Origin of the sequence: Marinobacter sp. LM1 (assembly GCF_042763285.1) — a bacterium.
In the GTDB taxonomy this organism is placed as follows: Bacteria; Pseudomonadota; Gammaproteobacteria; order Pseudomonadales; family Oleiphilaceae; genus Marinobacter; species Marinobacter nauticus.
The window spans coordinates 3,269,896-3,325,847 of record NZ_CP114373.1 but is presented as its reverse complement, the minus strand read 5'-3'; the positions used below and the strand labels follow the sequence as shown (position 1 = coordinate 3,325,847).

60 protein-coding genes (2 of these 60 only partly in view) are annotated in these 55,952 nt (G+C 57.1%); 41 read left to right on the top strand and 19 right to left on the bottom strand.

The genetic code is table 11. The annotated features are described in order from the left end of the window. Positions 1-295, top strand: the end of a protein-coding gene (gene fba, locus OZ656_RS15630) for a class II fructose-bisphosphate aldolase (RefSeq protein WP_023008548.1). It extends 770 nt beyond the left edge of the window; 295 of the gene's 1,065 nt are visible here — the last part of the coding sequence; its start codon lies off the left edge, out of view; the stop codon is at positions 293-295. 39 nt (positions 296-334) lie between these two features. Here fba and OZ656_RS15625 read toward each other — a convergent pair whose 3' ends face one another. The 6 genes from OZ656_RS15625 to OZ656_RS15600 form a co-directional block, all read right to left on the bottom strand. After that, a complete protein-coding gene (locus OZ656_RS15625) occupies positions 335-949 on the bottom strand; it encodes a DUF2894 domain-containing protein (RefSeq protein WP_278350431.1) in 615 nt (204 codons plus the stop codon). A 2-nt stretch (positions 950-951) separates the two neighbouring features. After that, positions 952-1,605, bottom strand: a complete 654-nt coding sequence (locus OZ656_RS15620) for an OmpA family protein (RefSeq protein ID WP_153740693.1) — start codon at positions 1,603-1,605, stop codon at positions 952-954. Next, positions 1,605-3,677, bottom strand: a complete 2,073-nt coding sequence (locus tag OZ656_RS15615) for a DUF802 domain-containing protein (protein ID WP_278350430.1) — start codon at positions 3,675-3,677, stop codon at positions 1,605-1,607. The genes OZ656_RS15620 and OZ656_RS15615 overlap by 1 nt, the downstream gene beginning before the upstream one ends. After that, entirely contained in the window at positions 3,674-4,360 is a 687-nt protein-coding gene (locus OZ656_RS15610; protein WP_153740695.1) for a DUF3348 family protein, read from the bottom strand. Before OZ656_RS15610 ends, OZ656_RS15615 begins: the two co-directional genes overlap by 4 nt. Before the next feature lie 90 nt (positions 4,361-4,450). After that, entirely contained in the window at positions 4,451-5,473 is a 1,023-nt protein-coding gene (locus tag OZ656_RS15605; protein ID WP_278350429.1) for a hypothetical protein, read from the bottom strand. A 68-nt stretch (positions 5,474-5,541) separates the two neighbouring features. Beyond that, complete coding sequence (locus OZ656_RS15600; RefSeq protein WP_278350428.1) at positions 5,542-6,315, bottom strand: SGNH/GDSL hydrolase family protein; 774 nt, start codon at positions 6,313-6,315, stop codon at positions 5,542-5,544. 255 nt (positions 6,316-6,570) lie between these two features. On the opposite strand from OZ656_RS15600, the gene OZ656_RS15595 reads away from it, so the two are divergent. The 7 genes from OZ656_RS15595 to OZ656_RS15565 all read left to right on the top strand — a co-directional run bounded on the left by OZ656_RS15595 (position 6,571) and on the right by OZ656_RS15565 (position 12,988). Continuing rightward, positions 6,571-7,530, top strand: coding sequence for a DnaJ C-terminal domain-containing protein (locus OZ656_RS15595; RefSeq protein WP_278350427.1), 960 nt, complete (start codon positions 6,571-6,573; stop codon positions 7,528-7,530). An 11-nt stretch (positions 7,531-7,541) separates the two neighbouring features. After that, a complete protein-coding gene (locus tag OZ656_RS15590; RefSeq protein ID WP_379944714.1) occupies positions 7,542-7,886 on the top strand; it encodes a chaperone modulator CbpM in 345 nt (114 codons plus the stop codon). A 204-nt stretch (positions 7,887-8,090) separates the two neighbouring features. Then, on the top strand, positions 8,091-9,521 hold the full coding sequence (locus tag OZ656_RS15585; protein ID WP_278350426.1) for a DUF5666 domain-containing protein: 1,431 nt from the start codon (positions 8,091-8,093) through the stop codon (positions 9,519-9,521). A 78-nt stretch (positions 9,522-9,599) separates the two neighbouring features. Further along, positions 9,600-10,445: a DUF6502 family protein gene (locus OZ656_RS15580; protein WP_278350425.1), complete on the top strand. Its 846-nt coding sequence runs from the start codon at positions 9,600-9,602 to the stop codon at positions 10,443-10,445. After that, entirely contained in the window at positions 10,442-10,843 is a 402-nt protein-coding gene (locus OZ656_RS15575; RefSeq protein WP_379944712.1) for a hypothetical protein, read from the top strand. The genes OZ656_RS15580 and OZ656_RS15575 overlap by 4 nt, the downstream gene beginning before the upstream one ends. A 39-nt stretch (positions 10,844-10,882) precedes the next feature. Further along, positions 10,883-12,391, top strand: a complete 1,509-nt coding sequence (locus OZ656_RS15570) for a DUF5666 domain-containing protein (RefSeq protein ID WP_278350424.1) — start codon at positions 10,883-10,885, stop codon at positions 12,389-12,391. Positions 12,392-12,394: 3 nt separating this feature from the next. After that, positions 12,395-12,988: an ACP phosphodiesterase gene (locus OZ656_RS15565; protein ID WP_278350423.1), complete on the top strand. Its 594-nt coding sequence runs from the start codon at positions 12,395-12,397 to the stop codon at positions 12,986-12,988. Here OZ656_RS15565 and OZ656_RS15560 read toward each other — a convergent pair. Continuing rightward, complete coding sequence (locus tag OZ656_RS15560; RefSeq protein ID WP_278350422.1) at positions 12,971-13,936, bottom strand: nitronate monooxygenase family protein; 966 nt, start codon at positions 13,934-13,936, stop codon at positions 12,971-12,973. The two genes, OZ656_RS15565 and OZ656_RS15560, sit on opposite strands and share 18 nt — an antisense overlap. Positions 13,937-14,059: 123 nt before the next feature. Between OZ656_RS15560 and OZ656_RS15555 the strand changes: the two genes are divergently transcribed. From OZ656_RS15555 to OZ656_RS15545, 3 genes are all read left to right on the top strand, one after another. Next, on the top strand, positions 14,060-14,788 hold the full coding sequence (locus OZ656_RS15555) for a DsbA family protein (RefSeq protein WP_278350421.1): 729 nt from the start codon (positions 14,060-14,062) through the stop codon (positions 14,786-14,788). A 122-nt stretch (positions 14,789-14,910) separates the two neighbouring features. Next, a complete protein-coding gene (locus OZ656_RS15550) occupies positions 14,911-15,930 on the top strand; it encodes a rhodanese-related sulfurtransferase (RefSeq protein WP_011786454.1) in 1,020 nt (339 codons plus the stop codon). Between the two features lie 23 nt (positions 15,931-15,953). Further along, on the top strand, positions 15,954-16,685 hold the full coding sequence (locus OZ656_RS15545; RefSeq protein ID WP_278350420.1) for a YdiY family protein: 732 nt from the start codon (positions 15,954-15,956) through the stop codon (positions 16,683-16,685). 66 nt (positions 16,686-16,751) lie between these two features. Here OZ656_RS15545 and OZ656_RS15540 read toward each other — a convergent pair whose 3' ends face one another. From OZ656_RS15540 to OZ656_RS15520, 5 genes are all read right to left on the bottom strand, one after another. Beyond that, complete coding sequence (locus OZ656_RS15540) at positions 16,752-17,699, bottom strand: DUF523 and DUF1722 domain-containing protein (RefSeq protein WP_011786452.1); 948 nt, start codon at positions 17,697-17,699, stop codon at positions 16,752-16,754. An 87-nt stretch (positions 17,700-17,786) separates the two neighbouring features. Further along, on the bottom strand, positions 17,787-20,018 hold the full coding sequence (locus tag OZ656_RS15535) for a glycosyltransferase (RefSeq protein ID WP_278350419.1): 2,232 nt from the start codon (positions 20,016-20,018) through the stop codon (positions 17,787-17,789). Further along, a complete protein-coding gene (locus tag OZ656_RS15530; protein ID WP_023012201.1) occupies positions 20,015-21,073 on the bottom strand; it encodes a lysylphosphatidylglycerol synthase transmembrane domain-containing protein in 1,059 nt (352 codons plus the stop codon). Before OZ656_RS15530 ends, OZ656_RS15535 begins: the two co-directional genes overlap by 4 nt. A gap of 64 nt (positions 21,074-21,137) precedes the next feature. Continuing rightward, positions 21,138-22,154: a DUF6160 family protein gene (locus tag OZ656_RS15525; protein ID WP_278350418.1), complete on the bottom strand. Its 1,017-nt coding sequence runs from the start codon at positions 22,152-22,154 to the stop codon at positions 21,138-21,140. A 186-nt stretch (positions 22,155-22,340) separates the two neighbouring features. Further along, on the bottom strand, positions 22,341-22,997 hold the full coding sequence (locus OZ656_RS15520) for a GntR family transcriptional regulator (RefSeq protein ID WP_278350417.1): 657 nt from the start codon (positions 22,995-22,997) through the stop codon (positions 22,341-22,343). Positions 22,998-23,150: 153 nt separating this feature from the next. On the opposite strand from OZ656_RS15520, the gene gloA reads away from it, so the two are divergent. Further along, positions 23,151-23,699: a lactoylglutathione lyase gene (gene gloA, locus OZ656_RS15515; RefSeq protein ID WP_011786447.1), complete on the top strand. Its 549-nt coding sequence runs from the start codon at positions 23,151-23,153 to the stop codon at positions 23,697-23,699. 27 nt (positions 23,700-23,726) lie between these two features. On the opposite strand, the gene OZ656_RS15510 is transcribed toward gloA, so the two are convergent. Both OZ656_RS15510 and OZ656_RS15505 read right to left on the bottom strand, forming a co-directional pair. Further along, a complete protein-coding gene (locus OZ656_RS15510) occupies positions 23,727-24,671 on the bottom strand; it encodes a DMT family transporter (RefSeq protein WP_278350416.1) in 945 nt (314 codons plus the stop codon). A 99-nt stretch (positions 24,672-24,770) separates the two neighbouring features. Beyond that, complete coding sequence (locus tag OZ656_RS15505; protein WP_278350415.1) at positions 24,771-25,046, bottom strand: ComEA family DNA-binding protein; 276 nt, start codon at positions 25,044-25,046, stop codon at positions 24,771-24,773. A gap of 704 nt (positions 25,047-25,750) precedes the next feature. On the opposite strand from OZ656_RS15505, the gene urtA reads away from it, so the two are divergent. From urtA to OZ656_RS15415, 18 genes are all read left to right on the top strand, one after another. After that, the gene (gene urtA, locus OZ656_RS15500) at positions 25,751-27,064 is read left to right on the top strand and encodes an urea ABC transporter substrate-binding protein (RefSeq protein WP_278350414.1); all 1,314 of its coding nucleotides are present in this window, start codon (positions 25,751-25,753) and stop codon (positions 27,062-27,064) included. 78 nt (positions 27,065-27,142) lie between these two features. Then, positions 27,143-28,747: an urea ABC transporter permease subunit UrtB gene (gene urtB / locus OZ656_RS15495; protein ID WP_278350413.1), complete on the top strand. Its 1,605-nt coding sequence runs from the start codon at positions 27,143-27,145 to the stop codon at positions 28,745-28,747. A 3-nt stretch (positions 28,748-28,750) separates the two neighbouring features. Beyond that, positions 28,751-29,884, top strand: coding sequence for an urea ABC transporter permease subunit UrtC (gene urtC / locus OZ656_RS15490; RefSeq protein WP_278350412.1), 1,134 nt, complete (start codon positions 28,751-28,753; stop codon positions 29,882-29,884). After that, a complete protein-coding gene (urtD, locus tag OZ656_RS15485) occupies positions 29,881-30,705 on the top strand; it encodes an urea ABC transporter ATP-binding protein UrtD (RefSeq protein ID WP_014422380.1) in 825 nt (274 codons plus the stop codon). The genes urtC and urtD overlap by 4 nt, the downstream gene beginning before the upstream one ends. Then, on the top strand, positions 30,705-31,403 hold the full coding sequence (gene urtE, locus OZ656_RS15480; protein ID WP_278350411.1) for an urea ABC transporter ATP-binding subunit UrtE: 699 nt from the start codon (positions 30,705-30,707) through the stop codon (positions 31,401-31,403). Before urtD ends, urtE begins: the two co-directional genes overlap by 1 nt. Then, positions 31,400-32,296 carry an urease accessory protein UreD gene (locus OZ656_RS15475; protein WP_278350410.1) on the top strand — a complete coding sequence of 299 codons (897 nt, stop codon included), beginning with the start codon at positions 31,400-31,402 and terminating at the stop codon, positions 32,294-32,296. Before urtE ends, OZ656_RS15475 begins: the two co-directional genes overlap by 4 nt. 25 nt (positions 32,297-32,321) lie before the next feature. Continuing rightward, entirely contained in the window at positions 32,322-32,624 is a 303-nt protein-coding gene (gene ureA / locus OZ656_RS15470; protein ID WP_278350409.1) for an urease subunit gamma, read from the top strand. Between the two features lie 11 nt (positions 32,625-32,635). Next, on the top strand, positions 32,636-32,953 hold the full coding sequence (locus OZ656_RS15465) for an urease subunit beta (RefSeq protein ID WP_278350408.1): 318 nt from the start codon (positions 32,636-32,638) through the stop codon (positions 32,951-32,953). Between the two features lie 148 nt (positions 32,954-33,101). Continuing rightward, positions 33,102-34,805, top strand: coding sequence for an urease subunit alpha (gene ureC, locus OZ656_RS15460; RefSeq protein ID WP_278350407.1), 1,704 nt, complete (start codon positions 33,102-33,104; stop codon positions 34,803-34,805). 62 nt (positions 34,806-34,867) lie between these two features. Next, positions 34,868-35,431 carry an urease accessory protein UreE gene (ureE, locus tag OZ656_RS15455; protein ID WP_278350406.1) on the top strand — a complete coding sequence of 188 codons (564 nt, stop codon included), beginning with the start codon at positions 34,868-34,870 and terminating at the stop codon, positions 35,429-35,431. Then, on the top strand, positions 35,403-36,131 hold the full coding sequence (locus tag OZ656_RS15450; protein WP_379945219.1) for an urease accessory protein UreF: 729 nt from the start codon (positions 35,403-35,405) through the stop codon (positions 36,129-36,131). Before ureE ends, OZ656_RS15450 begins: the two co-directional genes overlap by 29 nt. Positions 36,132-36,156: 25 nt before the next feature. Beyond that, positions 36,157-36,795: an urease accessory protein UreG gene (gene ureG, locus OZ656_RS15445; protein ID WP_278350405.1), complete on the top strand. Its 639-nt coding sequence runs from the start codon at positions 36,157-36,159 to the stop codon at positions 36,793-36,795. A 57-nt stretch (positions 36,796-36,852) separates the two neighbouring features. Next, positions 36,853-37,428 (top strand): HupE/UreJ family protein, encoded by a 576-nt coding sequence (locus tag OZ656_RS15440; protein WP_278350404.1) that lies wholly within the window; start codon positions 36,853-36,855, stop codon positions 37,426-37,428. Between the two features lie 171 nt (positions 37,429-37,599). Then, positions 37,600-38,070, top strand: a complete 471-nt coding sequence (locus OZ656_RS15435; protein WP_278350403.1) for a nuclease-related domain-containing protein — start codon at positions 37,600-37,602, stop codon at positions 38,068-38,070. Between the two features lie 109 nt (positions 38,071-38,179). Continuing rightward, positions 38,180-39,355, top strand: a complete 1,176-nt coding sequence (locus OZ656_RS15430; protein ID WP_278350402.1) for an SIR2 family protein — start codon at positions 38,180-38,182, stop codon at positions 39,353-39,355. Continuing rightward, positions 39,352-41,166 (top strand): ATP-binding protein, encoded by a 1,815-nt coding sequence (locus tag OZ656_RS15425; protein WP_278350401.1) that lies wholly within the window; start codon positions 39,352-39,354, stop codon positions 41,164-41,166. Before OZ656_RS15430 ends, OZ656_RS15425 begins: the two co-directional genes overlap by 4 nt. A 207-nt stretch (positions 41,167-41,373) precedes the next feature. After that, positions 41,374-42,309, top strand: coding sequence for a nuclease-related domain-containing protein (locus tag OZ656_RS15420; RefSeq protein ID WP_278350400.1), 936 nt, complete (start codon positions 41,374-41,376; stop codon positions 42,307-42,309). Positions 42,310-42,387: 78 nt separating this feature from the next. Continuing rightward, positions 42,388-42,933: a hypothetical protein gene (locus OZ656_RS15415; RefSeq protein WP_278350399.1), complete on the top strand. Its 546-nt coding sequence runs from the start codon at positions 42,388-42,390 to the stop codon at positions 42,931-42,933. A gap of 222 nt (positions 42,934-43,155) precedes the next feature. On the opposite strand, the gene OZ656_RS15410 is transcribed toward OZ656_RS15415, so the two are convergent. Continuing rightward, positions 43,156-43,365 carry a tautomerase family protein gene (locus OZ656_RS15410; protein ID WP_379945218.1) on the bottom strand — a complete coding sequence of 70 codons (210 nt, stop codon included), beginning with the start codon at positions 43,363-43,365 and terminating at the stop codon, positions 43,156-43,158. Positions 43,366-43,713: 348 nt separating this feature from the next. Between OZ656_RS15410 and OZ656_RS15405 the strand changes: the two genes are divergently transcribed. Both OZ656_RS15405 and OZ656_RS15400 read left to right on the top strand, forming a co-directional pair. Then, on the top strand, positions 43,714-45,393 hold the full coding sequence (locus OZ656_RS15405; RefSeq protein ID WP_100732333.1) for an IS1634 family transposase: 1,680 nt from the start codon (positions 43,714-43,716) through the stop codon (positions 45,391-45,393). Positions 45,394-45,489: 96 nt separating this feature from the next. Continuing rightward, entirely contained in the window at positions 45,490-45,675 is a 186-nt protein-coding gene (locus OZ656_RS15400) for a hypothetical protein (RefSeq protein WP_379944711.1), read from the top strand. Between the two features lie 11 nt (positions 45,676-45,686). Here the strand turns inward: OZ656_RS15400 and OZ656_RS15395 are convergent, their stop codons facing one another. After that, entirely contained in the window at positions 45,687-46,595 is a 909-nt protein-coding gene (locus OZ656_RS15395) for a bestrophin family protein (RefSeq protein WP_278351251.1), read from the bottom strand. Between the two features lie 555 nt (positions 46,596-47,150). Here OZ656_RS15395 and trxC point away from each other — a divergent pair. Next, positions 47,151-47,591 carry a thioredoxin TrxC gene (trxC, locus tag OZ656_RS15390; protein ID WP_278351252.1) on the top strand — a complete coding sequence of 147 codons (441 nt, stop codon included), beginning with the start codon at positions 47,151-47,153 and terminating at the stop codon, positions 47,589-47,591. Positions 47,592-47,618: 27 nt separating this feature from the next. Then, entirely contained in the window at positions 47,619-47,921 is a 303-nt protein-coding gene (locus OZ656_RS15385; RefSeq protein ID WP_113880345.1) for a hypothetical protein, read from the top strand. Positions 47,922-48,155: 234 nt separating this feature from the next. Here the strand turns inward: OZ656_RS15385 and OZ656_RS15380 are convergent, their stop codons facing one another. Then, positions 48,156-48,716 carry a TIGR00730 family Rossman fold protein gene (locus tag OZ656_RS15380; protein ID WP_278351253.1) on the bottom strand — a complete coding sequence of 187 codons (561 nt, stop codon included), beginning with the start codon at positions 48,714-48,716 and terminating at the stop codon, positions 48,156-48,158. 336 nt (positions 48,717-49,052) lie between these two features. Here OZ656_RS15380 and OZ656_RS15375 point away from each other — a divergent pair, with 336 nt between their 5' ends. Next, positions 49,053-49,382 carry a hypothetical protein gene (locus OZ656_RS15375; protein WP_014422345.1) on the top strand — a complete coding sequence of 110 codons (330 nt, stop codon included), beginning with the start codon at positions 49,053-49,055 and terminating at the stop codon, positions 49,380-49,382. A 112-nt stretch (positions 49,383-49,494) separates the two neighbouring features. On the opposite strand, the gene OZ656_RS15370 is transcribed toward OZ656_RS15375, so the two are convergent. Continuing rightward, positions 49,495-50,676, bottom strand: a complete 1,182-nt coding sequence (locus OZ656_RS15370) for an AAA family ATPase (RefSeq protein ID WP_278351254.1) — start codon at positions 50,674-50,676, stop codon at positions 49,495-49,497. 271 nt (positions 50,677-50,947) lie between these two features. On the opposite strand from OZ656_RS15370, the gene OZ656_RS15365 reads away from it, so the two are divergent. The 6 genes from OZ656_RS15365 to OZ656_RS15340 all read left to right on the top strand — a co-directional run bounded on the left by OZ656_RS15365 (position 50,948) and on the right by OZ656_RS15340 (position 55,232). Further along, entirely contained in the window at positions 50,948-51,361 is a 414-nt protein-coding gene (locus OZ656_RS15365) for a nucleotidyltransferase domain-containing protein (RefSeq protein ID WP_278351255.1), read from the top strand. Between the two features lie 55 nt (positions 51,362-51,416). Next, positions 51,417-51,527 carry a HepT-like ribonuclease domain-containing protein gene (locus tag OZ656_RS15360; RefSeq protein ID WP_379944710.1) on the top strand — a complete coding sequence of 37 codons (111 nt, stop codon included), beginning with the start codon at positions 51,417-51,419 and terminating at the stop codon, positions 51,525-51,527. A 277-nt stretch (positions 51,528-51,804) separates the two neighbouring features. Beyond that, positions 51,805-53,292, top strand: a complete 1,488-nt coding sequence (locus tag OZ656_RS15355) for a type VI secretion system PAAR protein (RefSeq protein ID WP_379944709.1) — start codon at positions 51,805-51,807, stop codon at positions 53,290-53,292. Further along, positions 53,285-53,680 (top strand): hypothetical protein, encoded by a 396-nt coding sequence (locus OZ656_RS15350; protein ID WP_379944708.1) that lies wholly within the window; start codon positions 53,285-53,287, stop codon positions 53,678-53,680. The genes OZ656_RS15355 and OZ656_RS15350 overlap by 8 nt, the downstream gene beginning before the upstream one ends. 704 nt (positions 53,681-54,384) lie before the next feature. Beyond that, on the top strand, positions 54,385-54,780 hold the full coding sequence (locus OZ656_RS15345) for a hypothetical protein (protein WP_379944707.1): 396 nt from the start codon (positions 54,385-54,387) through the stop codon (positions 54,778-54,780). A gap of 74 nt (positions 54,781-54,854) precedes the next feature. Further along, positions 54,855-55,232, top strand: coding sequence for a hypothetical protein (locus tag OZ656_RS15340; RefSeq protein ID WP_379944706.1), 378 nt, complete (start codon positions 54,855-54,857; stop codon positions 55,230-55,232). 37 nt (positions 55,233-55,269) lie between these two features. Here the strand turns inward: OZ656_RS15340 and OZ656_RS15335 are convergent. Then, positions 55,270-55,952, bottom strand: a protein-coding gene (locus OZ656_RS15335; protein ID WP_228715213.1) for an IS3 family transposase (it continues 450 nt past the right edge of the window). Within the gene, positions 55,270-55,952 belong to an annotated coding region that runs on past the window's edge; the region does not span the whole gene.

Genomic DNA, 55,952 nt, shown 5'->3' with positions numbered 1-55,952 from the left:
TGTACCGGTGGAAGAAATCGTCGAAGGTATCAAGCACGGCGTGCGCAAGGTCAACATCGACACCGACCTGCGCCTGGCCTCTACCGGTGCTGTTCGTCGCTTCATGGCCCAGAACCCGGCGGAATTTGACCCGCGCAAATTCCTCAAGGCCACCATGGTTGCCATGACCGATATCTGTGTCGCCCGCTACGAAGCCTTCGGCTGTGCCGGCCAGGCCAGCAAGATCAAGCCGCTGAACCTCGAGCAAATGTTCGAGCGGTATGAGGCTGGTGAGCTGGACCCGAAGGTCAAGTAAGCCCTCTGCTCAAAGCCCCCGTAACCCGGGGGCTTTTTTCTATCCCTTTCTTGCCAGCCGCTCCAACGTCAACAACGTATCGGTGTAACGAGCAAATCGTTCCAGATACTCCGGTGACAACGTCTGCATCTCAGCAATAGCTCGGCTTACCAACCGATGCGCGTTCATCGGCCCCGCTTCTTTCGGTGTGCTTTCAATGGCGTGTCGAATTCGCTCGGCAATAACGTGATGGCCCTGGTTCGCCTGGGCTCTGATCATGGCTTTCAGGGGGCGCGGGTTATTGGGTGCTGAAGCTGGATGTGCCTTTGGCGGGTCTTGTGGCGACTGTCCGAATACCCGTTGTTCCAGAACCGACAGCGGCGCTTCAACCGATGCCTCTGGGGTTTCATTTAGCTGGTCCAGCAACCCGGAAAGAGGCGAATTGCCGCCGACATCGGGTGTGAGCTCATCGCGCTGCCCGGCACTGTCCAGCCTTGCCTGATAGTCCGATATCGCCTGTTCCAGCTTCCGCCAGTGCGTCGTTCCCTTATGCAGCCCCTTTGAGCGCAGTCTTCGCTCGAAAGACTCCAGATAGCGGAACCGAACCGGGTCATTCTGATCGGCGCCGTTTTGCCTCAAGCTTTCCAGCAAGGAGGGGCCGGGGGCTTCGCTCATGGTCAATCACCTTCCCCGGTTTCAGTATTCTCAGCCGACGAAGGCGCACGTGGCACGGTACTGATTTCCACCCGCCGGTTCTGGGCCCGGGATTCGGCATCGACGTTGGGTACTGCCGGGTGGTGAGGACCAAAGGCGGCAGCGAATACCCGGTCATTGGGCAAACCCAGCTCTGTGAGGGTTCGGGTAACCGTCAGGGCCCGCTGAGCCGACAGGCCCCAGTTGTCCTGATAACGATTGCCCGGATGCATCGGCAAGTCGTCGGTGAATCCGCTCACCATCAGCAGTTCATCGTGCTGTTCCAGGTAGGCCTGTAACGGGCGAATCAGTGATTCCAGTACTTCTTCACCTTCGGCCTGTAACTGGTCTGAATTCAGCTCGAACAATACGTTCCCGCTGATGCCGATACGGCCATCGCGGAACGTCACCAGACCTTTGGTGAGAGGGTCTTCGAGAGCTTGCTCCAGGGCCATCCGGCGCTGCTCTTCGGCTTCCCGCTTCTCGATCTCCTCGGCCAGGGACTGGCTGAGCTCCAGCTGAATGCCGATCACCCACACAAGAATCAGCGCCAGAATACCCACCAAAGCAGCCATCAGGTCCGAGAAAATGGCCCAGACCGGTGCCGATTGCTGTTCGCCGCCTTCCAGCTGTTCCATCACCCGGCCTCGCTGGATTCTGCCCGGCGCAGTGCCGCAGCGGCATCAATCACATCTTTCTGGGCACTGACGCTAAGATCAATCACCTCGCGGGCTTGGGCGACGTAGTAGGCCAGTTGCTCGTCGTGCCGGTTACCGGCCTTGTCCAGCGCTGCCTGGATATCCGACAGGCTGGCGATGACCTGCTGGTTGGACTGGCTGAACAGCTCAATGGCCTGCGCGAAGGCATCGCTCAGGGCGCCGACTTCCTGGCTACTGCCGGTAATGTCGTCGCCCAGTTTGCCCAGTTGCTGGCTCTGTTCCTGGATCAGGGTGTTGAAGCGTTCGCTGATGCCGGTCAGGGTTTCGCCGGCGCCGGTGATCAGGGTATCCACCGCCTCCCGCTGACTGTCAGCGGTGCTGCGCTGGTTCTCCAGCAGAGTGTCCAGTTCCTGAACCAGTCGCTGGCGTTCCTCCAGCAGCTCGTTTTCCCGCTCGCTGTTGCGGGCGATTTCAGACTGCAGCTGTCGGATCACCTCGGCGGCGGCCTTCGGTGTTTCCGAGGCCGTCTCAATCAGGCGGGTCATGGGCGCTTCCAGTGCAGTGCCCAGCTCGCTCAGGTGGCGGGCTGCTGTGGCTTCCAGTTGTTCCATTCGCTCGTTTGCAGCCCGGGCTCGCTCGCTTTCCTGTTCCCGAAGCTGATCGAGCTGAGCGGCAACGGTGCTGACCAGTTCCGCCAGCCCAGCCTGTTGCTGCTCAATCAACCCGGTGCTGCTGGTCTGGAAATGGCTTTGGTATTGAGTCAGCGCCTCATTTAATGCTGCCAGCATGTCGTCACTTTGAGCCTGCTGTCGGGCCAGACCGGCCTGCCAGTGTTGCGACACCTCAGCTCCGGCGTTGTTCAGGCGTTCACAGCTCTGTACCAGTTGTTGCTGCTGTTCCTTGAGCCAGGTTTGGTGCCGGTCGTTGATGGTGCCAAGCCAGGTGTGGAGCTGTTCCTGCAACTGGCTTTGACTTTGTTCGTTCTGCTTTGAGAGGGCCGCTAGCGTCTCCTGGTTCTGGGCCTGCTGTGCAGTCAGATTCTGCTGCCAGCGTTCGCCCGCCTCTGTGGTAACTGTCTGAAACCCGGAGATCAATTCGGTGAGTTGTTCACGGGCATTATCTGCCCAGCTTTGTTGCAGGCCGTGAGCATCCTTCTGAAGCTGCTCCAGGGCCTGGACAACAATGGGCTCAATCCGCTCTGACGCTTGCTTTGCAGTGTTATCCAATGCCGTTTTCAGGGAGTCGGCCACGGAGTTGGCCAGGGTCTGGTAGTGGTGGCCGACCGTGCTGTGGAATTCCTGCTGGTTGTGAGTCAGGGACTGTTCCAGTTGCTGGCCAAGTTGCTCCATGCGCGCCGTCATGCGTTCCATGGCCGAGGCCATTTCGGGCAGGGCTTTGGCCTGGCTTTCCAGCGCCAGGAACGCCTGGTGGCGTTGATGATCTGCGGATAGATGATGCAGCTTGTCGCGCAGAGCACTATCCAGTGCGCGGGAAGCCTGCAACCGGTCCCGGCGGCTCAGGGTGGAGGCCAGCCCCAGCATGGCGGAGGCGGCCACGCCAGCAATGGAGGTGCCAAAGGCCAGGCTCAAACCGGCAATCGGTGCGGCCAGTGCGCTGCGAATAGCGCTCAGTTCGGTACTGTTATCCAGCGCCGAGGCGGCGCCGCCCAGGGTCACAATCATGCCCGCAAAGGTGCCCAGCAGGCCCAGCATCACCAGCAGGCCGGTCAGGTAGGGTGTCAGTTGCGGGCCGGGTAATGCGGCGGCATGGCCCTCGATTCGCCGTTGCACCGGGAACTGCATCGGGGCGGGCAGTGTGCCAAGCCAGTGGTTAAGCTGCTCCTGGCTTTCAGGTAGCTGATGAACCTGTGCGCTCAGTTCGCGGGTTTGTCGGCGGAAATTCACCAGTTCGCCAAAGCCGAGACAGTAAACGGCGCCAATCAGCCCGGTAAACGCCAGCGCCAGCAGGTCGGAACCGACAAATCCGGCACCAATCCAGGCTACCACGGCCAGGCCGATGGCAAACGCCAGGGTAAAGAACAGTTTACTCATGGGGTGTTGTTAACCTCTTTGTGGCAAGCCTCCAGCAAACCCAGAACCGGTTCCAGCCGAACATCCAGTTCAGCGAGTAACAAAGACTGCGCTTCCTCGCAGTAACGGTGGAACCAGTCGGCTGTTGTGGCCGGGGTAGGGCTTTGCTCCGGGGTGGTCGATCGGTGCTCGAATCGTTGTTCAAGTACCTTGGGAATATGGGAAAAACACTGTGCGGTATACCCGGCCATCGTTTGATCAAACACGGCGTCCAATTCGGCCAGGTGGGCCAGCTTCGGGCCCTGATCTTTCATCGATTTTCGAACCTTGTCCCTCAACTGACGGCTGTTGGCCGCCACTTTGCGTTGGAGTGCGAGCCAGGCATTGAGAGCGGCTTCAAGCTCGGGTTCACCGTCAAACTCCAGATCGGAGCCAAACCCGCGAATACGCTGAACCAGTGCCCTGCGTATTGTCGCCAGCTCATCGGTTAACCGGTCTACCACGGCGCCCTGAGGCGTGCCTGGCTGTTTCGCCCGATAACCTATGGCCGCATCCAGGGTCATGGTGTCGCCCAAGCCGAACAGCCGGCTCAGTCGCTCACCAAAGCAGGGAAGTTGCTCAGGCGCAGCAAATGCCCCGGATCGGGACAGTTGATCTAGCAGTGCATTTCGGGGCCCTATTGGGGCACGGTTTTGCTGGGTCATTGGTTTACTGATTGACCGGGCCGTTTGGTAGAAAAGGACGCTATTCTACTGGCTAAGACCGATGAAACATAATGACCGTAGGGAAAGTTGCTAATTCAGCCCGTAGCGACGTTCACGTTCAAACCGGAAAAATCCCTCTTCTTCCTCCCGCTCGATGGTCGGGGCAGAAAACCCGAAATGCTCCTGGCGAAGGTCCGTTAACGCGGCTTCCAGTTGCTCACCGTTCAGGCGGTTCTGTAAGGCTCGTCTTTCGGCCATGTAGGCTTTGCCTTTCTGCCATTTTTCCTCCCGGCGCTGGTCTTCCTCGGCCAACTGGCGAATGGCCTCTTCGGAGTAGCCTATCTGGCGGCGCAGATCGTTGATGGCTTGCTGGCGTTTGTCTGCCGGCAGGCTGGCGAGTTGCTGTTGAACGCTGTCCATGGAGAACAGGGCGTGGCTGGTCGCACCGGAACCCGCCAGTTGCCGGGCCAGATCGGCACCATAGAGTTCGTCTGCGGTGGTTTGTAGCTGGTGAGCCAGTTCGGTCAGTGGCATCTGGTTGGCCTGGTCCAGCCGCGCCAGAGTCTGCTGGAAATGGTCCGATTTGGCTTCCACCGGGTTCTGCTCCTCGGCCCAGATCTGGCTTGCCAGGGGGCCGAAAATCGCTTCGCGTTGCTGCCAGAGCTCGGCGTAGCGTTCCATGTCCGGCAACCCCTGTAAACGAAGCTCGTGATTGTCGAGCCATCGGTTGTACAGGTCCAGCTTAGCCAATAACGCGAAAATGCTGTCGGCCAGTTCCGGAAAGGCCGTGATGATGGCGGACTGGAAAAGCTCGTCACCGGAATCCGGATAACGCGCCAACAGGTTTCGGCGTTCGTTATACAGACGTGCCTGGGTGGCCGGCTCGGTGATGGTGTCGCCGTACAGTTCCAGGTACTTAACGGCCAGTTCAACAACGCGTTGGTCGCCGCTTTGGGTTGGCTCGGTGGTGGGCGTCGCTGCCGCACGCGAGGGGGTGGAACCATTGGGTGCTTGCATAGCCGCCGGCTTTGATGACTCGGGCCAGTAATGAAAACCGCCCGCAATCACTAAGACCAGGGCTCCGAGCGCCAATACGGAGTTGAGTGGTTTCATTGCAGCTGTCCTGCCAGTGGTATTGCAGAATGTGGTCCCGGCCGATGCTCGGCCGGGACGCTGGGGCTTCAGAGAAGCGGTTGCAGTTTCGGCCAGATCAGATCAGCGATCTTTTTCGATCCACTATCCGCCGGGTGGATACCATCAAAGATGATGTCCCGGTCGTTGATCACCCAGCGCGGATCCACAAACGTGCAGTCCAGTACCGAGTTCTCGCAGGCCCGGGCCAGTGTGGCATTACCGTAGTCGACTGCCTCTTTCATGTCGTCCAGCCGGAACAGGCCGTTCTTGGTGTAGTAGTAGCCGGTCAGAATGCCGTTCTGAACGCCGGCTTCCGCCATCTCGTTCAGGAAATCCACGCCTTCCACATAGATATCATCGATGAAATCCCGGCATTGCTGGCTCAGGCGCCCGAAGCGCCACCAGGGTGTCTTGCAGTTGTTGGAGTTGAAGGCAATCGCCGGAATCAGAATATCGTTCCCGCCGGCATCACCGACAATGGTTTTGATATCCGGGTTGTCTGTGACGGCTTCCCGGAACTGATTGGGAATAGACGGGGCAATCAGCTCACCGGACAGCTCTGCACCGGAGACCGTATAGCGCCGGAAGGTTTCGCCGGCTTTTGCTTCCAGCTGATTCTGGATTTCACCGGAGAGGGCAAAGATGGAATCGCCAACGAAAACGACCTGGTCGTTATCGGCGTCGGTCACCTTGTCGTTACTGAGCAGATAGCCGAGTTCACTGCAGCCGGTAAACAGCAGTGCTGCGCCAAGTGCCATGGCTGGTTTGAGGGTTTTGCCCAGGAGATCGGGCAGGAACGAACGGTGTTCATTAATTGTCATTGTTTGAACTCCTTGTGTAAGGGATAGACGGTCCGTCTATGGGTACTGCCCTTTCAATATCGTCCATGGGCGCTGGTTTGCAGAATGGGAGAATAGGCTTCGGAGTTGTCAGATCCGGCCATCAGTCGGTCATTGTGAACCGCCTCTCAGTTCTTGACCTGTCTCAAGTGGTGGTCAGCACTGGCTTGTATTTTTTCCATCAGCGTCAAATATAGGTAATCAGAGAGACCTATTTGCTCAGATGCGAGGAGCGCCATGGATTTCAAAGACTATTACGCCGTCCTCGGTGTGAGTGAGTCTGCCACGCCCGAGGAAATCAAGAAGGCTTACCGTAAGCTGGCGCGGAAATATCACCCGGATGTCAGCAAAGAAGCCGATGCGAGCGACCGTTTTAAAGATGTGGGCGAAGCGTATGAAGTACTGAAGGACCCCGAGAAACGGGCCGAGTACGACCAGTTGCGCAAGTACGGCACCCGAGACGATGGTTCATTCCAGCCGCCACCGGGCTGGCAGAGTGCCTCCGGCTTTGGCGGCGGAGGATACACAGAGGCCGACGCTCGTCAGTTCAGTGATTTTTTTGAGGAAATCTTCGGCGGTGGCCGGCGTGGAGACTTCGGGGGTGGCGGTTTTCACCAGAGCATGAGAATGCGGGGCGAGGATGTGCATGCCCGGCTGGCCCTGTTTCTTGAAGAGGCTTTTAACGGTTGCGAGAAACAGGTGTCGTTCACGGTTCATGAACCGGATGACCATGGCCGCCTGATACCACGCCAGAAAACCCTGAAAGTAAAAATCCCTGCGGGCATGCGGGAAGGGCAGCATATCCGGCTGAAGGGCCAGGGCGCACCCGGAATTGGTGGAGGTGAGCCTGGCGATCTGTTTATCGAAGTGGAACTGGCGCCCCACCCTCACTTCAGTGTTGAGGGCCGGGATGTGCTGGTTACCGTGCCGATTTCGCCGTGGGAAGCCGCCCTGGGGGCAACGGTCACAGTGCCAACGGTGACCGGAAAGGTGAATGTGAAGGTGCCGAAGGGGACCACCAGCGGGCGCAAACTCCGGCTCAAGGGCAAAGGCTTTCCGGGCAAACACCCGGGCGACCAGATTGTGGTACTGCAAGTGGCCATGCCCGAACAGCACACGGCGGAAGCCGAAGCACTCTACGAGAAGCTGGCTGAGCTGGAGAAAGGCTTTAATCCGCGCAGCAAGCTGCACGTGTGAGGGAGGCGAACATGACGAGCAAAGACCGGATTCTGATGGTGGAAGTCACCGACACCGAAGGCAGCACCTTCTCGCTTCGGGAAATCTGCGAACGCGGGGACTGTCATGCAGAGTTTGTGATCAAACTGGTGGACTATGGAGTCATCGCGCCACTGGACGAGGTGCCGGAAGTGCGCCAGTGGAAATTTGACGTGGCCGCACTGAGTCGCCTGCAGAAAGCGCTGCGCCTGCAGCGGGATCTCAAACTCAACCTGCCCGGGCTGGCCATGTCGCTGGAGCTGCTGGACGAAGTGCAGGACATGCGGCGGGAGGTGGACCGCCTGAACCAACGCATTCGTCAACTGATGGGCGAGTAGCGGTATTTTGTCCCGGGGGCTGAATGCCTGGTTCAGCTCCCGGACACGTTTCCAGAAACGATTCACGAAATTGTCATCTTTTCCGGCTGGACAAAACCAAAATTTGGGATTATTTTCCCATTTAATTATTTGGGAAAAGTATCCCAATTATTTTGGCGCTGAAAAAACGCGCCGGACTCTGTCAAATCAGTCGGGAGAAGGAAGATGAAGCGCAACGGACTTTCAAAAGCGATCAAGCTGGTTCTGGTTGGTACCTTGGCCGGCGGTCTGGCCGCCTGTGGTGGCGGTGGCTCCGGCTCCTCCGGTTCGGTGGGGGCGAGTGGCAATGCCGAGGGCACCAGCGTTGGTGCGGTGACCGGTTTTGGTAGCGTGTATGTCAACGGAACCCGGTTTGCGACCGATGGCAGCGTTAGCAGTGACGACGGCATCGAGCGTGAGGGCCAGCTTGAAAAAGGCATGGTGCTGAAAATCAAAGGTGGCTGGGACGAGCGGGGCCAGGGCCAGGCCGACGCTGTGTTCTATGACGACACCCTGAGGGGGCCGCTGGTTGCGGCAACCTGGGATGCCACTGCCAGCACCGGACAGCTGGAGTTGCTGGGGCAGGTGGTTGTGCTTAACAACCAGACGGTATTCCGCGGAGCCACACCGGTTGAGCTTGCGGCGGCGCCTGCCAACTATCGGGTTCGGGTAAGCGGCTGGCGGCTGGATGACGGCAGCTTCCGGGCCAGCTTCGTGGGTGCTCGTCTGCTGGGCTCGGATTTTGACGATGTGAATGAGGCTGAACTTGAAGGCGTGGTCCAGAACCTGGATGCGCAGTTGCATACCTTCACCATCAACGGTTTTACAGTGGATTACACCAGCGCGGTCGCGGATGACGATTTCAGTCTGGACCAACTGGAGAACGGGCTTGCGGTTGAGGTGGAAGGTCAGCTCAACGCAGACGGCGATGTCCTGCTCGCCGAGGAAATTGATGATGAGGACGACCTGTTTGACGACAACGACGACGTTGAAATTTCCGGTGATATCTACGATTTCGATGCGTCTGCCCGCACCTTCCGGATTAATGGCGTGCTGGTTCAGCTGAATGCTGAGACTGAGTTTGACGACATCAGCGAGGGCAGCCTTCAGGATGGCGTGTTCGTGAAAGTCGAGGGTGATTTCCGCAACAACACCCTGCTGGCGGAAGAAGTGGAAGGCCGGGAAGGCGATGCGGAACTGGACGGCATCATCCAGCAGATCGATCTGGACAATGAATTGCTGGTGGTCAGTGGCGTTCGCGTTCAACTCACCGCCAATACCCTGATCGACGACGATGACAGCGATAACGACCTGCGTAATCGGGTTGATGACATCAACGCCTTCAGCGTTGGGGACTATGTCGAGGTGGAAGGTCGTCAGCGTACTGATCACCTTGAAGCCTTCACCATTGAGCTGGAAGACAGCGACGAAGATGATAACTTTGAGCTGGAGGCCAGAATCGATGCCATTTCCGATACGTCGGTGACGGTGATGAATCTGGAAATCCTGCTGAATAGCTTCAGCGTTGCGGGTCTTCAGGTTGGTGATGAAGCCGAGGTTCAGTACGACCAGACCAACGGCGGGGAGTATGTGTTGACCGCAAACCCAGAAAACTGAGGTTGAAGGGCACAGGTTGCGGGGATACCGCAACCTGTGTCTGGTTTTCCGGGGCAAGATGGGAATACAATCCCAAACATGACTGATGCCAAATCCAATCCCCTGCACCAAGCGCTGTTCCGCATTTTGCGCCCCATGGCCAGACTGCTGTTGCGCAATGGCGTACCGTTCGGCGAATTCTCTGAGCTGGTGAAAAGGGCGTATGTGGAGGCTGCGCTGGAGGATTTCTCTGACGGGCGCCGCAAACCAACCGATTCCAGAGCGGCAGTGATGACAGGCCTTACCCGCAAAGAAGTTCGAAAACAACGAGAGATATTGGCGGGGCAAAGCCCGGTCAGTGAACGAACCTCTCATGCAAATCGCGCTTCGCGTGTGGTGTCCGGATGGGTGCACGATGAGACCTATCAGGCAGCGAATGGACAGCCCGCGGTGCTGGCATTCGAGGGCGCCGGGAGCTTCAGTGAGCTGGTTCGAAAATACAGTGGCGATATGACTCCCAGAGCGGTACTGGATGAGCTCCAGCGGGTTGGGGTAGTCGCGGTTGAGCCGGATACTGGGTTCCTGATCCTGAAACAGCGGGCGTATGTGCCGGCCGGAGACAGCGAAGAAATGCTCCAGATCTTCGGAGAGGACGTATCTGATCTTGTAGCCACTATTGATCACAATCTGGTGAGTCGGGATGTCGGGCGTGAGCCGCTGTTCCAGCGCACCCTGACCTATAATGAAATACCACCAGAGGTGATCGCTTCGTGGCGTGAACAAGCCGCAAGGCAGTCCCAGGCCCTGCTGGAAGATCTGGACAGCTGGTTAGGGCCTCACGACCGGGGAGTATCCGGCCAGGAGGGCGGCGAATCGGTACGGACCGGCGTCAGCATTTTCTATTTTGAAGCGCCGGTTCAGACGAACAAGAGCGGAGATGAATGATGATGGCTCTTAATGTCCCGACCGGACGGCCCCCGCGCTGGCAAACCACCGAACTGGTCAGCATGCTGCTTTCGCCGGGTGCCCGTCAGGTGGTGAGATACTGGCTGAGTTCCGAGCATTTCCTGGATGAGCAGAAACACCCGAGGGTGGTGCTTGCAACGCCACATGAACCCAATTCCTTTGTTGATCTGGTGCAAATCGCCAACCCAAACCTGGTGCCTTCTGTCGTGCTTGCGGAACTGCTTCGAAAGGGCATTGTGGAAACCCTGGAGAGCGGTCACGTTCTGTTAAAGAGAAGCGCTTATGCTCCCTGGGGTGCTACCGGTTCACTGAGCCTGGGCAATTACGATGATTTTGTTGACATCGACAAGCTACGACGACGCCACAACGACAGCTGACAATCAGTGGCGGGCCCGGATGGCCTGCAGGAGAGAACAATGTTCAGAGCAGTAACGCTTCACAGAATGCTGAAACTCGCCGCCGCACCGATCGCACTCGGCGTGTTGAGTGCCTGCGGCGGCGGTGGCGGTGGCGGTGGTGGAGTCGGCGTTGCCGACGGCGGCATCCGAGGCACAGGCTCCAGCGTTGGGCCGGTTTCCGGTTTCGGCAGCGTCTTCGTCAATGGCGTGAAGTTTGAGACGGATGGTCGCGTCAGCAGTGATGACGGCATTGAGCGTGAAGATCAGTTACAGGAAGGCATGATCCTGAGGATCGAAGGCGAGTGGCGGGTTGATGGCCGAGGGAATGCGGAGTCGGTCGAGTACGACGATACCTTCCGTGGGCGTGTGGACAATCTGATTCAGACCCCGGATGCCGACGGTATGGTCGAATCGGTGCAGTTCACCATCTATAAGCAGACTGTGGTTGCCGACCAGCAGACGGTGTTCAAGGACATTGCGCTTGAAACCCTGGCAGACGGCGCTTTCGTGCGCATCAGTGGCTGGCGTGAGCCGGACCCCAACGGTCGGTACCGGGCAAGCCACATTGGTTTGATGACGCAGGATGAAACCAACGTAGAGATTGAAGGCCGCATCGACGAGGGTTCATTGGAGCTGAATCTGAATCAGTTCAGCATTAACGAGCAGTTGGTCTCGTACACTGACAGCGCGTTCGCCGGGTCGCTGACGGAAGCCGATCTGGCGGATCTTCTGCTGGTGGAGGCCGAAGGTACGATCTCCAATGGCGTATTGATTGCCCGGGAAATCGACGAAGGCGAAACCCGTCGCTACCGTCGGGGCTCCGGCGATGACATTGAGTTCTCAGGCCCCGTGAGCACCGACTACAACGCATCGGACCGATCCTTCCACATCAACGGCCTGATTGTCTTTGTCGATGACAATACCGAGTTTGATGATGGTTTGTCGGCCTCGGATCTGTCCGCCGGCATGCTGATACAGGTTGAGGGGGATTTCCAGGACAATGGCTCCGTACTGGCTGAAGAAATTGAAGCTCGTGAAGGCAACGCGTCAGTAGACGGTGTCCTCGACGTCAACACGCTCAACTTCAACGACCAGACCTTCCGGGTTGGTGGTGTGTTGGTGCAGCTCACGCCACGGACGATCATCACCGACGATGACAGCGATCTGCGCCTGAAACTGGCGGACCTGAACGGCAGTTATCAGGTAGAAGTGGAAGGTATTGAGCGGCAGTCCGGCTCTGGCGTTGTGCTTGAGGCCGTCAAGATTGAGCGCAACGAGGAAGACACTACTCCGGCGAGTCCGCGGAAGTATGAGCTGGAAGGCCAGTTGTCTGATATCGAGGATAGTTTTTATACGATCCTTGGTGTCAGAATCGATATCAGTCTTGTCGACTTCGATGATGGCGAGAGAAGCTCTATCGAATCGGCGTTCTCACAGGGGGCATCGGTAAGTCTTGAGATAGATTACGTTGAGTCACCCCCGGGTGTTTACGTCGCCGATGAAATCGAACTGGAAAGCGAAGACTGAGCCATGAACCACCTCGCCCACACCTTCCTCGCCCCGGACTCACCGGAGGTGAGAGTGGGCAGTATTCTCGGGGATTTCACCCGGGGACTGGACTGGGATCATGTGCCGTCGCCGGTGCTCGAGGGCGTGCGGCACCACCTGGCGGTTGATGTATTCACCGATCAGCATCCGCAGGTGCTGGCCAGTAAAAGCCTGTTCTCAAGGGAGCGCCGGCGCTTTGCCGGCGTGGCTCTGGATATCCTCTACGATCACTTCCTGCTCCGGCACTGGGAACAGTTCAGTGACTGGGACAAAGATACCTTTATCCGGACCGTATACCAGGAACTGCAAAGCCACCAGGCGCTGATGCCCGAGAACATGGCGGTGGTGACCCGTCGCATGGTCGAGCATGACTGGTTTGGCGCCTATCAGGATCTGGATAACATCGGCTATGCCCTCGACAGGGTGGCCGGCCGGATCCGATTTGCCAACCGGTTTACCGGCATCATCGACGAAATCCGCGCCAACGAAGCCGAACTGGAAGGCCATTTTCTGGCCTTCTTCCCTGAACTTCAGGCCTTCGCCAACCGCTATCCGGAATCATCCCATCAGGCGTGAACGGGCCTGCTGATATTCATCTTCCAATCGCTGAACCAACGCCTCAACAGGCACCACATCATGAATCTGGCTCACACCCTGACCGGCGGACCAGACCGTCTTCCACGCTTTGGCTTCATCGTCCATGGGCTTGAGCTTCTCGCCGTAATTCACATCGCCGGCCTGGTTCAGCTTCTGCATATCAAAGCCCGCGGCTTCCAGACTCTGGCGCATAAAACTGGCCGGTACACCGGACACCGCCGGGGTGTGGATGATATCCGCGGATACCGCTTCGATGATCATGTTCCGATAGGCATCTTCCGCTTCCGATTCCTCGGTATTGATAAACCGTGTGCCCATATAGGCCAGATCCGCCCCCAATGCCTGGGCTGCCAACAGATCCTCTCCGTGTGACAAACCGCCGGCCAGCAAAATGGTGCCATCGAACACCTCACGGACTTCATGCACCAGCACAAACGGATTGGTGGTACCGGCATGGCCACCGGCGCCTGCGCTGACCGCAATGATGCCATCCACCCCGGCTTCTGCCGCCTTGCGGGCGTGTTTCTGATTGGTGACATCGTGGAATACCAGCCCGCCGTAACTGTGCACGGCTTCCACCACCTGACTGGCGGCGCCCAGGGAGGTAATGACAATTGGCACCTGATGTTTTACACAAAGCTCCAGATCCGCTTGCCAGCGCGGGTTGGTGCGGTGAACCACTAAATTCACCGCATAGGGCGCGGTTGTCGCGCTTGGTTGCTGCGCTTGCCATTGCGCCAGTTCGTCATTCATCTGCATCAGCCATTGCTCGAAACCCTCACTGCTGCGCTGGTTCAGGGCTGGAAAGCTGCCCACGATGCCGGCTTTGCAACAGGCGAGGGCCAGGCGGGGTGAGGAAATCAGAAACATGGGGGCGGCAATTAACGGAAGACGAAGCTGATTTTGGAGCTGTGCGGGAATTGGCATGTTGAGTCCTTGATTTTTATTGGAACTTTCTCAAGCTATGGGGGATCTTAGCCTGTTCCCGCAGAGCCGCGAAACCGGTTTTCTGAGATAGTATGCAATCAACCTCCAGACAAGGAGCCCGTCATGGGTGAAGCAAAACGACGCAAACAGACCGGCGCCCCCTCGCCACGTAACACGCAGGGCCGAAAATCACTGATCATCGTCCTGTCACTGGTGATTGGGGTGGCCGTCATCGCTGGCCTGTACTTCGTCACCAAACCACCGGCACCCAGCTCAGACGCGCTGCCCGTGGCGGCCCCCAACGCCGACGAATTTCCGGCCATTGTTGACCAGTACGGCATTTCCGTTGGCAGCGAAGATGCTCCGGTTGTCGTCCGCGAGTTCGCCGACTACCAGTGCCCGGCCTGCGCCCGCTTCGCCGAAGCCAGCCAGCGCCTGAAGAAGGAATATGTGGAAACCGGCAAAGTCCGCTTCGTCTATTTCGATCTGCCCCTGCGCCAGCACCAGAACGCCATGCCTGCCGCCCTGGCCGCCCGCTGCGCGGGTGATCAGGATCAGTACTGGACCATGCACGAAAAGCTGTACGCCGCGCAAAGTGAATGGAGTGGCTCCAACGACCCGACGGCGACCTTCACCCGCTACGCCAACGACCTCGGCCTGGAAGAACGCCGCTTTCGCCGCTGCATGGAAACCGAACTGCATCGGGAAGCCGTCGAGCAAAGCCTGCAAGTGGCCGTCCAGCTCCGGGTCGCCAGCACCCCGACCGTCATGGTCGATAACATCCAGTTGACCCGCCCCGGCTGGGGGCAGTTGTCGGCGGTTGTAGAGCGGGAGTTGGCCAAAGCGGAGTAATGCGGCCATCCGCAACTTGCATCGGGGGCGCGGTTGATTAAACTTTGCCCCCTCGCGCCCACCGGCCGTGACAATTATCAAACCATGCTCCGGATTTACGATCCGGCCCGCAGGAGAATACCATGAGCAACGAAATCGTCGTCTGCGCACTCTACAAGTTCGCAGTCCTCAATGATTACAAAGACCTACGCCAGCCCTTGCTGAACCTGATGCTGGAAAAAGGCGTGCACGGCACCCTGTTGCTGGCCCGCGAAGGCATCAACGGAACCATCGCCGGCAGCCGAGAAGGCATCGACGCTGTGAAAGCGTGGATTGGCAAAGACGACCGTTTCAACGGCATCGACTACAAAGAATCCTTCGTCGACATCCAGCCGTTCAAGCGCACCAAGGTCAAACTCAAGAAAGAAATCGTCACCATGGGCGTCGACGGCATCGATCCCAAACGGATTGTCGGCACCTACGTGGAACCGCAACAGTGGAACGATCTGATCTCGGATCCGGACGTTGTCCTGGTCGACACCCGTAACCAGTACGAAGTCGAGATCGGCACTTTCAAAAACGCCGTCAATCCGGCCACTGACACCTTCCGCGAGTTTCCCGAGTATGTGAAGCAGAACCTCGACCCACAGAAGCATAAGAAAGTTGCCATGTTCTGCACCGGCGGTATCCGCTGCGAGAAGTCTACGGCTTATCTGAAAGAGCAGGGCTTCGAAGAGGTGTATCACCTCAAGGGCGGCATCCTGAAGTACCTGGAAGAGGTTCCCCAGGAGCAGAGTCTGTGGCAGGGTGAGTGTTTCGTATTTGACGACCGGGTAACGGTAAATCACAACCTGGAACGTGGCGAATACGACCAGTGCCACGCCTGTCGCCGGCCGATTACCGAGGCCGACAAACAGCGCCCGGAATATGAACAGGGTGTCAGTTGCCACCAGTGCATCGACAGCCTGACCGAAGAACAGAAAGCCCGTTTCAAGGAGCGTGAGCGCCAGATGCGCCTGGCCCGAGAGCGGGGAGAAGAACACGTCGGCGGCGAGGCCGCACGCATTATTGCTGAGCGAAAGGCCCGCAAGAAGGCCGAACGGGAAGCGCAGGCGCGCAGGAGTCTGGAGGGGGAAAAGCAGCGTAAGTCTGCTGTGAATTAACAGCCCCTGAGTAAGGAGATAGTATGTTGATCAGAAAACCCCTGGCGGTTGCCTGCCTGGTAGTGGCCCCCGTGGCCTGGTCCCAGGAAAGCGGCAACGTCGAAGGTGAGGCTGAGCTTGGCATTTTGCTGACCTCTGGCAACACCGAAGAAACCAAGGTGAATGGTCGGCTGGCTCTCAAACATGAGACAACGATGTGGCGGAATACCGGCGAGTTCAGTTCCCGGTACACTGAAGCCGATGAAGAAACCACGGCAGAGGAGTATCAGGTTGCGCTGGAATCCGACTACAAGTTCGATGAGCAACAATACTGGTTTGTCAGAGGTTCCTGGGAAGACGATCGTTTCTCCGGTTACGAATTCGAGTCTACCTTGAGCACTGGTTACGGAAACCGCGTCTGGCAGGTGGGGGAGCGATCGTTCCTCGACCTTTCTGGAGGCCTGGGTTATCGGTATAACAAGCTTGAAGAAGTGAATGACGATGGCGACGACGCCGAGAAGGAAGCGATCGCAAGATTAGCCGCCCATTTCGACTACGCCTTATCGGACACCGCCCTGTTCCGGCAGAAGCTCAGTACCGAAATCGGACTGGATGAGAATAACACCATCAGCCAGTCCGAAACGGCCCTGCAGACCAGTATCGTGGGGTCGCTGTCGATGAAAGCGGCGTTCCGGGTAAAGCATGTATCCGATGCGCCCGCCGGTACTGAAAAGACTGACACAGAAACCTCGTTGTCTTTGCTGTACGGGTTCTGACACACCCGGTAGCCACAAACAAAAACGGGGCAGGGGAATAATCCTCTGCCCCGTTTGTTGTTGGGGTTACACGTTGTTTCTCAGGCCCAGTTCGTCCGGGTAGGGCGTCAGGTATTTCTGGGAGTGCAGGTAGTCTACCGGTTCCTTGCGTTGGGCCAGGCGCAGCAGCGTCATGGGCACCACCAGAGGTATCTCACCGCGCCGGTAGGCTTCGATCTGCTCCAGCAGAACGGTTTTTTCCTCGGCCGACATGCCTTCTTTCAGAAAACCCAGCAGATGCTGCATGGCATTCACATGCGAGCCACGGCTTACCCGTTGGGTCATGGCTTCCATGAACTGATGGATGTAGCGGTCGGCAATCTGCTCCAGAGGTTCGGATTTGAGGTCGCCCAGCATCGGGCCCAGTTGCCGGTAGATCTTTTCTGAATGGGCCAGTAGCGTGAACTTGTGGCGGGTGTGGAAATCAATCAGCGCCTGCTTGGTCAGGTTTTCGCCTGCCACGTTCTGCATCCAGTCGTCGTAGGCAAATACCCGTTCAATGAAGTTTTCCCGCAGCATGTCATCGTGCAGGCGGCCCTCCTCTTCCACCGGCATCAGCGGGTAGGCTTTCATCAGCGCCTCGGCGAACATACCGCGGCCATCCCTGTGCATGAAACTGCCTTCGGCGTTGTGAATCTTGATGCGTTCCATACCGCAACTGGGCGATTTCGCCATCAGGATGTAGCCGCGCAGGTTGGCCAGCGAGGGAAGTACCTCGGCAATGAAGTTCTGCATGCCTTCGGTGTGGTCTTTGCTGCCCTTGCTTTCCACCAGATGAAGACCGTCTTCATGCTCCCGCAGATGAATGGCGGGGCGGGGAACGCCGAGGCCGGCTTCAAGTTCCGGGCAGATAGACCTGAACTCGAAGTGCTTTGCCAGCACCTGGGTGCAGTAGCGGGAATGTTTGTGGCCGCCGTCGTGCCGAACTTCCTTGCCCAACAGGCAGGTGCTGATGCCAACCGGTATACCGCTCACAGGCTTCTCCAATACACAAAAGTGACGTTACTGATACCGCTTACGTCCATTCAGTGTAAACCGATCAGGGCAACGTACCCAAGGTGGTTACGAAGAGAGTTTACGGCGTTTCTCCCGGGCCGCCAGACTGGTTGCGTAAACGCCCCGGACATCCCTGGCAAATTGCTCAATGGAATAATCCGCGGCAAACGCCCGGGCTTTGTCAGACAGCTCGGAGCGCAGTTTGTCGTCCTCAAGCAGCCGTTGGGCTTTCTCAATCCAGCGGGCCTGGTTCTCCGGAGTCTTGTAGCCGTTCAGGCCGTCCCGAACCACATCTTCAATGCCGCTGGAGCGAACCGCTACCACCGGCAGCCCGGCAGACATGGCTTCCAGAATCACCATGCCCTGGGTCTCGGATTTGGAAGCAAACAGGAAGGCATCGCCAAGGTTGTACCAGAGTGCCATCTCCTCTGGCTGAACTGCCCCCACCAGGGTGAAGTGCGAGCCCAGCTCCAGGCTGTCAATCTTCTTCTGTAGCCGGTCCCGCTGGTGGCCATCGCCAATCATCAGGAACCGGAATGGCACGTCGCTTTCCTGCCGCAGCCGGTCGATGGCTTCGATCATGAAGTCGATGTTCTTCTCGTTGGAAAGCCGGGCCACGCTGATAAAGACCTTCTCGTTGCTCAGCCCCAGTTTTTTCCGGAGTGCCTCCACGTCTGCGGGCTTCACAGCCTGGAAACGCTCGTACTCGATACCGGTGGGTTGTACGAAGGTGGGCGTGGTCACCCCGATCATCCGCAGGTATTCCTCGGTGGAGTAAGTCGGTACGATCACGCCATCGCAGCGGTTGGCGAAGCGCTTTATCAGAGCGTGGGAAATCAGGTTCCGGAACAGCATCCCGGGCAGGGGCACAAAGTGAGCGTAGTGCTCCAGCCGCGTGTGATAGGTATAGATGGCCGGGATGCGCAGCTGACGGGCCATAAACAGCCCCAGACTACCCAGCCAGAACGGATGATGCAGGTGAATCACATCCGGCCGGAAGGCCCGTACCTGCTTGCGGATACGGGCCAGGAAAATATTGGCCAGACGGAATTCCCGTTTCTCGCCCATGGCCAGCAGTGATGGTACCCGCACTACCGCATCTTCATGGCTGGGCTGGTCGCGATACCGGGGCGCGACAATCTGGGTGCTATCCCCTAGATGTTCCAGCCCCCGGCGCAGCCGTTCAATGGAAATCGGAACCCCGCCAATGAAAGGCAGATAGTTGTTGGTGAACATGGTGACCCGCAACGGCTTTTCCAGCCACGGAGTGGGGTCCAGATCGTAATCCGGGTAATAGTCCTTGCCGATGAAGATGATCTGGTAAAGCTTGATGGTGAGCGCCAGAAACACCGAGACGATCAGGATGAAGTTCAGATAGCCGGTGTAGAACAGGGAATACACGAAGAACCACAAGCTCTCCAGGCGCTTCCAGACCGGATGCTGGCCCACTTCCAGACGCTCCAACTGGTAGCTGACGTCGCCGTCTGGAGAGACCCGTACGTCCACGTAGTGGTAGAAGCTATCCTCCGTATTCAGCACCAGCCCGCCAGCACCCCCGGTGGTGATGTAGGGCGTGCCACCTACCACCTGCTCGTCAAAGAGCGACAGGTTGGCCGAAAACACCAGGTCGATGCCTTGCTCCCGAATCAGCTGCATCAGCTCCTCCCGGAAGGCGGGAGGTTGCAGGTAGTCGTCTTCATCGTCGAACAGGGCTGGGGTTTCCGGTTGCAGAAGCGGGTGGCCAATAAACAGGATATGGGCGTTGCTGGTGTCGTGGGCCAGCAGGTCCCGGAGCCAGCGCATCTGCCAGCGCCAGGGTGTTTTGCCGGTACTGTCCAGGAAGATCAGGCGGGTGTTGCCGGCCCGGACGCTGTAGAAATGGGGCCCGAAATGATCATAAAACCGGAAACTGCCAAAATTCTCGTATTCGTGCGGGCCGAAGGTGAGCAGATAGGGAATGTCCAGGTGGCTCAAGGTGCCATACAGTGCCCGGTATTTATCCTCGCCACCGCCGCTCACGGCATTGCCGGACGACACCAGAAAGTCCACACCGGCCTGATTCAGGGTCGGGATAAACCGGCGCTCGAAGATGCCCACGGAATTGTTGATGTTGCCCACCACCGCAAAACGGATACCGGAGCCCGGCGGGGTGCGTTGGTGGATGCGTTCAACCTGCTCGCTGTGCAGGGCCTCAAAGTCCTGTTTGAAGAAATTCAGGTACACCTTGTAGCCCACCAGCGCCACCACAATGGCCAGGCACAGATAGAACAGCAGTTTAAGCGGGTTACGACGGATCATTCCGGCCTCCGGTGGCTTTTGATCAGTTCCCTCTGCATCACCAGCAAACCGATGAGCATGCCCAGGTAGATAGTGAGAAAACGCCAGGCAATAGTGACCAGCACCAGGTGATTGCCCGACAGGATATCTCGGAAGAAACTGCCGAACACGCCTTCCGATATGCCAGAGGCCCCGGGGGTGGGGGAGAAATACATGATGAAGGTGGTTACCACCAGCAAGCCCAGAGTGGTCAGGTAATCCACCTCATAGCCCAGGCCGTGAATCAGCAGGGCGGGAAAGCTGAACAGGCTGAGCAGGAACACGGCGGTGAACACCACCGACAGCAGCACGTCCCGTGGCGCGCCACGGAGGTATTCGCTGAAACACAGGGCAAACCGCAGCATTTCCCGCCGTAATTTGAACTGCCAGCGGTCGTGCCGGCGGTGGTTGATCAGATGTGCCTTGCGCAGGCCTGCGACAAGAGCGCTCAACGGCAGGATCATCCAGCGTGTCCGGAACAGCAGCACGGCAAAGAATCCCAGATAGAGCGACACAAACACCGCCAGTGCGGTGCCGATACCGGACGACCAGATGCCGCCGTCCAGGGCCTCCAGGCTCAATAGAAAGACCGGTGTCAGTGAGAAAATGAACGCCACCGCGAGTACCGTGCGGATAGTGGTGGCCGCCGTGGCGCGGGCCACGGGCACCCCATGGCGGGTGAGATACCAGATCTGGGCAAACCCGCCCCCGGTGGCCATGGGCGTTACGTTGGAGAAAAACAGATTAATGAACACCAGCCGGAAGATCTTGCGCAATGGCAGCCGGTGCCCCAGCGCCTTGAGGGTGTAGTGCAGGCGCAGACCATCGGCCATGAAGTAGATCAGCAGCAGGGCCGCGACCGGCAACAGCAGAGTGGGAGAAAGCAGGCGATCGTCGAACTGGAAACTGCGGCCGGCGAAGCGGTCGTAGACCGCATACAGGCCGGCGCCGGTCATGGCCACAAACAACAGGGCGAAGGCCGTAAGCCGTCGCCAGGAAGTCCGTTTCTGGTAGTTGCTGTCAGTGCTGTTGGTCATGCTCTGCCCGTCTGTTGGTGGCGGGCAGTGTACCCTGTGCAGGGCAGTGCTTGTCCAGTTTGGCTCAGTGGCCGTACACCATCAGATTGGTGTTGGTGATGGCAAAGTCTGTGAACTGAACCGAGCCGATGCTGGTGTCACCCATGCGGAATACCGGCATGTCGATATCAGCCCGGAATTCCACATCGTGTACAGAAAGGCCTTCTTTGCCAGAAGCGGCACTGGTGCCCCGGGACAGGTTAGCCTTGGCATGGGCCATACCAAAGTGCCCCAGGGTATCCGCGCCACGGCGGTTATGAATCTGTAGCCCTTCAATGCCAACGGCGGCGAAGTTGAACAGCAGGATCACGTCGGCCGCGTCCCAGTTCAGGCTGCCGTTGCTGATCTCGAAGTGGGTATCGAGCTGCAGTTCCGAGCCGGACACCACGTTGCCGTTGGCCAGGGTGCGCGTGGCGCCGCCGTTATTGCGGATAACCAGATCGGTGGGGCCGATGTAGCCCTGCAGCAGGATGTTTGAGAATAAACTGGCGCTGCCTTCACTGCCGGTGGTGGTGATGCTGTCGATAGCCAGTTCGAAATCCACCGCCTGCAGGTAATCGGTCAGACTGGTGGGGTCGCCGTAATCGCTGGCCCCCAGATGGATCACCAGGTCGCCGTTGTCGAACTGTTTGCCGAAACTGCCGCCAACCGAGTATTTCGCCAGCGCGTCCGCGACATCGGGATTACTGGTATCGAGTAGACCGGCGTTGGCGCGGCGTGCTATCTCGGAGAAACCGTGCTCCAGAACTTCGCCACTGCCCGCAATATCAATCGTCAGCTTCATGTTGTCCAGCACGGTATCGTTCTGGCCGGACAATCTCAGGCCGTTGATTCCCAGGGAGCCTTCATCGGTCCAGATCAGGTGATCAATATTGAGCTTGGTTTCCAGTTCAATGGTTACACCGGCCTGGCCAGTCACACCCGCCAGGGTTGTGTCATCCAGCGGCTGGAATTCGGCCATGGCAGGCACGGCTAATGAGGTGCCGGCCATCAGGCTCAGGCAGGCGAGGGATCTTCTGGCCCCAGAAATGAGAAAAGACATGTTGGCCCCGGTTCGTTCGACGATTTGTTGTTATTGATTGATTCAGTACACCTGAGTGTGCTGATCAGCCGCAGGGACAACACAACCAGAGCTGCGGTCGTTAAAAGTTACACATTGTTACTTTAAGCCTGAAGGCGGGGGTGATCTGTGAGGCTGGTCACAACCTGAACAGTCGTGACTGGTGCTTCAATCCAGTGCCTGGCGGATGAGGTTTTTCTGATGCTCGGCGAAGCCCCGGATCAGCTCAGTGGCTTTGGTCGAATCCCGCGCCAACACCGCCTGCGGCAACTCCGAGAAAAACGTGCTGGTGGTTGCGAGGCCCTTGCGGTAGCGGTCTGCACCCAGGTAATAGGCTCGGCTCACGGCAGGTTTGAAGTTGGACAGCGCCTCGGTCAGGTAGGGGTTGGCGACGACCTGGCAGCAAGCTTCCATCACGTTAAAGCTGGCTTCCACCACCCGGGTGATGTCGGGGTGGGGTTCTTTTATCCGTTCGACCACCTGCGAGACCGCCACCAGCAAACGGTCTTTGTCAGCCTCCTGCCAGCGCTCGCACAGGCGCGAAGCCAGCATCATCAGCAAATGCATATAGACGTCATAGAGCTCCGACGCGTACTCGGCATTCAGCTGGGTTGCTGAAGCTCCTTTCCGTGGTGTGATTTCCACCAGGTGCCAGCGCTCCAGAGTGTAGAGCGCTTCTTTCACTGATGCCCGGCTGACTTTCAGTTCGTTAGCCAGCGTGGCTTCCTGAATACGCTCTCCGGGACGGATCTGCCCGGTCATGATGCGCTCGGCCAGGAAGTTGGCAATCTGCTCTGCCAGAGTATTGGGCACCTGAAAGTCCATAGGGGGCTCTGTCTGCTCACTGTCGGGTTGTTAGACAAACTTGGAACGGCGGGAGTGTAGCACAGCCGGAGTAATGCCGGTCACTACCTTGAAATCTGCCCGTGCAGCACGCAGGTATATGGCTTGAATCCTCCAAACATAAGGGAAACCAACATGCCCAAGCATTTTGAGCAGGCCCCGGGCCTGTACGATGACCCCGTTCCCGAAACCGAAGGCTATGTCTTTAACCAGACCATGATGCGCATCAAGGAGCCTGAGCGTTCCATGGACTTCTACACCCGGGTACTGGGCATGCGCCTGGTTCGCAAGCTGGATTTCCCGGAAATGAAGTTCACGCTCTACTTCCTGGGCTACCTGGACGACAAGCAGGCCCAGTTTGTGCCAAATGATGATGGCCACCGGACTACCTACACCTTTGGCCGGGAAGCGATGCTGGAGCTTACCCATAACTGGGGCACCGAAGACGATGCCGACTTTGCCTACCACAACGGCAATGATGAGCCCCAGGGCTTCGGCCATATCGGCATTGCCGTGCCCGATGTCTACGCTGCCTGTGAGCGCTTCGAAAAGCTGGGCGTGGAATTCGTGAAAAAACCGGACGACGGCAAAATGAAAGGTCTGGCCTTTATCAAAGACCCGGACGGCTACTGGATTGAAATCCTGCAGCCAGACATGCTGGAGAAGCAGCGCAAGGACAGCTGATCATCCAGCTGCTCTTTACCCCGGCGTTCAGCTCTCCTGGCTGGCGCCGGGCGCCTTGCCATAGCGCGAGGCGACAATCACCGCCACCGTCAGAATGAACGCGCCGGCAACACCAATCGGCCCCAGTTCCTCTCCCAGAATCAGCCAGGCCAGCAAGGCAATAAACAACGGTTCGAGCACGACGACAATGCTGGATACCGTCGCCGGCGTGGTTTTCATCCCGGTAAAGAACAGCAAATAGCCAATGCAGGTGGGCACCACGCCTATGTACAGCACCATCAGCCAGTGCTTTAGCCCCATCGTCTCCAGCCCCGCAAAGCCGCCACTCAGGGCCACCACCGGCAACAGCAGCAGTGCGGCGGTACCAAAGCAGATAAAGGCGGTGGTAAACACCGGTGTGCCGGTTGAGTTGTAGCGGCTGGTCAGGGTGAAGCCGGTGTATACCGCTGCCGCCAGCAGTGCCATCAGAATGCCTGCCAGTCGCAGGGTGCCGGCGGTGTCCATGTCACCGACCACCAGCATGCCCGTGCCCAGAATCGCGGCAATCGCGGCCAGGATAGTGAGCAGCCCTGGTTTCTCGCCCAGCAATGGGGCAGCCAGAATAGCCACCAGAACGGGTGGCAGGCACAGGGATATCAGGGTGGCAATGCCTGCCCCGGTCAGATCCACCGCCAGCAGATAGCTGCCCTGATAGAACGCCTGGAACAGCCCCAGGGCGGTGAGGGTGAGCATGGCCTTGCCGCTGAGAGAACGCAAAGAGCTGCCGGGCACCGTCTGGCCGGGGCTGCGGGCCACCAGCTGCCGTTGCTCGCGCTGCATCAATAGCCAGAAGAATGGCAGCGCAACCACCAGGCGCAAAAAACCGAGGGTGATGGCCTCCAGTTCCGTACCGTTGAACAGAAACTTGGCGACAATCCCTGTAGTGGCCCAGAGCAAAGAGGCCAGGGCAATAAGAAGTGCTCCGTGGATCATGACAAACTGCCGGTTGGAGAAACAAACAGGCAAGGGTATCAGCGGTAAGTGCGTGGCGCTATAAGGGAAAGGAGAGGGGCAGCGAGGCTGCCCCGGGGCTTATTTCACGGCGAGGCGGTCGGCGTTCTTTTCAACCGTACGCGCACCAATACCCTTCACATCGGCCAGTGCCTCAATGCTGTCGAAGGGGCCGTTGGCTTCGCGGTATTCAATAATAGCCTGGGCCTTGCTCTCACCCACGCCGCTCAGAGACGCCAGAGTGGCTACATCGGCGGTGTTGATGTTCACGGCGGGTTGCTCGCTTGCGAAGGCAGCAGAGCCAGTGATCAGGCTGAAAAACAGAACAAGGGTGGCCAGAAATGAGGTTGGTTTCATCGGAGAACTCCTGAGTGTAATAACGTTGTTATGAACAGTCAGGCACGACAAACCATTGAGGCTATTGGTGATTCGAAACGGTGCAGAACAAAAAAGGGTAAGGCGGGTGTGAGAGCAATTTAGTGCACGGAAAGGAACTACTGTCCGTGTAGTCCCCAAATTCCGTGGCTGACCCCTGCCTGATCCATCAGGCTGCGCATCATCCTGAGCACTTCATCCTTGCAGTCATCCCTGTAGCCCTTATCCATCGGGCAACTCCGAATCCGTGGAGTTCTCGTCCGTGAGCCAACGTCCGTGCTGGCTTGTCATCCCTGACAATGCTCATTCTACGGAAGATGAAATTTCGGAAAATCGGACATCCACCAGACGGTTTGTGCGAGATATCCCACAGAGCTGTGAGCTTTTCGGTGAACCTGAATTCATTGTTTCAGGGTGTTTTTGCGGGCAATTTATTGCCTGAAAATCGGCACGCTACCAGATGGTGCAGTGGGTTTTAGATGTTGCGCACCAATTTAGGGCGGTGGGTTGGCCGAAGCACTGAATTGAGGCCTGAAACCGCGCACCAATTCATTGCAGATCCGGTTAGGGCATGTTTTTTGTTATCTAACACCATGTTTTATTTGTGCTTTTTTGGTTGTTGGAACGGCGGATGCAATTGGCTGTTTGCGTTTGACGACCCAAAACCAAAGAAAAGGACGCACAACATGAGCATCAAAAAACACGTGAAACTGGGCCTCTCTGCATTGGCGCTGTCTGTCTCCCTCGGTTCCATCAATACCGGGTTTGCCGCCGAAGACCCCATCAAGGTCGGTATTCTCCATTCCCTGTCCGGCACCATGGCCATCAGTGAAACCGCACTGAAAGACACCATGCTGATGCTGATTGAAAAGCAGAACGCCGCCGGTGGCGTACTTGGCCGCCAGCTGGAGCCGGTGGTGGTTGATCCGGCTTCCAACTGGCCGCTGTTCGCGGAGAAAGCCCGTGAGCTGCTGGAGAAAGAAAAGGTCGACGTGATCTTCGGTAACTGGACCTCTGTGTCCCGTAAATCCGTTCTGCCGGTGGTAGAAGAACTGAACGGCCTGCTGTTCTACCCGGTTCAGTACGAAGGCGAGGAATCGTCTGAAAACGTGTTCTACACCGGTGCGGCGCCCAACCAGCAGGCGATTCCAGCGGTTGATTACCTGATGAACGATCTGGGTGTTGAGCGCTGGGTGCTGGCCGGCACCGACTACGTTTACCCACGCACCACCAACAAGATTCTGGAAACCTACCTGAAAGACAAAGGTGTGGCCGCCGGCGACATCATGATTAACTACACGCCTTTCGGCCACTCTGACTGGCAGACCATCGTGTCTGACATCAAGAAATTCGGCAGCGCCGGCAAGAAGACCGCCGTGGTTTCCACCATCAATGGCGACGCCAACGTGCCCTTCTACCGTGAACTGGGCAACCAGGGCATTTCCGCCACCGACATTCCCGTGGTTGCGTTCTCCGTGGGTGAACAGGAACTCTCCGGCATCGACACCGCTCCGCTGGTTGGCCACCTGGCTGCCTGGAACTACTTCATGAGCGTGGATAACGACGCCAACTACGACTTCATCGACGCCTGGGTTGCCTACAAGGGCGACGATGCCGCCGTCACCAACGACCCGATGGAAGCCCACTACATCGGTTTCAACATGTACGTTGAAGCGGTGAAGAAAGCCGGCACCGCCGACGTGGATGAAGTGAAAGACGCCATCATCGGGGTGAGCGTGCCCAACCTCACCGGCGGCTACGCCACCATGATGCCGAACCACCACATCACCAAGCCGGTGCTGATTGGCGAGATCCAGGACAACGGCCAGTTCTCCGTGGTCTGGGAAACCCCGTCCACCGTTGCCGGGGATGCCTGGTCTGACTTCCTGCCGGGCTCCAAGGATCTGATCAGCGACTGGCGCGCGCCTCTGCGTTGCGGCAACTTCAACGTAGTCACCGGCAAGTGCGGTGGTGGCTCGGCTGACGTCGCCTCCAACTAAGCTCCAACCGGGCACAGCCGGGCAGGCCTGAGCCTGCCCGGCACCGCTCCCGAATTCCCAAGCCAACAGGAATGAATCATGAGCATTCACCGATTGCTCGCCAGGATGGTATTGGCTGTCTGTCTGGCCCTAGGGGCCACACTGGCGAATGCCCAGGCGCAGACCGATGCGCCCGAAGCGCTGCTGAAACGGCTCGTAGAAGCCGGGCAAGCTGAAAAAACCGACTTACTCAAAGCCCTCTCCGAAACCGGCGACGAACGCGCCCGGGGCTGGCTGGAAGCCGTTCGCGACGGCAAACTCGCGATGATTGAAGACACCGGTGCCCTGGTGATTGTGGTTAACAACCGGGGCCGTAACTGGCAGATCGCCGACGCCCTGACCGGCGAAGACCTGGGTGAAATGTCGCGCCGTGATCTGCAAAGCCTGCGGGTAAACAACGCCCTGCGGGCCGACATCGAGGGCATCCTCTCGGTTATCGACCTGACCGTGGCCGACCCAGGCCAACGCCTTGATGCCGCGCGCAATCTGCTGGGCGACGTGAATGAAGCGCTGGCCACCCAGCTGCAGGCCCGTTTGCAGGTGGAAGACAACGGCCAGGTGCGTGACATGCTCACCAATGCCCTGGCCATTTACCAGGTGGAGCAGGGCGATGTTGAGGCGGTAGCCACTTTGTCTGGCAGCCTGAACCCGACTGTGCGTGCCGCCCTGAATAATGCCGTTAACAGCGATGACCCTGCGCTGGCGGCTGCGGCCGAGGAAGCCCTGGCCAGCATTGAACAGAAACTCAAACTCAACCGCGCTGCCGAGACCCTGTATTTTGGCCTGTCCCTCGGCTCGGTACTGGTGCTGGCCGCCATTGGCCTGGCCATCACCTTTGGTGTGATGGGCGTGATCAACATGGCCCATGGTGAGCTGATCATGCTCGGGGCCTACACCACCTGGGGTATGCAGCAGCTGTTCCCGGGCCAGCCCGGCCTGGCCCTGATCCTGTCCATCCCGGCCGGTTTCCTGGTGGCGGCGCTGGCGGGCATCGCCATTGAGCGCAGCGTGATCCAGTACCTGAAGGGCCGCCCGCTGGAAACCCTGCTGGCCACCTTCGGCATCAGCCTGATTCTTCAGCAACTGGTGCGTACCGTGATTTCCCCCCTCAACCGCACCGTGGTCACGCCCGAGTGGATGAGTGGCTCAATCATGGTGAACGAGGCGTTGTCGCTCACCCTGAATCGCCTGTACGTGATCGGCTTTGCCCTGGTGGTATTCGCCGGGCTGATGCTGATCATGCGCAAAACCCGCCTGGGGCTGGAAGTCCGTGCAGTTACCCAGAACCGGGCCATGGCCCGCTCCATGGGCATCAAAGCCACCAAAGTGGACATCATGACCTTCGCCCTGGGCTCCGGCGTGGCCGGGCTGGCGGGCGTGGCCCTGTCGCAGATCACCAACGTCGGCCCCAACCTGGGCCAGAACTACATCATCGATTCGTTCATGGTGGTGGTGTTCGGTGGTGTGGGCAATCTCTGGGGCACCCTCATTGCCGGGCTTTCCCTGGGCACCATCAACCAGCTGCTGGAACCCTGGGCTGGTGCGGTCCTCGCCAAAATCATGGTGCTGGTGCTGATCATTCTGTTCATTCAAAAGCGGCCACGCGGGCTATTCCCGCAGAAAGGCCGGGCGGCGGAGGGCTGAGTTATGGCGACATCACAAACCTGGCTGCTCCGGCCGTTCCAGGAGCGTTCCACCCAAGTTTTCCTCGGAGTCCTGTTCGTCGCCCTGGTGGTGGTTACCTTCCTGCATCTGTTTATGCCGGAAGACAGTGCCCTGCACGTAAGTGCTTACACCGTTACCCTTTTGGGTAAGTACCTGTGCTACGCCCTGCTGGCGGTGGCGGTGGACCTGGTGTGGGGTTACCTGGGCATTCTCAGCCTGGGCCACGGCGCTTTCTTTGCCCTCGGCGGCTACGCCATGGGCATGTACCTGATGCGCCAGATTGGTGATCGCGGCGTGTATGGCGATCCCGTATTGCCGGACTTCATGGTGTTCCTGAACTGGCAGGAGTTGCCCTGGTACTGGCAGGGCTTCGATATGGCCTGGTTCGCCTTCATCATGGTGCTGCTGGCGCCGGGCGTGCTGGCGCTGGTGTTCGGCTTCCTGGCCTTCCGCTCCCGGGTAACCGGCGTGTACCTCTCCATCATCACCCAGGCACTCACCTTTGCGTTGATGCTGGCGTTCTTCCGCAACGAGATGGGCTTCGGTGGCAACAACGGCCTGACCGATTTCAAAGACATCCTCGGCTTCAACCTGCGCAGCGACGCCACCCGACTTGGCCTTTTCCTGGCGACCGGCATCGCGCTGGCAGTGGGCTATGTCGTGTGCCGTGCCATTGTGACCAGCAAGCTGGGCCGGGTCAGCGTGGCCTGCCGCGATGCCGAAGCCCGTACCCGGTTCCTGGGTTACCGGGTGGAGCGGGTGCAGCTGTTTGTGTTCGTGGTCTCCGCCATGCTGGCGGGTGTGGCCGGCGCGTTGTATGTGCCACAGGTGGGCATCATCAACCCCAGCGAATTCTCGCCGCTGTTCTCCATCGAAATCGTGGTGTGGGTCGCCCTCGGTGGCCGTGCCACCCTGTATGGCGCGGTCATCGGCGCCTTGCTGGTGAACTACGCCAAGACCGTGTTCACCGGCATCATGCCGGACGCCTGGCTGTTCGCCCTGGGCGCGCTGTTCGTGCTGGTGACGGTGTTCCTGCCCAAGGGCATCGCCGGGCTGTTGCAGAAACGCCGCCAGACGGACGATGACCAACCCGGCGCTCAGGAGGCCACCGCATGAGCATCTTTGAACAACTTGCCAACCGGGATCAGGTATTTGAGTTTCTCACCCCCGTGGCCTCGCCGGTTGACGTGCGCCACGGCCCGATCCTGTACATGGAAGACGTGAGCGTGAGCTTCGATGGCTTCAAGGCCATCAACAACCTCAACCTCACCATCGACGACGGCGAACTGCGCTGCATCATCGGTCCTAACGGGGCGGGTAAAACCACCATGATGGACATCATCACTGGTAAAACCCGGCCCGACACCGGCTCGGTGTGGTTCGGCAGCCGCCACAACCTGCTGCGCATGAACGAGCCGGACATTGCCACCCTGGGCATCGGCCGCAAATTCCAGAAGCCCACCGTGTTCGAGGCTTTGACTGTGTTCGAAAACCTCGAACTGGCCATGGCCGCCGACAAACGCATCCTGCCCACCCTGACTGCCATCATGACCGCGGAATACCGGGACCGGATTGACGAAATCCTGGAAATGATCGGTTTGCAGGCGCTGCGCGACAAGCCCGCCGGCATCCTCTCCCACGGCCAGAAACAGTGGCTGGAGATCGGCATGCTGTTGATGCAGAAACCCCGGCTGCTGCTGGTGGACGAGCCCGTGGCCGGTATGACCGAACAGGAAATGGAACGCACCGCCGAGTTGCTCACCAGTCTTGCGGGCAAACAGTCCGTGGTGGTGGTGGAACACGACATGGGCTTTGTGCGCTCCATCGCCCGCAAAGTCACCGTACTGCACCAGGGCAGCGTGCTGGCCGAAGGCACCATGGACCAGGTCTCCAACGACCCGGATGTGATCAAGGTGTATCTGGGGGAGGAGGCCTGATGCTCAAGATTGAAAAGCTCAACCAGTTCTACGGCGAAAGCCACACCCTCTGGGACCTGGAGCTGGACGTGCCCCAGGGCCAGTGTACCTGCGTGATGGGCCGCAACGGCGTGGGCAAGACCACGCTGATGAAATGCATTATGGGCGAGGAAACCGTGAAAAGCGGCTCCATCGAGTTTGCCCGGGATGTGGAACTCACCAAAAAGAAAATCGAAGACCGCTCCCGCCTGGGCATCGGCTACGTGCCCCAGGGCCGGCAGATCTTCCCGCTGCTGACCGTGGAGGAAAACCTGCGCACCGGCCTGGCGGTGCGGGCCGATGGCAGCAAGCAAATCCCCGAACGCATTTACGAGCTGTTCCCGGTGTTGAAAGAAATGAAACACCGACGGGGCGGCGACCTCTCCGGCGGCCAGCAGCAACAGCTGGCCATTGGCCGGGCGCTGGTGATTGAGCCGAAACTGCTGATCCTCGACGAGCCGGGGGAGGGCATCCAGCCCAACATCGTGGCCCAGATTGGCGAGGTGATTCGCCGGTTGATTGAAGAAGACGGCCTGACCGTGCTGCTGGTGGAACAGAAACTGCCGTTCGCACGGAAATACGCCGACCGCTTTGCCATCCTCGACCGGGGCCGGCGCGTGGCCGAAGGCGACATTGCCGGGCTGACCGATGAACTCATCAAACAGCACCTGACCGTATGACCGCCTACCAAGCCATCGACCGCCACGCCTCCGGCCACCGCTTCGACACCGAACGGCGCTGGGCGGCGGCCCTGGAACTGGGGTTTGAAGCCCGCGTCGAGAGCGAACCGGCGCTGGTAACCCGGTTGGTACGCCGGCGCCACCATGGCCCGCTGCGGGTACAGCGCCCCTTCTACCCGGAGGGCAAAACCGGCTGCTGCCACGTGTACCTGCTGCACCCCCCGGGTGGCCTGGTGAGCGGCGACGAACTGCGCATCGAAGCCACCGTGGCCGAAGGTGGTCACGCGCTTCTGACCACCCCGGCCGCGGCGAAACTGTACAAGGCCGACAGCCATGGCGTGGCCTGGGGCCAGCACACCCGGTTGCAGGTCGCCAAAGACGCGATCCTGGAATATCTGCCCCAGGAAACCATCGCCTTCGACGGCTCCCGTGGTTTGCAAACCACCACCATTGAACTGGCAGCCGGCGCTCGAACTCTGGGCTGGGAAGTGCTTGCACTGGGCCGCCCGGCCAGCGACCTGCCGTTTGCCACCGGCGAACTGGAACAGCGTTTCCATTTAAGCCTGGACGGCCAGCCGCTGTGGCTGGAGCGCCAGTTGCTGGACCCGAAACACCGCCGGTTCAACGGCCCCTGGGGCCAGGGTGGCGCCACTGTACAGGCGACCCTCTGGGCGGTCGGCCTGGAAGACGAATCCGCCGCCATCGACGTGCTGAGAGCACAGTTACCAGACCACAACCGCTGGGCCGTGACCCGGCGCCGGGGCGTGCTGCTCCTGCGCTACCTGGGCACCGAACGCAACGAAGCCTGGGCCCTGTGCGAACAGGCCTGGCACCTGCTGCGCCCCATGCTCGCCAGCGTACCGGCCCACACACCCAGAATCTGGCTTACCTGACGCATACGAGACAACGGAGTCATCCATGGAACTCACCCCCAGAGACAAAGACAAGCTGCTGCTGTTCACCGCCGCCCTGCTGGCTGAACGCCGCAAAGCCAAAGGCCTGAAACTGAACTATCCCGAAGCGGTGGCCCTGATCAGCGCCGAAATCCTGGAAGGCGCCCGCGAAGGCCGCACCGTGGCCGAACTGATGAGCGCCGGCACCGAAATCCTCACCCGCGAAGACGTGATGGACGGCGTGGCTGACATGGTGCACGAAGTCCAGGTGGAAGCCACCTTCCCAGACGGAACGAAACTCGTGACGGTCCACAATCCCATCGTCTAAGGAGCAGACACATGATCCCCGGTGAATACCAACTCAAAGACGGCGACATCGAACTCTGCGCCGGCCGCGAACGCATCCAGCTGGACGTCGGCAACACCGGCGACCGCCCGGTGCAGATCGGCTCCCACTACCACTTCGCCGAAGCCAACCCCGCCCTGGACTTCGACCGCGCCAAGGCCCGCGGCTATCGCCTGGACGTGGCCGCCGGCACCGCCATTCGGTTTGAGCCCGGCCAGACCCGGTCTGTGACGCTGATTCCGTTTGCCGGAAAGCGAGAAATTTATGGTTTCCGGGGTGAAGTAATGGGGAGTTTGGACTCCACGAAATAACTATGAGGGTCGGTCGGGTAAGGCTTTCCAGGAATGTGCGGAGGCATGGATGCCGGAGAACAAGCGCCACATGGATGTGCCGCCAGGAGCGTTTCCTGGAAAGCCTTACCCGACCGGCCCCGGCACCCAAGTTACAACGAGGAATAAGATGAAAATCAGCAGACAAGCCTACGCCGACATGTACGGCCCCACCGTAGGGGACCGGGTCCGCCTGGGCGACACCGAACTGTGGATTGAAGTGGAAGAAGACCACACCCACTACGGCGACGAAGTAAAATTCGGCGGCGGCAAAGTCATCCGCGACGGCATGGGCCAAAGCCAGCGCTGCGACGACGAAGTGATGGACACCGTCATCACCAACGCCCTGATCCTCGACTGGTGGGGCATCGTCAAAGCCGACGTAGGCATCCAGAAAGGCCGCATCGCCGCCATCGGCAAAGCCGGCAACCCGGACACCCAGCCAGACGTGACCATCGTCATCGGCCCCGGCACCGAAATCATTGCCGGTGAAGGCAAAATCCTCACCGCCGGCGGCATCGACCCTCACATCCACTTCATCTGCCCCCAACAGGTAGAAGAAGCTCTGATGAGCGGCGTGACCACCATGCTCGGCGGCGGCACCGGCCCGGCCACCGGCACCAACGCCACCACCTGTACTCCGGGGCCCTGGCACATCGGCAAGATGCTGCAGGCCGTGGACAGCCTGCCCATGAACATCGGCTTTCTGGGCAAGGGCAACGCCAGCCTGCCGGAAGCGCTGGAGCTACAGGTAAAAGCCGGCGTGATCGGCCTCAAACTGCACGAAGACTGGGGTACCACTCCGGCCAGCATCGACAACTGCTTGACCGTGGCCGACCAGTACGACATCCAGGTGGCGATCCACACCGACACCCTGAACGAATCCGGTTTTGTGGAAGACACCCTGGCCGCCTTCAAAGGCCGCTGCATTCACACCTTCCATACCGAAGGCGCCGGCGGCGGCCACGCCCCGGACATCATTACCGCCTGCTCCAAAGATTATGTACTGCCGTCGTCCACCAACCCGACCCGGCCCTACACCGTAAACACCATCGACGAACACCTGGACATGCTGATGGTGTGCCACCACCTGGATCCGAACATCCCGGAAGATGTGGCCTTCGCCGATTCCCGCATCCGCCGGGAAACCATCGCGGCGGAAGACATCCTGCACGACATGGGCGTGATCTCCATGATCTCCTCCGACTCCCAGGCCATGGGCCGGGTGGGCGAGGTAATCTGTCGAACCTGGCAAACCGCCCACAAGATGAAAGTGCAGCGCGGCCTGTTGCCGGAAGACCAGGAGCGCGGCGCGGACAACTTCCGCGCCAAACGCTACATCGCCAAGTACACCATCAACTCCGCCATCACCCACGGCATCGCCCATGATGTGGGCTCGGTGGAAGTGGGCAAACTGGCAGACCTGGTGCTGTGGAGCCCGGCGTTTTTCGGCGTAAAGCCTGCCTGCATCCTCAAGGGCGGGATGATAGCCGCCGCCCCCATGGGCGACCCGAACGCCTCTATCCCCACACCGCAGCCGGTGCATTACCGCCCCATGTTCGGCGCCTTTGGTAAAGCTGCCAGTGCCACCCGCCTGACCTTTGTCAGCCAGGCCGCGCTGGACGCCAATATTGGTGAGGAACTGGGCCTGGACAGCCCGCTCTCGGCCTGCAAAGGCGTGCGGGATGTGCGCAAGCAGCACATGAAACTGAACGACGCCTGCCCGCACCTGACCGTAGACCCGCAAACCTACGAAGTGCACGCCGACGGCGAACTGCTCACCTGCGAGCCGGCGACCGAACTGCCCCTGGCCCAGCTCTATCACCTTTTTTAGTCAATACAGCTCAAGGCTGCTTAATCAACACAGCTCAAGGCTGTTCTGAGAGGAACGAACGGATGTTGGAACTGACTAAACGCATCACCCACGTAGACGCCAGCGAAATCCACGACAGCTTGGTGCTGCCCTACGAACTGCGCATTCGCGGCCGCCTGCGCGCGACCACCGAAACCAACCTGGACGTGGGCCTGTTTCTGGACCGTGGCCCGGTGTTGAGAGACGGCGACCTGCTGCAAGCGAAATCCGGCGAGATCATCCGCATTCGCGCCGCGGAAGAGCCGGTGGTTACCGCCCGCGTAGAAACCGGCCTGCCGCTGGCCCGCTTGTGTTACCACCTGGGCAACCGCCACGTCACCCTGGCCATTGGTGAAGACGAGCAGGGCGCCTTCGTGCGCTTCCCGCCCGACCACGTACTGGAAGAACTGGCCGAACGCCTGGGCGCCACCGTGGTGCACCACACCGCCACCTTCGACCCGGAACCCGGAGCCTACAACCAGGCCGGCCAGGGCCATTCGCACGGTCATAGCCATGGCCATTCCCACGCGCACTCGCACGGTGAAAGCCATGACCACACTCACGCTGCTGGACATACCCATGCTCACGGCCACAAACACACCCACTGAGCCGGCTGCCATGGCGGGTGAGGGTGAACCCGGCGGCGACCTGGCCCTGCTGGGGCTGATGCAACTGGTCAGCCCGGCGTTGCCCATCGGCGCCTTTGCCTGGTCCCAGGGCCTGGAAAGTGCCTTTGAGCTGGGTTGGGTGAACAACGAAGCGGAACTGGCCCGGTGGATTGAAGGCGTACTGGAAGACGGCCTGAGCCGGTGTGAACTGCCATTACTGGCCCGGCTGCAAACCGCCTGGGCGAACGACAACGGCGCCATCATCGCGCACTGGAACCAGTGGCTGCACGCCACCCGGGAAACCGCAGAACTGAGCGACGAAGACACTCGCCTGGGCGGTGCCCTTAAAACCCTGCTGGGCAACCTCAACCTGCTGCCGGAGAGAACCCTGATTCCGGCCGAGCCCGGCTACATCACCCTGTTTGCCTGGGCCGCTCAGGTACGCCGGGTGCCGGTGCGGCAAACCCTGCTGGGCTTTGCCTGGGCCTGGCTGGAAAACCAGCTGGCGGTGGCCTGCAAAGCCTTGCCCCTGGGCCACACCGCCGCCCAACGGATTATCGAACAACTGCGCCCGGCACTGGTGATTGCCACCGACCAGGCGCTGGCACGGCAAGACCACGAACTCGGGCCCATCCTGCCAGGCCTTGCGCTCGGCAGTGCCCTGCATGAAACCCAGTATTCACGGCTTTTCAGAAGCTGAATAAAAACATCAAGGAGATACAGCCATGACACATTGTCTGAGAGTAGGCGTAGGCGGCCCGGTCGGGTCTGGTAAAACCGCATTGCTGCGCCAGCTATGCACCGCCCTGCGGGACCACTACGACATCGCCGTGGTCACCAACGACATCTACACCCGGGAAGACGCAGACTTCCTGCTGCGCCACGAAGCCCTGGCCGCAGACCGCATCCTGGGTGTGGAAACCGGCGGCTGCCCGCACACCGCCATTCGCGAGGATGCCTCGATGAACCTGGCCGCCATCGACGACCTGCAAAGCCGCCACCCCGGCCTGGAACTGGTGCTGGTGGAATCCGGCGGCGACAACCTCTCCGCCACCTTCAGCCCGGAACTGAGCGACCTCACCCTGTACGTGATCGACGTGTCCGCCGGCGACAAGATCCCCCGCAAAGGCGGCCCCGGCATCACCAAATCCGACCTGCTGATCATCAACAAGATCGACATTGCCGAACAGGTACACGCGTCCCTGGACGTAATGGAACGGGACAGCAAGAAAATGCGCGGCGAACGCCCCTTCGTGTTCACCAACCTGTACGACGGGGTAGGGCTAGACACCATCATCAGCTTCATTCTGGAGCGCGGCATGTTGCCGGAAAGACGCCCACAAAAGACTGCTGAGACCGCCTAAGGCTCGTGCAACATAGTGGATTTCGAGATACCGCATACACGAATTGGGAGAATTGATATGAAACTCGTAACGAAATTGCTCAGTGCCACCGCGCTGCTGACCGTCTCCGCCACCGCCATGGCCCACCCCGGCCACACCGAAGGCGGCTTCACCAGCGGCCTGCTGCACCCCATGCTGGGCCTGGACCACCTGCTGGCCATGGCCGCCATCGGCTTCTGGAGCGTGCGCCAGAACAAGCTCATGAAAAACGCCACCCCCGCCTTCGTCATCGGCGGTATGGTATTCGGCGCCGCCCTGGCCTGGGGCGGCCTGAGCCTGCCCGGTGTGGAAACAGGGATTACCTTCTCGGTACTGGTTGCGGGCATTCTGATCACCACAATGGCGAAACTACCGACGGCTGTGGGTGGTACTCTGGTTGGTGCGTTTATGCTGTTTCACGGCTTTGCGCATGGGGCGGAGATGCCCGCGGGCGCGACTCTCGCTGCGTATCTGGCTGGCTTTTCCATCGCCACATTGGCCATCACGATGGTTGGTCGTGGGCTGGGTGCCTTGATGCTGAAAGCTGATAGCCGGTTCAGTCGTGGGGTTGGTGGTGTGTTGGCGGTAGCGGGGGCCTATCTGGCGGCTGCCTGAACCACACTTCGAAATTATCAAAAAGCTGACAGGAAAGCCGCTCGGGAAACTGGGCGGCTTTTGTTGTATGTGGTTTACTAAACTTTACGTCGTGCGGGTATGAAGTTTCCTAAGGATTAGGCTACTGTGTAGTTATAAGAAGCAGACTGACGCCGCTGTTAAGGATAACGGATGGACTACACCCCGGCATTACAGCCCCCCTTCGATTACCTCTGGTTCCTGATACCGCTCTTCATCTTCGCGGCTGTTATCAAATCCCCCAGGTTCAAAGCTAAGGCCTGGGAAGGCGTTGTAAATCTCGCTGCCAAACTCTCACTAGATAAAATCCGTTACTACCCGATCAAGCACGTTACCTTGCCCACCGAAGACGGTACTACACAGATCGACCATATCATTGTCTCCCAGTGTGGCGTGTTTGTGGTGGACCTGGTTGCGTCTGGGAGTGAAACTTTAATGATTCGAGTGAGAAAGGGTTGTGAAAATGTGAAGCAAATTCTGGAGCGAGTAAGCCGCTCGGTGATATCACAAAAATTCGGCCCTGCCCTCTGGGTACTAAGCTGGACTCTCGCCCGAAAGATTGCTCCGTCCGTTGGAAAGTTAAAGGTATGGTCTGGTGCAGAGCGGGAACATGCAACTAATTAAGTAAGCCGTAAAAACGAACTTTGGTATTTACGGCCTATATATGTAGCGTTTCTGTATATTTAAAAATATTTTGGAAGGAATTTTGAAGATGTCGGGAAATAGGTTTGACATGGAGTTAGAAAATTTTAAACAGCTGATTAGCTCCCAAACTCGACAAAATTGGCTATTCGGAGCCGGAATAAGCTTCGACTCGAAAATACCTCTAATGTATCCGCTAACCGATCGAGTGGAGCAACTGGTATTGGGAGAAGAAGACGAAAGTAAAACGAAAATACTCCAGGCAATAAAGGCTGACCTAAACGATGATAGTCATGTTGAGCATTATTTGAGCCATCTGGGAGACCTAATGGCAATAGCCGAACGTTCAAAAATTAACGCAGCCAATATAGGTGCGGAGTCGCATTCGATGGAATCGCTCCAAGACTTATATCGTTCCATGATTGAAAAAATTGGATGGATAGTTAGGTACGGGTATGTGCCCGAGAATAAAAGTCGTGGTACAAGTGAAGAAATAGGGACACCCGAAAATCCAATAGTTGAGATCGAACCGCATTACAATTTCATTCAGGCTTTGTTGCAAAGCCAAGCGAATCTCGAGCGAAGAGCGGTAACGACCTTTTTCACAACGAACTACGATACTCTACTAGAGGATGCTCTTGCTCTCCATAAACGAATGGTGCGAGATGGATTTTCTGGCGGCGCTGTAGGTTACTGGAATGCCGAAAGAGAGTTTTCGAAACAGAACTTGGACTACGATGCATACGATGTGATAAAGCTGCATGGTTCAATTGACTGGCATAAGGATTTTGATTTAGGTCTAGTGAGAGCTCGATATGGTACTAAGTACCTTTCTAATCCTTCAAATATAATGATCTACCCTCAAGCAACTAAATATGTTGAGACACAAAAAGATCCTTTCGCCTCATTGTTTATGAGGCTTAGGAAGGTTTTGGGAGACAAGAGTCAAAATACGCTAATTTGTTGTGGATATAGCTTCGGTGACTCACATATAAATAACGAAATAGAAGCGGCTTTAAGAAGTGAAGGGAATCGGACAACCTTAATAGCCTTCATAAAGGAGGATTCATCAGAAAACTCAGTCGTTAACGCGACCCTTGATGCCTGGCTAAACTGTCCGAGAATTGGTAGTCGAGTATACGTTGCAGGGGAAAATGGCCTTTATCATTCATCGACGACGCCGATATTTGAGCAAGAGGGCTCGAAGTATAATTGGTGGCGTTTTGATGGTCTAACAGACTTCTTGAAAACAGGAGAGCTGGCATGAAGGCAATTTTCGAGGTCCGGGAAGAGTTGCGAGTCGGCAAGATTATTGAGGTCTCTGGAAATACGGTCAGGATTGAAATCGATAAAAACGTAAGTGAGCTAGTGCGTGCTATTGATGGCCAAATTTATCCTGTTGGACAAATGGGAAGTATTATCAAAATACATTTTGGCACAAAGTTGCTTTTCGCATTCGTTAGATCACTCAGAATGCGATCAGATATAGTTGAAGATGATCAGATAAAAAGCATTGACGCTTCAGATGATGCAAGAATTCTTGAAGCTGATCTGTTCGGTCAGGGGCATTGGTCGGTTAAGTCCCTGCGACTGGATTTTATGAGGGGGCTGGAGACCTATCCTCTTCCTCTGCAAAACGCATATATATGTTTGAACGATGAATTGGAAGCTATTTATAGGGCTGCTGAATTCAATGCTCACGAGCAGTCAGTGAGCCCGATGGTCCCGATTGGGAATTATGTTGGCGGCAATAATGCTTTGTGTTGCGCAAACATCGATAAGCTATTTGGTCATCATTTTGCGGTATTAGGATCTACTGGTTCGGGGAAGTCGGGAACTGTTGCTTCGATACTCCATTCAGTGCTAGCTCACGAACCTGAAGGAGTAAGGCTGAAGCCAAAGATTATCATGATTGATCCGCATGGTGAGTACGCAAGTGCTTTTTCTGAGCGAGCAAAAATATTTAGAGCCTACGGCGCCAGTTCAAATATGGAAGATAATGTTCATCTTCTAAAATTGCCTTACTGGTTAATGTCTAGCGATGAACTTAGGTCCTTAGTAATTGGAAAGACTGAGCATGAAGCGACATCCCAAAATAACATAATTTATGAGGCTTTAGCTTATTCTCGGTTACTTGAAGCGGGATACATAAATGATTTGGGTGACGATCCTTTGGGTGGCGCCGCGATAGAACGTAAGGATGATGTTTCTGAAGACGAATTTCTGAATTTTGATCGTGATAAGCCGATACCTTTTGAACTTTCAAAGTTTGTTACCCACATAAGTAAAGTTCAAGGCAGAAAGCTTGGAAAATCTGATGATCTGGCTCAGAGCGCAGGTCGCGATAAAATTGACAGCATATTAAAGAAATTGCGGGTTTTGCGATCAAATCCGCAACTTAAATTTTTGCTAGAAGAGTTTAATAAAGAAGAATCTCCTAGCCTTCAAGATATATTGCTGCAATTTGTGGGTGGGGATGATGATAAAGATGTTAGAATAATTGACATTTCTGGATTGCCTAACGAGGTGGCAGGCCCCCTAACGGCTTTAATAGCCCGATTATTATTTCAGTACAAGCTCTGGCAATCCAGAGATGAGCGCGAAAAAGACCCGGTGCTCTTCTTATGTGAAGAAGCTCACCGATACGTACCCAATCACGGTGAAGCTCAGTATAAGGAAGCGCAGGAGGCGATTCGACGTATTGCGAAAGAAGGTCGTAAGTATGGATTGGGCCTCGGGCTCGTTTCTCAAAGACCTTCGGACGTGGAGTCTACAGTGCTATCTCAATGCAATTCTTGGTTTGTACTTCGTCTTACAAATTCAAGCGACCAAGAACATGTATCAAGATTTCTTCCAGATAGCTTGTTGGGGCTTACCAAGATGCTTTCGTCCCTCACAAGAAGGGAAGCAATTTTTGTAGGTGAGGCGGCTGCGCTACCAAGTCGAATAAAAATTAGCGAATTGCCAGCTGACAAATTGCCCGATTCCAATGATATAAAATTTTCTGAAGGCTGGGTGAACGATTCGATAAGTGAGGATGCATTGGATGCAGTCGTAGAGCGTTGGTGTTCTTCGTAAGGTTGAGGTTGCCGACTGGGATCATCGCAGGGGAAACCGGGATTGATTTATTACTCGCGACGTCAAAACCCTTGAATTCGATTCGCAGGGTCAGGTCGCTACTGGATCGTGATTGCCGGCCATTTCCACAAACCTCGAAAGGTGAAACTGGGCCACGTTTATTTTCACGAAAACACTTAACCAATCATTGCAACAGGAAACGCAGTAATGCCTGATTACAAAAGGATGGCAGGGGAACAACAGGAGTCGCAGGTTTCGTACTTCCTGGATCGATACTTCGGAAGCAACGAAAGCTACAGAATACTCAATAACCTTGTGATTGAAGTGAACGGTTTTAATTCTCAGATTGATCATCTGATCATTTACAAAGCCGGCTTTATTGTCGTTGAAAGCAAGAGTATTCAGGGGTCGGTGAGGGTTAATTCACTGGGTGAATGGGAACGATCCTATAAAGAGGAATGGTTCGGTATCCCCTCTCCAGTGCAGCAGGCCTCAGTGCAGATTGATAACCTAAAGGCTCTTCTTGCGGAGAATAGCTCTCATCTTCTGGGAAAGCTTCTGGGTCTGCAACAGAGCTTTGGTTTACGCCAATATAAAACGGTGATCGCGATTTCCAGTTCTGCGCGGTTGGATCGTGACAATATCCCCTCTGATATCTCACAACATATTGTCAAAACTGAGTTTCTTGTCGATAAGATCAAGGATCTCACGCAAGCATCGAATAGCGCCCTGAAAAGCTTCGTCAAAACTGAGCCGCGTTTTACAGCTGATGAGATGGATCGAATCTATGCGTTCTTGAAGAATTACCAGCGGTCCGGCGAATCGGCACTGAAACCGGAAACCAAACAAGCTGTTACGGCCACTGAAGCGCTGGAAGCCACTAGCCAAGGGCCTGTAACCGTGAGCTGTAAAAAATGCGGTGAAACCGAAGCCCTCTTGGCGCAATATGGTCGCTTCGGTTACTACGTTCAATGCGCCAAATGTTCAACAAACACCGCTCTAAAGCACGCCTGTCCAGCATGTGGTTCAGTTTCCACCAAGACCCGAAAGTCCAAAGCTGACATGTTTCTGGATTGCCAGTCTTGCAACACCAGCACTCCATTTGCTGTTAAATGGGGTATTGCTGGCTCCAGCTCGAAATAGCGGAACAGGTTTGTTTTTGAGCAGATAAACGGGGAAAACCGGGACAGTCTTATTTATTGCATTAGGCAAGAGGAACATATGAGCGACTGGGACTTTCTGCACGATATGCATAATGAGGGCTTTAGCTCAGAGCAGATAGCGGATGCTGCTGCCTGTGGCTATAACCCCTGGAAGCAGGGCGATTGGGATAACATTGAGGAGTTTATTGACGATGAAGCGGGCTGGGATTCTGATAGTGAGCCAAAGAACCCAACGACTCTTGAGCTTTGGGAGTTGCTAGATGAATTAGTTGAAACCGCCCGAAATTACTTTGACGTTACAGGTCGACATCTGCCAATTTATGGAGAGCTCGGCGAGCTATACGGTGAAGCTAAATACGGAATCAAAAGGCATAAGCCTTATACACGAGGCTCCGATGGCAAATTGGGAAACGATTTCGTCGAAATAAAAACAATTAGCCCATTTAAGACCGGCAATGCCGTACTTGTGAAGCGGGCCGGTAATTTCAGCAAACTTCTTATCGTGAAAATCAGCAAAGACTTCGAGTTTAAAGCAAAAATGCTCGATCGAAAGAGCTTTGGAAAGGGCACAGGCAAACACATTAAAGCCAAGTGGAGTGAATGAAACTGCCTAATAAGTACATTTTCGCGGACTGGTTTTCCGCTGCGTTCCAAATCAGTCGCAAATGTGGGTGTTGGCGAAAACCGCTACAGATCTAAAAGGCAAACCGGGGCAGATCTATTAATACGGTTATTTGGGTAAGCTGTCCCGCTTTTCTGGAGTCAGTCCCTTTTCCCAGTCAGCTTCATCGCCCGGCGCAGGCAAAAACCGCCCAAACTCGATCATCTAGATGGCCGGAATGTCCTGAAGATAGATCCAGACGTCCTCAGCTGTGATCTCGACGATTCGGGCAATTTCTTCAAGCATCTGGCTCATCAAGGCCTGCTTGATCTCGATGCTTCTGCCCTCCCGCACCAAGCCATGCACATACACCTGAGGTGCGGTGTTCACTCTGCCACCCACAAAGTGGTCGCCCTCATTGGCCGCATAAAACAGAACCTGGGCAAAGAACCGGGGAGCGCCGGTTTGAGCGCTGTGTGACCTGCCCCCAGTCTTTAATCCAACTGCTCCCTAGTAATGTCCGGATCGCAGGCTTTATGAACGACTCGCGGGCAGGACCGGCGAATCGGTGGAGTGGGTGGATATCACCGGCCGTGATGAGGAGTTGGAGGAACGTGGTATAGACCCCCCGAGTTCGACACTTCCAGCCCGATTTCGGCCTGAAATCGGCACTCATGGCATGAGAATTCAGTAGCTTAGCCATCTCTTGCCGAATTCTTTGTAGTGACACGTTTTTCTCTTGATGTCTTGCCAGACATAGATTGGGCGGTCTATCGTAGTGACATGTTTGTCAAAGTCACCAAATCCGGTCCGCGCCGCTACGTGAAGCTCGTCGAGTCTTATCGCGACGAGGCCGGCAAGCCGCGCCAACGCGTGATCGCGACGCTGGGACGCCTGGAAGCCGTCACCGCCGGGGAGTCCAGCGCGCTGATCAATGGCCTGCTGCGCGTCACCGGCCAGCCAACGCTCGAGGAAGGCACCGGCGAGACCGACTTCGCGCCGGCGCGTTCCGTGGGTGATACCTGGCTGCTGACGTCACTCTGGAAAGAGCTCGGCCTGGATGACGCCTTCCGGCGTGTCTTGCGTAGCAAGCGCCAGTTCGATGCCGAGCGGCTGCTGCGGGTCATGGTGTTCAATCGGCTGTGTGATCCGGAATCCAAGCTCGGGGTGCTGCGCTGGCTGGAAGATGTACTGGTGCCCGACGTCGACACGGCCTCGATCAGTCACCAGCATCTGCTGCGCACCATGGATACCCTGTCGGACTGCAGCGAAGCTCTCAATGACGTTCTGGCACAGCAGCTCAAGCCACTGATCGACCAGGAACTCTCGATCGTCTTCTACGACCTCACCACGATTCGGGCAGAAGGCAGTACCTCACTCGACGGTGATCTCCGTCAATACGGTCCCTCGAAGGAGGGCGGCATCGCCCGCCAGTTCATGCTCGGTGTCGTGCAGACGGCGGAAGGCTTGCCCATTCACCACGAAGTCTTCGATGGCAATGTCGCGGAAACCCGCACGTTGCTGCCGACCATCGAAACGGTGGTCAAGCGCTTCAACGTGAGTCGAGTTGTGCTGGTCGCCGACCGTGGCCTGCTCTCGCTGGACAATCTGGCCGCCCTGTCCGCCGTACGTATCGAGGGTCGCCCTCTGGAATTTATCCTGGCGGTGCCGGGACGCCGTTATGGCGAGTTCGATGCGCTGCTGAAGGCGTTTCACCAGACGCATTGCCAGGACGCCGAACGCGAAGCCTACGGCGAGATGGCATGGCAGGACCATCGGCTGATCGTGGCGCACCGGCCGGAGGTCGCGAAGGCGCAGACGGCGGCACGCGATCAGAAGATCGAGGCGCTGCAGGCCGATGCGCGCCAGTGGTTCGAGAAACTGGACAATCAGGATGCCGGGCGGCGCTATCGTGGCAGAAAGCTCTCGGATGCCGGCGTCACCGCCAGGTTCTACAAGGCCGTCACCGACGCTCACCTCGGGCATATCCTGAAGGTCGATCTGACCGCCGAGACGTTCAACTATGTCCTGGATCAGCGGGCGCTCGATCGCGCCAGGATGATGGACGGCAAGCTACTGCTGGTCACCAACATGGCCGACCACGACCCGCAGGAGATCGTAGAGCGCTACCGGGCGCTGGCAGACATCGAGCGCGGCTTCCGGGTGCTGAAGAGCGACATCGAGATCGCACCGGTCTACCACCGGCTGCCGGATCGTATCCGCGCCCATGCGCTGATCTGCTTCCTCGCGCTGGTGCTTTACCGGGTGCTACGAATGCGGTTGAAGGCCAGCGATCACCCCTTGTCACCGACGCGGGCACTGGAAATTGCCCGCAAGATTCAGTTCCACCAGGTCCTGCTGCACCGTCGCGAGACGGCGAGCGGCTTGACCAAACTGAAGCCTGAACAACGCGACCTTTTCGAAGCGATTGGCCTGCCGGCACCGACTGCATCTCGCTTGTAGTGCCAATTTTGAAAACGCGTTTTCAGGTTAATCAGTGGTTTACGCTTCTATCTGTCGAACTCGGGAGACCCGCAAGCCGCGCTTCAGGAGCTCCATGTGGAGGATGGCCAGGGCAACATCCACCGGGAACTGGATGCCTATATTCTGTTGATGTCGCGGGTCTGGCTGCTGAAACCGCTTGCCTGGCTGATTGGCTTGCCGGTAATTCGGCCAGCGCTGGCAAAGCTGTATCACAAATGGGTGAGCGAGCGGCTGGAGCGAACCGGGCGCATGCCGTTGTAACCGCCGGGCCCTTACTGCAACTGGTATTTGACCGGCTGCAGCGGTTCGGGTGCCGGGTCGCCCAGGGCTTCGGCAACACTGATTTCATGAATGCGGCAGATGGCATCCAGCGGCAGGTCGTTGGTGTGTCGGCCAAAGGGAAACTCAAGCTGTTCAGACAGGCGATCCAGCCCGAAAAACGTGTAGGCCACGATGGCGGTGAACACCGGCGTAAACCAGCCTGCGACGCCTACCAGCCCGAACGGGAGCAGGTAGCAGAACACATACGCCGTGCGGTGAGCCAGCAGGGTATAGGCAAAGGGCAACGGGGTGAGGGCAATGCGTTCTGAGGCCGCCTGAATGCCCGCGAGGCCATGAAGGTGCTGGTCTACGGCCGCGGTTGCTACAGAATCCAGATCGCCCGCCTTGTGGGCTTCGGCGAGTACGTCTCCGGCCCGGTGCAGCATGAAGGCGGCGGGATTGCGGGTGCTCAGGGCCCGGTCAATGAGTTCGGGCGCCAGTGACCCGGGCAGATCAGACCGTACATCTTCTCCCCGCAACTGGCCGCGCAGCAGGTGAGCGTGAGCGAGGCATCGGGTTAGAAGTTCCCGGCGTCGCTCCGGGCTCAGGTAAATGGTGCCAGTCCGGGCCAGGCTGCGAAATTCGTACACCATATGCCCCCAGTGTTTTCTGGCTTCCCACCAGCGGTCGTAGGTGGCGGTGTTGCGCACGCTTAAAAAGATGGACAGGGCGATGCCCATGATCGTGAACGGCAGAAGTGTGTAGTCGACCATGCCGTCGAGGTAGTGGTGGCGCGAAACCCAGGTAACGGCGGCTGCAAACATTCCCGTAAGCAGAATGTGCGGCAGAATGTGGGGGACAACAGACCCTTTCCAGGCCAGCATCAGCCGGAGTGGCCCGGGGCGTTCGCGAACAATCACGGTTAACACTCCTGGGGTTGATGGTGGCCTTGCCTGAGGGTTGGCCGCTGTGATTCCTATGCCTTTTTACGGAGAACCCACTCGTTACACAAGGGGGTAAGCTTTTTTAAACGAGGGGGGCAGCACTCTGGCCGTTGCCTGGCATTACCCTGTGGTTTCAGGGGCAACCAGATCAGGCGGCGGATTTGTGGCAGCAGTCACTGTCGCAGGGTGATAGCAGGTAAGTGCTCGAAACTTCGAGAAACTGTTCGATAATCTGTGTCATCAAGATTCCCTCTGATGGTTTATTTGAATTGCAACCTAATAGGTTGGGGCACAATCCTATAAAAAAACTTCGGAAAACCGAGACACATTGAGACCGCTTGGCGCGGGGGCTGTAAATTCCGATTGTTTTATCGACAGTCCCATGGCGCTTGAGCCTCTGACACCGACTTACTTTGATAGTAGCGGAAAGCGGTTGATGCGTGTTCGTGAGATGCGATTTTTCGTGCCGCTTGATTTCTCTTCTCCTGCCCTGATTATTTCTACCATCAGCCAATCAGAGGCCTGTTCATCATGACTGACATTCGACACCTGGTATGTCCCCATTGCCACAAAGTGAATCGCGTACCGGCCGACAAGTTGTCCTCCGGCGGCAATTGTGGCGCCTGCAAACAACCGCTTTGGCCGGATCAGGTTCTGGAGCTAACGGAGCAGACCTTTGCTACCCATACCGGGCGTAGCGATCTGCCCGTGTTAGTGGATTTCTGGGCCAGCTGGTGTGGCCCGTGCAAAATGATGGCGCCCCAGTTCGAGCAGGCCGCGAAGGCCTGGCGCGGGAAAGTGCGCTTTGCCAAGCTGAATACGGAACAAGCCCCCGGGCCGGCCGGTCAGTTTGCGATTCGCAGCATACCGACCCTGATTCTGTTCCAGAACGGCCGGGAGGTGGCGCGCCAGAGTGGCGCCATGAATCAGGCCCAGATCAGTCAGTGGCTGCAATCGCAGGGTATTCGCTAGGAAAAACCGGGACAAAGGTGTCGTAGTATGAAGTTTCTGATCATCGGTGTTTTCGCCACCATCGTGGCTGTCCTGATCTGGCGTAGTAAACAGAACACCGCCCCTGAAGAGCAGGCCTGTGCCATCGACATCGGCAACCTGCTGAAAGCCAATCCGGATGTCCAACCACAGGCCATTGCCGATGTGTTTCAAAAGCACGGAATTGATAGCTCTCGTTGCCAGAAGGTGGGCGCGATGGTGATGCCGCAGTTGCGAAAGCAGGGGCTGAAGCCGGAAGATGCCCGGATTGTGATGAGGCAGGTGAGGGCGGCCTACCCTCTTGTGCCCTAGGTTGAATCAATTGAATTGATGATCGGAGAACGCTATAGCTGGTGGATGGTAACGAGATTGCCCGTTTTAGCATCAACTTTCCCGAGCCCTTTTGCTGCGGGGCTTCCGGGCGCTTAATCCGAGGTTTCCAACACAGTTATCCACAGGTTTTGTGAGTAAAGTTCGTGATAAAGCCGGTCAGGAATCAGGCCGACGGTCGTCCCGGTCTTCCGGGGTTTGGTTCGGCCCGCCGGTTCAGCTCCACTTCAGTTTGGGCGTTTGGTAGGACTGGATGGCCGAGAGCAGTTGCGCTTCGTTATCCGTGTGGATAATCATCTCGGCATGGTGCGGTTTCAGGAAGCCGGAATCGGTCATGTTCGAGATCATCTCGAACAATTTATCGTAGAAACCGTGGACGTTGTAAAAGGCGCAGGGTTTTCCGTGATAGCCGAGCTGAGCCCAGGTCCAGGCCTCGAAGATTTCTTCCAGGGTACCGACGCCGCCGGGCAGAGCCACAAACGCATCGGCCATCCGGGCCATGGCGGCTTTTCGTTCGTGCATATCAGCAACAATTTTCAGCTCGGTCAGGCCGGGGTGAGCCAGCTCCCGGTCTTTCAGGTACTCGGGAATCACTCCGTACACTTGAGCGCCCTTTTCCAGAAAGGCGTCTGCGACCACGCCCATCAGGCCGACGTTGCCACCGCCGTACACCAGATCCACTCCGTTCATTGCCAGGTAGTGCCCCAGAGCACGGGTTGCCTGGGCGAATTCCGGGTTTTCACCAATGCTTGAACCACAAAATACGGCAATTCTCATGGGTCTTACGAGGCTCCATCGATTCGGTTCAGAGGGGTGAGTGAGTTCTTCACTCTGTTGTGGTTGGTCCGGGCGTCTTTAGGTGCCGGAGCCTAATAGAATGCCGCCTCCGGTCTGCCCAGTCTAGCCGTTGATCGTGCATCCGAACCCGCAAGCCAGTTGTTAAGGCTTCGTAACCTGTTGAAGTATAAATAAAATGTAAGAGGTGGCGTCTCGTGTGATTCTGTTATTCTCGAATGGTTCAAAACTGACAGGTGCCCGGTGGGGTGCTGAGAACAGGCTCTCCCACCGGCGATACAGGACAAGTCAGACCACCTGAACCATGGGATTTACATCATGAATATGAAATCACTGCTCGTTTTTCTGTCTCTGAGTGCCACCTCGTTGGGTGCCGTTGCGGGTGATACCGCCGACGCCGCGCTGGGTGGAGGTATTGGCGGCGCACTGGGGGCCGCCATCGGCAACGAGGTGGGTGGCAGAGACGGTGCGATTCTTGGCGGTGCTGTCGGTGCGGCAGCGGGAACGGCCGTGACCACCCGGGACCAACGGGACCACGATCGCGATTATGATTATGATCGCCGCCGGTATGACGATGATCGCGGGTCTTACCGGAAGTCTCGTGGCCATTTCTGCCCACCAGGCCAGGCGAAAAAGGGTAACTGCTGAGACGCTTGTGTGTTTCCGGGCGCACGGGGGCGTGCTGTGGAGATCACCGCTGGAGGAATTGATGCGTAACCTGCAGGAGGTGATGTCCGGAGCCTAGTGACTCTCTGAATAGTCAATCCATCCAGTTCCAGGGGGGCGCGTCCAGAAGCCCCTGGCCAAGAATGCGGGTTTCACCCAGCACTTTGTTCAGTGCGATGGAATGGCAATCGTCGTCTGCTTCCAGAGCGGCTACCAGTCGAGGGGCGTGGGAAACAACCCACACCTGGGTTTCCCGCGAGGCGCGAATGATCAGTCGGCCGAGGGCCGGAAGCAAGTCGGGATGCAGGCTTGTTTCTGGTTCATTCAATACCAGTAGTGATGGTGGGCGGGGTGTGAGCAGCGCGGCGACCAACAGCAGGTAGCGAAGGGTGCCATCAGAAAGCTCGGCCTGATTCAGGGGGCGGAGTAAGCCGGCCTGCTCAAATTCCAGGACGAAACGGTTGCCTGCGTCTGTGCTGAACCCGAGCCTCGCTCCGGGAAAGGCATCTTCAATAGCGCTGTGCAGGCCCTCCCGGTCGCCGATTTCGTGAATGGTACGCAGGGCTGCAACCAGGTTATGGCCATTGTGGTCCAGCACCGGTGTACGGGTTCCGATTTGCGGGGTGCGGATGCTGGAGTGTTGATCGGTGCGGAACTGATCGTAAAAGCGCCACTGCCTGATGGCCTGCCGGACGGCATGGACTTCAGGTACAGCCACAGGATCACTGATCTCGCTCAGAATGCTCTCATAGGTGTTTAGCCGGGTGTCGTAGACCTCCCATTTCCGCCCTGAACGTACTTTGACAACCGGCCCGACGCGATCAATCAGACAACTGCTTGGGCGGCAGACATCACCCACCCAGATACATTCGCGTTTTATTTCAGGGTCGAGCTGAAACATGCTGGGTTCCTGATAACCTGCAAACCCCGTAGAGGCCGGAATCCCAAGAGAAATCGCGTAGCCGAATTCTTCGCCGGCAAACCCCAGCCGTAGGCGGGATGGGGTGTTCCCGGCGGTCCCCTGAACGGGCGCTGAGCCGTCCCGCATCTCCTTTGAGAACTGGCCAGGCCCTGCCCAGAAGGTGTAGTCCAGGCCGCCCTCTTCCGCCAGGGAGGAGATCAGGTTGCCTTTTGCCGTTTCCGCCAGCAGGCGCAACGATTTATAGAGGTTTGATTTGCCACAGCCGTTCGGACCGGTAACAACGTTCAGGCCCGCCAGCGGTGCGACCACGTCTCTGAGGCTGCGATAGTTGGAAACGGCAAAGGCTTTGATCATGATCCGGGCCGAACCTGTTTCTTGAAGAAGGTTCGAGGTGCGCCTGCAACGAGCAGGAGAGGGCCAATGAGTCTGGATTTTCCCATGGATGCTTCTCTTTGCCATAAGTGATCTTGTTTCGCGAAGAGAATATCATTTTGTGATCCCACAGTTTGAGCTAGGTTGCTCAAAGGGATCCGGGAGGCTGCATGACCGGAGAACACTCTGTTCTAGGCCGCCCACTTGAACGCTTTCTGATACACTCAGAATCTAAACAGTCCAGGCGAGAACCATGGCCCCTGATCTAACCAAACATCCTGATATCGAGAAGCTCAGCGAGTTACTGGCTGATTTCCCGCATATCCGGGTTGCCGCTCTCTTTGGCTCCATAGCTCGGCGAACCGCCCGGCCAGACAGCGATATAGATGTTGCCGTTCAGGCTGACAAAGAGCTCCGTGCGGATGAGCGTATTACCTTAACGGAAGCCATTGCTCTGGCCTTCAACCGCCCTGTGGACCTGGTGGACCTGCGCACAGCCGGGCAGCCTTTACTGGATCAGATTGTCAGCACGGGCATACAGGTCGTCGGCACACGCCACCAATGGGGTGACCTGATTTATCGCAATATCATGGAAAACGAGGACTTTGCCCCATACCAGAAACGTATCCTCGAAGGTAGACGCAACGCATGGATGAACAACTCGTAGCATCGATACTGAGCTGGCGTCTCGCATGCGGAAGTCCGTGGGATTCCGAAATGTGATGGTTCACAATTATGACGATGTGAACTGGGAGATCGTGTACGCCATTTGCAGTAAGCACCTGGGCGATTTTCGGGCCTTTGCCAAGGTGTTTTCGGATTTGATTGCGTAGACGGGAAAATCTGCGTAGATCCTCTGAGAAAAAGGTGTTTGCCGCCGTCGTCTTTTTCCCTATTTGGCGAGCAATGATCGGCTTGTTTTTTAGTGGCCGGCCACAAATAGCGGACCAGCGAGCTCAGGGATATCACCCTCAATCATCATGTTCTTGGAGTATTTGTAAGCATCAGCTTCGAGTTGGGTATTGGTGAGCATTTGTTTACCATAGGGCTCTGGTTGCCAGTGACGGCTACTGAAATGGATGACTCTTCAAGGAAAGAAGGAACAAAGTAATGAGCAAGAAAGTTGTGCTGTTGGGTGACTTGGGAACAGACCACCAAGGATTCCCTCCCACGCCGGTGATTGCGGGCTCTCCAGACGTGCTGATTGATGGCAAACCCGTCGCCCGCGTTGGCGACCCTCTCGCGCCACACTCCAAACCAAAGCACCCTCCTCATCCTCGTGCTATTGCTGCGGGTTCGGCAACGGTACTGATTAATGGCATTCCTGCTGCAGTGACTGGCAGTGCAATCTCTTGTGGTGGTGTCACGATCGGCACTGGTAGCGTTGTGATTGGTGATAGCCATTCGCCTGCGCCGTTTTCAGGGATCTCACCCGAGCCGTCAAAGATCGCTTCACGGGCGGCACCTCCTGCTACTCACTCTGGCAGCGCTATTCCTGCATCACCAAGGACCAATGGTTCCGGGAGTGGTGCGAGTAATCCTGTGGCAGGTGGGCCGGTAGCATCCAGTATGCCTGGGCCAGGTGTGACTTCAACTCCAACTAATGGTCAGCCAGAGCCCGAGATAGAGCCGGGCTTCCATGTCGTTCAGGCACCCATGAGCAAAACAGAATTGTTGAGCGCTCTGTACGGCGATGCCTCGGCAAAACCAAATAGCTTTGACTGGTTGAATCCGGATCTTGGCGCACAGGTGTTGCCCGGTGAGATGATTGTATTGGGCGACCCTGAGAGCACGGAATGCACTCAGAAAGAAGCCGAATTGATGGAGGTGGCTGCTAGCGTAAATGCTCAGGTGAGGTCGCTGAAGCAGGACGAGGCGGAGTTCCTCGTTAAGTATTATGACTTGTTGGAAGCCATTACCTCAACGGGTTCGGCGGGGCTGGGTGCAGGCGCCGTGATGGTGTCGAAGCAGATCAGCAGTATTGAGAAGACGTTGAGGAACATTGAGCGTCTTCATCAGGAGAGTTACCGCAAACACGGCCATCTAAACCATCCGGAGTTCTTCGAGAAACGGCGGGCGCTTTTCAAGGAACTGGATTTTGCTTTGGGAAGCATTGCCCGCCGGGGAATGTCGCTGGATGACGATGCCAAGCTGAAACGAGCGCTGGGGTTGTCGTCGAAGAGTATTGTTAATCACTGGAATAAGGCTGGGGTGGGTGACATACCTGGGTACGCTACGCACTATGAGCGGGTGGCTAAAGGGGCAAAGTATGCCCGCAATGTGGGATATTTAGGGATCACTTTGGATGTATCTCTTTCTGCGCTGGAAATTCGTGAGGCCTGCACTGCAGGTGATGATCAAGCGTGTCAGGCCGTTTCGTATCAGGAGGGCGGTAAGCTCGTAGGCTCGATGAGTGGCGGCGCTCTCGGAGCCGGTGCTTCATATGGTTGCTTAGCCTTTGGGGTCACTTCTGCAGGTATTGGAGGAATAGCCTGCGCAGTGATTGTCGGCGGTGTAGGTGCCGCTGTGGGCGGAAATTACGGAGGTAAGGTCGGTGAGGCTCTTGGCGAGAAGGTCAGGGAGATGATTCATGAATGAGGGCCAAATGACAGATTTGGTGGTAATTTTAGGCGCGCTCTCTTTAGGTATTGGCTTCATTTTGCTTTTGCTTATGGTTACGTTGCTTTTCCGAAAAACAGCGGAGGTGGAGCGTCGAGTAGCGACACCGGGTAAGCAGTTGGATGAGGCTCGAAGCATTTGGGGAAACGGACCTATCGGTCGTTGGATGAGGGTGATGTACGTATATGCTTTTGTGGTTTTTCGACACATTCCAAGAATAGGGCCTCGAATTAAATCGAGAATGGGGGATGAGAAAGAACCCTTGCCCCTCTCATTGAAACTGTGGATTGTTGTGCCTTTCACAGTGTATGCGGTTCTCATGTTTCTGTTTTTCTTTTCAGGTTGGTATATCGGAGCGTTTGATTAGTGGATAGCACTAGTAGTCTGAAGGCGCCCATAGAGAATTCATTGAGCAATTGGCAAAATGTTTCGTTGAAGTACTTTGGGAGTGGCAAGCTATGACTGACACGCTCCAGATAATCGCTGCATTCATCGGGGTTGGAGCGCTCGGTTTGGGATTGGTTTCACTATGCATCATGCTCACCTTGGCCTTCTCTCGAGTGTCGAGAATCGAAGAAAGAATTTCGCGCCCCGGAACGTCTGCACTGGAACACCGGAAAATCTGGGGTAATGACCCTCTAGGCCGATTAATGAGAAGCGGCTATGTATTTACGTTTCTTGTTCTTCGATCAGTACCCTCGAGCCGGCTTAATCGGTCAGCGGCGAAAATTGGTGATGTATCCACACAATTACCTTTGCGAATGACCTTGTGGGCGGTAGTGCCTCCATTACTTTTGTATGGTTGCTTTGCAGTGTTGTTAATTGTCGGTTTGCTCTTGTGAGGAGCATCTGCCGGCATTGTTGACGTCCTCAAGGAGGAGTAGTGTGCCGGGTTGCGGCCTATCGGATCACCGGTTAATTTCGTCCAGCCCAGTCATCCCTAGTTCCCTCGAATGTCATTCCTAAAGACGACTCCTCAACTTTGAACGTTGCGATGAACGGGTGGGCTCGGTGCAGCAGGTGGCGGAGTAGGTGGTGAGACTATTGGAGCAAAGCTGAGAGAGGTTGTCCATGACTGAAGAGTTCTTGGCTGGCTTAGCGGCAATCATAGGGGCAGCTTGTATGCTCATTGGTGTCCTTTTGATGTTTCTGATGGTCACGCTGTTTTTTCGCAAAACCGAGGAAGTCGAGCGGAGGATTGCAACGCCCGGTAAGCAATTGGATGGAATTCGCAGTATCTGGGGTAATGGTCCTATTGGTCGCTGGATGAGGGTTTCGCATGTCTATGCTTTTTTTGTATTCCGGAAGTTTCCGCGTATAGGGGCTCGTATCGAATCCCGAATGGGTGACGAGGAGGAGCCGTTACCTCGTTCATTAAAGCTTTGGGTGATTGTGCCCTATACCGCGTTCGTGATTCTTACGTTTTTGTTTTTCTTTTCCGGTTGGTACCTTGGGGCGTTTGATTAATAGATCCCGCTAATTGCAGGGGCTTTTGCAAGGGATTTCCAGCCGTTTTGCTAGCGTCATCAAGGAGCAGTGACGTGCTCATAAAATACTTTCTGGATCACAAAAAGGCGCTGACGCTTTGCGCAGGGGCCTTGGTGATTGCCCTGACGTTATACCCGATGTTCTATCGCACCTGGGCGTTTGGCTCCGATGCTTGGGGGTTATCCGTCATAGCGATTCTTGATCCCGAAGAAGTGCCCTGGAGCCCTTCGGATTTCAACAGTCTGGCGATCCGGCCTGCCGTTGCCTACTGGCTTCTGACAAATTTCGATTGGCCTTATGAGCGCTGTGGTAAAGCGATGACCGCGATGGACGGTTGTTCGCAGCCTCTGGTTAATTTTGTGGGCACGACGCTGGATACGCACGAACCGGACTCGATCATTGAGGTGGACCCCATCAGTTGGACAGCCTGAAGGTGCAGTTAAGCTCTGATCCGGCTGTATTCCCGGCTCAAGCTGCCAGGGTCATGGGTTGTTGGTAGTACACCTCATCCGGTGTTTGGTAATCAAGGGTTTGGTGGTACCGGGTCTGATTGTAATGCCGGAAGTACCGGTGGAGCGCCTGCTTCAAGTGGCGTCCATCCTCGAAGGCTGTGAGGTAGACGCACTCGTGCTTGACGCTGCGCCAGAGCCGTTCCACGAAGATGTTGTCATGATAGCAGCCCTTGCCGTCCATGCTGATCCGAATGCCATGCTCCTTGAGAGCGCCTGTGAAGGCCTCACTGGTGAACTGGGCACCTTGATCAGTATTGAAGATTTCCGGCGTTCCATGGCGCTGTAGGGCTTCCTCCAGGGCATCGATGCAGAAGTCTGTGTCCATGGTATTGGAGACCCGCCAGGACAGCACCTTACGGCTGTACCAGTCGATAATGGCGACCAAATACATGAAGCCTCGGGCCAGCGGCACGTACGAAATATCCGTTGCCCACACCTGGTTGGGGCGGTCGATTTTCAGCCCTTTGAGCAGGTACGGATAAACTTTGTGCCCGTCGCCCGGAATGCTGGTTCTGGGGCGTGGATACACCGCCTGAATGCCCATGGTGCGCATTAGGCGCTGAACCCGCTTGCGGTTTATCAGGTGGCCTTTGCGCTCCAGATGGGCTCGCATCTTACGAGAGCCATAGTACGGCGTTT

Coding starts and splice junctions, on each gene's coding strand:
- OZ656_RS15625 (WP_278350431.1), bottom strand. CDS start 949: ATGAGCGAAGCCCCCGGCCCCTCCTTGCTGGAAAGCTTGAGGCAAAAC.
- OZ656_RS15620 (WP_153740693.1), bottom strand. CDS start 1,605: ATGGAACAGCTGGAAGGCGGCGAACAGCAATCGGCACCGGTCTGGGCC.
- OZ656_RS15615 (WP_278350430.1), bottom strand. CDS start 3,677: ATGAGTAAACTGTTCTTTACCCTGGCGTTTGCCATCGGCCTGGCCGTG.
- OZ656_RS15610 (WP_153740695.1), bottom strand. CDS start 4,360: ATGACCCAGCAAAACCGTGCCCCAATAGGGCCCCGAAATGCACTGCTA.
- OZ656_RS15605 (WP_278350429.1), bottom strand. CDS start 5,473: ATGAAACCACTCAACTCCGTATTGGCGCTCGGAGCCCTGGTCTTAGTG.
- OZ656_RS15600 (WP_278350428.1), bottom strand. CDS start 6,315: ATGACAATTAATGAACACCGTTCGTTCCTGCCCGATCTCCTGGGCAAA.
- OZ656_RS15595 (WP_278350427.1), top strand. CDS start 6,571: ATGGATTTCAAAGACTATTACGCCGTCCTCGGTGTGAGTGAGTCTGCC.
- OZ656_RS15590 (WP_379944714.1), top strand. CDS start 7,542: ATGACGAGCAAAGACCGGATTCTGATGGTGGAAGTCACCGACACCGAA.
- OZ656_RS15585 (WP_278350426.1), top strand. CDS start 8,091: ATGAAGCGCAACGGACTTTCAAAAGCGATCAAGCTGGTTCTGGTTGGT.
- OZ656_RS15580 (WP_278350425.1), top strand. CDS start 9,600: ATGACTGATGCCAAATCCAATCCCCTGCACCAAGCGCTGTTCCGCATT.
- OZ656_RS15575 (WP_379944712.1), top strand. CDS start 10,442: ATGATGATGGCTCTTAATGTCCCGACCGGACGGCCCCCGCGCTGGCAA.
- OZ656_RS15570 (WP_278350424.1), top strand. CDS start 10,883: ATGTTCAGAGCAGTAACGCTTCACAGAATGCTGAAACTCGCCGCCGCA.
- OZ656_RS15565 (WP_278350423.1), top strand. CDS start 12,395: ATGAACCACCTCGCCCACACCTTCCTCGCCCCGGACTCACCGGAGGTG.
- OZ656_RS15560 (WP_278350422.1), bottom strand. CDS start 13,936: ATGCCAATTCCCGCACAGCTCCAAAATCAGCTTCGTCTTCCGTTAATT.
- OZ656_RS15555 (WP_278350421.1), top strand. CDS start 14,060: ATGGGTGAAGCAAAACGACGCAAACAGACCGGCGCCCCCTCGCCACGT.
- OZ656_RS15550 (WP_011786454.1), top strand. CDS start 14,911: ATGAGCAACGAAATCGTCGTCTGCGCACTCTACAAGTTCGCAGTCCTC.
- OZ656_RS15545 (WP_278350420.1), top strand. CDS start 15,954: ATGTTGATCAGAAAACCCCTGGCGGTTGCCTGCCTGGTAGTGGCCCCC.
- OZ656_RS15535 (WP_278350419.1), bottom strand. CDS start 20,018: ATGATCCGTCGTAACCCGCTTAAACTGCTGTTCTATCTGTGCCTGGCC.
- OZ656_RS15530 (WP_023012201.1), bottom strand. CDS start 21,073: ATGACCAACAGCACTGACAGCAACTACCAGAAACGGACTTCCTGGCGA.
- OZ656_RS15525 (WP_278350418.1), bottom strand. CDS start 22,154: ATGTCTTTTCTCATTTCTGGGGCCAGAAGATCCCTCGCCTGCCTGAGC.
- OZ656_RS15520 (WP_278350417.1), bottom strand. CDS start 22,997: ATGGACTTTCAGGTGCCCAATACTCTGGCAGAGCAGATTGCCAACTTC.
- gloA (WP_011786447.1), top strand. CDS start 23,151: ATGCCCAAGCATTTTGAGCAGGCCCCGGGCCTGTACGATGACCCCGTT.
- OZ656_RS15510 (WP_278350416.1), bottom strand. CDS start 24,671: ATGATCCACGGAGCACTTCTTATTGCCCTGGCCTCTTTGCTCTGGGCC.
- OZ656_RS15505 (WP_278350415.1), bottom strand. CDS start 25,046: ATGAAACCAACCTCATTTCTGGCCACCCTTGTTCTGTTTTTCAGCCTG.
- urtA (WP_278350414.1), top strand. CDS start 25,751: ATGAGCATCAAAAAACACGTGAAACTGGGCCTCTCTGCATTGGCGCTG.
- urtB (WP_278350413.1), top strand. CDS start 27,143: ATGAGCATTCACCGATTGCTCGCCAGGATGGTATTGGCTGTCTGTCTG.
- urtC (WP_278350412.1), top strand. CDS start 28,751: ATGGCGACATCACAAACCTGGCTGCTCCGGCCGTTCCAGGAGCGTTCC.
- urtD (WP_014422380.1), top strand. CDS start 29,881: ATGAGCATCTTTGAACAACTTGCCAACCGGGATCAGGTATTTGAGTTT.
- urtE (WP_278350411.1), top strand. CDS start 30,705: ATGCTCAAGATTGAAAAGCTCAACCAGTTCTACGGCGAAAGCCACACC.
- OZ656_RS15475 (WP_278350410.1), top strand. CDS start 31,400: ATGACCGCCTACCAAGCCATCGACCGCCACGCCTCCGGCCACCGCTTC.
- ureA (WP_278350409.1), top strand. CDS start 32,322: ATGGAACTCACCCCCAGAGACAAAGACAAGCTGCTGCTGTTCACCGCC.
- OZ656_RS15465 (WP_278350408.1), top strand. CDS start 32,636: ATGATCCCCGGTGAATACCAACTCAAAGACGGCGACATCGAACTCTGC.
- ureC (WP_278350407.1), top strand. CDS start 33,102: ATGAAAATCAGCAGACAAGCCTACGCCGACATGTACGGCCCCACCGTA.
- ureE (WP_278350406.1), top strand. CDS start 34,868: ATGTTGGAACTGACTAAACGCATCACCCACGTAGACGCCAGCGAAATC.
- OZ656_RS15450 (WP_379945219.1), top strand. CDS start 35,403: ATGCTCACGGCCACAAACACACCCACTGAGCCGGCTGCCATGGCGGGT.
- ureG (WP_278350405.1), top strand. CDS start 36,157: ATGACACATTGTCTGAGAGTAGGCGTAGGCGGCCCGGTCGGGTCTGGT.
- OZ656_RS15440 (WP_278350404.1), top strand. CDS start 36,853: ATGAAACTCGTAACGAAATTGCTCAGTGCCACCGCGCTGCTGACCGTC.
- OZ656_RS15435 (WP_278350403.1), top strand. CDS start 37,600: ATGGACTACACCCCGGCATTACAGCCCCCCTTCGATTACCTCTGGTTC.
- OZ656_RS15430 (WP_278350402.1), top strand. CDS start 38,180: ATGGAGTTAGAAAATTTTAAACAGCTGATTAGCTCCCAAACTCGACAA.
- OZ656_RS15425 (WP_278350401.1), top strand. CDS start 39,352: ATGAAGGCAATTTTCGAGGTCCGGGAAGAGTTGCGAGTCGGCAAGATT.
- OZ656_RS15420 (WP_278350400.1), top strand. CDS start 41,374: ATGCCTGATTACAAAAGGATGGCAGGGGAACAACAGGAGTCGCAGGTT.
- OZ656_RS15415 (WP_278350399.1), top strand. CDS start 42,388: ATGAGCGACTGGGACTTTCTGCACGATATGCATAATGAGGGCTTTAGC.
- OZ656_RS15405 (WP_100732333.1), top strand. CDS start 43,714: ATGTTTGTCAAAGTCACCAAATCCGGTCCGCGCCGCTACGTGAAGCTC.
- trxC (WP_278351252.1), top strand. CDS start 47,151: ATGACTGACATTCGACACCTGGTATGTCCCCATTGCCACAAAGTGAAT.
- OZ656_RS15385 (WP_113880345.1), top strand. CDS start 47,619: ATGAAGTTTCTGATCATCGGTGTTTTCGCCACCATCGTGGCTGTCCTG.
- OZ656_RS15380 (WP_278351253.1), bottom strand. CDS start 48,716: ATGAGAATTGCCGTATTTTGTGGTTCAAGCATTGGTGAAAACCCGGAA.
- OZ656_RS15375 (WP_014422345.1), top strand. CDS start 49,053: ATGAATATGAAATCACTGCTCGTTTTTCTGTCTCTGAGTGCCACCTCG.
- OZ656_RS15370 (WP_278351254.1), bottom strand. CDS start 50,676: ATGATCAAAGCCTTTGCCGTTTCCAACTATCGCAGCCTCAGAGACGTG.
- OZ656_RS15365 (WP_278351255.1), top strand. CDS start 50,948: ATGGCCCCTGATCTAACCAAACATCCTGATATCGAGAAGCTCAGCGAG.
- OZ656_RS15360 (WP_379944710.1), top strand. CDS start 51,417: ATGGTTCACAATTATGACGATGTGAACTGGGAGATCGTGTACGCCATT.
- OZ656_RS15355 (WP_379944709.1), top strand. CDS start 51,805: ATGAGCAAGAAAGTTGTGCTGTTGGGTGACTTGGGAACAGACCACCAA.
- OZ656_RS15350 (WP_379944708.1), top strand. CDS start 53,285: ATGAATGAGGGCCAAATGACAGATTTGGTGGTAATTTTAGGCGCGCTC.
- OZ656_RS15345 (WP_379944707.1), top strand. CDS start 54,385: ATGACTGAAGAGTTCTTGGCTGGCTTAGCGGCAATCATAGGGGCAGCT.